At 61.0% G+C, this 56,582-nt stretch carries 53 protein-coding genes and 1 tRNA gene (1 of these 54 running past the window's edge); 31 read left to right on the forward strand and 23 right to left on the reverse strand.

Translation table 11 applies throughout. The features are described from left to right. Positions 1-165 precede the first annotated feature (165 nt). From C5L12_RS08410 to C5L12_RS08430, 5 genes are all read right to left on the reverse strand, one after another. Positions 166-1,191 carry a porin gene (locus C5L12_RS08410; protein ID WP_105371601.1) on the reverse strand — a complete coding sequence of 342 codons (1,026 nt, stop codon included), beginning with the start codon at positions 1,189-1,191 and terminating at the stop codon, positions 166-168. Positions 1,192-1,365: 174 nt separating this feature from the next. Further along, the gene (locus C5L12_RS08415; RefSeq protein ID WP_105371602.1) at positions 1,366-2,436 is read right to left on the reverse strand and encodes a porin; all 1,071 of its coding nucleotides are present in this window, start codon (positions 2,434-2,436) and stop codon (positions 1,366-1,368) included. A gap of 406 nt (positions 2,437-2,842) precedes the next feature. Next, a tRNA-Ser gene (locus C5L12_RS08420) sits at positions 2,843-2,933 on the reverse strand. A 169-nt stretch (positions 2,934-3,102) separates the two neighbouring features. Beyond that, complete coding sequence (locus tag C5L12_RS08425) at positions 3,103-3,903, reverse strand: aldolase/citrate lyase family protein (RefSeq protein ID WP_105371603.1); 801 nt, start codon at positions 3,901-3,903, stop codon at positions 3,103-3,105. 11 nt (positions 3,904-3,914) lie between these two features. Next, entirely contained in the window at positions 3,915-5,132 is a 1,218-nt protein-coding gene (locus C5L12_RS08430) for an NAD(P)/FAD-dependent oxidoreductase (protein WP_105371604.1), read from the reverse strand. A gap of 281 nt (positions 5,133-5,413) precedes the next feature. Here C5L12_RS08430 and C5L12_RS08435 point away from each other — a divergent pair, with 281 nt between their 5' ends. The 3 genes from C5L12_RS08435 to C5L12_RS08445 all read left to right on the forward strand — a co-directional run bounded on the left by C5L12_RS08435 (position 5,414) and on the right by C5L12_RS08445 (position 8,140). Continuing rightward, positions 5,414-5,767 (forward strand): hypothetical protein, encoded by a 354-nt coding sequence (locus C5L12_RS08435; RefSeq protein ID WP_105371839.1) that lies wholly within the window; start codon positions 5,414-5,416, stop codon positions 5,765-5,767. Positions 5,768-6,091: 324 nt separating this feature from the next. Then, positions 6,092-6,952 (forward strand): LysR family transcriptional regulator, encoded by an 861-nt coding sequence (locus tag C5L12_RS08440; RefSeq protein ID WP_105371605.1) that lies wholly within the window; start codon positions 6,092-6,094, stop codon positions 6,950-6,952. Positions 6,953-7,030: 78 nt separating this feature from the next. Then, positions 7,031-8,140 carry a pyridoxal phosphate-dependent aminotransferase gene (locus tag C5L12_RS08445; RefSeq protein ID WP_105371606.1) on the forward strand — a complete coding sequence of 370 codons (1,110 nt, stop codon included), beginning with the start codon at positions 7,031-7,033 and terminating at the stop codon, positions 8,138-8,140. Between the two features lie 216 nt (positions 8,141-8,356). Here C5L12_RS08445 and C5L12_RS08450 read toward each other — a convergent pair whose 3' ends face one another. Next, entirely contained in the window at positions 8,357-8,623 is a 267-nt protein-coding gene (locus C5L12_RS08450) for an SEL1-like repeat protein (protein WP_105371607.1), read from the reverse strand. Positions 8,624-9,115: 492 nt separating this feature from the next. Here C5L12_RS08450 and C5L12_RS08455 point away from each other — a divergent pair, with 492 nt between their 5' ends. The 11 genes from C5L12_RS08455 to vapC all read left to right on the forward strand — a co-directional run bounded on the left by C5L12_RS08455 (position 9,116) and on the right by vapC (position 15,615). Next, positions 9,116-9,457, forward strand: a complete 342-nt coding sequence (locus tag C5L12_RS08455; protein ID WP_105371608.1) for a DUF2147 domain-containing protein — start codon at positions 9,116-9,118, stop codon at positions 9,455-9,457. Between the two features lie 549 nt (positions 9,458-10,006). Next, complete coding sequence (locus C5L12_RS08460) at positions 10,007-10,231, forward strand: hypothetical protein (RefSeq protein ID WP_105371609.1); 225 nt, start codon at positions 10,007-10,009, stop codon at positions 10,229-10,231. Positions 10,232-10,315: 84 nt separating this feature from the next. Then, positions 10,316-10,540 (forward strand): hypothetical protein, encoded by a 225-nt coding sequence (locus tag C5L12_RS08465; RefSeq protein WP_105371610.1) that lies wholly within the window; start codon positions 10,316-10,318, stop codon positions 10,538-10,540. An 81-nt stretch (positions 10,541-10,621) separates the two neighbouring features. Next, positions 10,622-10,861, forward strand: coding sequence for a hypothetical protein (locus C5L12_RS08470; protein WP_105371611.1), 240 nt, complete (start codon positions 10,622-10,624; stop codon positions 10,859-10,861). 83 nt (positions 10,862-10,944) lie between these two features. Beyond that, positions 10,945-11,205, forward strand: a complete 261-nt coding sequence (locus tag C5L12_RS08475; RefSeq protein WP_105371612.1) for a hypothetical protein — start codon at positions 10,945-10,947, stop codon at positions 11,203-11,205. Positions 11,206-11,289: 84 nt separating this feature from the next. Beyond that, positions 11,290-11,556: a DUF680 domain-containing protein gene (locus tag C5L12_RS08480; protein WP_105371613.1), complete on the forward strand. Its 267-nt coding sequence runs from the start codon at positions 11,290-11,292 to the stop codon at positions 11,554-11,556. Positions 11,557-12,643: 1,087 nt separating this feature from the next. Further along, a complete protein-coding gene (locus tag C5L12_RS08490) occupies positions 12,644-12,928 on the forward strand; it encodes a hypothetical protein (RefSeq protein ID WP_105371614.1) in 285 nt (94 codons plus the stop codon). A gap of 263 nt (positions 12,929-13,191) precedes the next feature. Then, on the forward strand, positions 13,192-13,362 hold the full coding sequence (locus C5L12_RS28070; protein ID WP_157949005.1) for a hypothetical protein: 171 nt from the start codon (positions 13,192-13,194) through the stop codon (positions 13,360-13,362). Positions 13,363-13,436: 74 nt separating this feature from the next. Continuing rightward, complete coding sequence (amn, locus tag C5L12_RS08495; RefSeq protein ID WP_105371615.1) at positions 13,437-14,939, forward strand: AMP nucleosidase; 1,503 nt, start codon at positions 13,437-13,439, stop codon at positions 14,937-14,939. A 59-nt stretch (positions 14,940-14,998) separates the two neighbouring features. Further along, positions 14,999-15,229, forward strand: coding sequence for a type II toxin-antitoxin system VapB family antitoxin (locus tag C5L12_RS08500; protein ID WP_105371616.1), 231 nt, complete (start codon positions 14,999-15,001; stop codon positions 15,227-15,229). Next, complete coding sequence (vapC, locus tag C5L12_RS08505) at positions 15,226-15,615, forward strand: type II toxin-antitoxin system VapC family toxin (protein WP_105371617.1); 390 nt, start codon at positions 15,226-15,228, stop codon at positions 15,613-15,615. Before C5L12_RS08500 ends, vapC begins: the two co-directional genes overlap by 4 nt. Here vapC and C5L12_RS08510 read toward each other — a convergent pair whose 3' ends face one another. Further along, complete coding sequence (locus C5L12_RS08510; protein WP_105371618.1) at positions 15,616-16,578, reverse strand: lysylphosphatidylglycerol synthase transmembrane domain-containing protein; 963 nt, start codon at positions 16,576-16,578, stop codon at positions 15,616-15,618. It lies immediately after the preceding gene. Positions 16,579-16,676: 98 nt separating this feature from the next. Here C5L12_RS08510 and C5L12_RS08515 point away from each other — a divergent pair, with 98 nt between their 5' ends. From C5L12_RS08515 to C5L12_RS08525, 3 genes are read left to right on the forward strand one after another with little or no spacing between them, the layout of a single operon-like run. Continuing rightward, positions 16,677-17,696, forward strand: a complete 1,020-nt coding sequence (locus C5L12_RS08515) for a glycosyltransferase family 2 protein (protein WP_105371619.1) — start codon at positions 16,677-16,679, stop codon at positions 17,694-17,696. Next, positions 17,671-19,215 (forward strand): ArnT family glycosyltransferase, encoded by a 1,545-nt coding sequence (locus C5L12_RS08520; protein WP_105371620.1) that lies wholly within the window; start codon positions 17,671-17,673, stop codon positions 19,213-19,215. The genes C5L12_RS08515 and C5L12_RS08520 overlap by 26 nt, the downstream gene beginning before the upstream one ends. Positions 19,216-19,274: 59 nt before the next feature. Further along, positions 19,275-20,804: a glycosyltransferase family 39 protein gene (locus C5L12_RS08525; RefSeq protein ID WP_105371621.1), complete on the forward strand. Its 1,530-nt coding sequence runs from the start codon at positions 19,275-19,277 to the stop codon at positions 20,802-20,804. A gap of 3 nt (positions 20,805-20,807) precedes the next feature. Here the strand turns inward: C5L12_RS08525 and C5L12_RS08530 are convergent, their stop codons facing one another. Further along, on the reverse strand, positions 20,808-22,175 hold the full coding sequence (locus C5L12_RS08530; RefSeq protein WP_105371622.1) for an aspartate aminotransferase family protein: 1,368 nt from the start codon (positions 22,173-22,175) through the stop codon (positions 20,808-20,810). 78 nt (positions 22,176-22,253) lie between these two features. On the opposite strand from C5L12_RS08530, the gene C5L12_RS08535 reads away from it, so the two are divergent. Then, entirely contained in the window at positions 22,254-23,588 is a 1,335-nt protein-coding gene (locus C5L12_RS08535) for a glutamine synthetase family protein (protein ID WP_105371623.1), read from the forward strand. Positions 23,589-23,608: 20 nt separating this feature from the next. Here the strand turns inward: C5L12_RS08535 and C5L12_RS08540 are convergent, their stop codons facing one another. Then, entirely contained in the window at positions 23,609-24,355 is a 747-nt protein-coding gene (locus C5L12_RS08540; protein WP_132410713.1) for a hypothetical protein, read from the reverse strand. Between the two features lie 293 nt (positions 24,356-24,648). On the opposite strand from C5L12_RS08540, the gene C5L12_RS08545 reads away from it, so the two are divergent. Beyond that, positions 24,649-25,392 carry a GGDEF domain-containing protein gene (locus tag C5L12_RS08545; RefSeq protein WP_105371625.1) on the forward strand — a complete coding sequence of 248 codons (744 nt, stop codon included), beginning with the start codon at positions 24,649-24,651 and terminating at the stop codon, positions 25,390-25,392. Between the two features lie 13 nt (positions 25,393-25,405). Here the strand turns inward: C5L12_RS08545 and C5L12_RS08550 are convergent, their stop codons facing one another. After that, on the reverse strand, positions 25,406-26,344 hold the full coding sequence (locus tag C5L12_RS08550) for a diacylglycerol/lipid kinase family protein (RefSeq protein WP_105371626.1): 939 nt from the start codon (positions 26,342-26,344) through the stop codon (positions 25,406-25,408). Positions 26,345-26,618: 274 nt separating this feature from the next. On the opposite strand from C5L12_RS08550, the gene C5L12_RS08555 reads away from it, so the two are divergent. After that, entirely contained in the window at positions 26,619-27,860 is a 1,242-nt protein-coding gene (locus C5L12_RS08555) for an MFS transporter (RefSeq protein ID WP_105371627.1), read from the forward strand. 161 nt (positions 27,861-28,021) lie between these two features. On the opposite strand, the gene C5L12_RS08560 is transcribed toward C5L12_RS08555, so the two are convergent. Then, positions 28,022-28,417 carry a winged helix-turn-helix transcriptional regulator gene (locus C5L12_RS08560; RefSeq protein WP_105371628.1) on the reverse strand — a complete coding sequence of 132 codons (396 nt, stop codon included), beginning with the start codon at positions 28,415-28,417 and terminating at the stop codon, positions 28,022-28,024. A gap of 127 nt (positions 28,418-28,544) precedes the next feature. On the opposite strand from C5L12_RS08560, the gene C5L12_RS08565 reads away from it, so the two are divergent. After that, a complete protein-coding gene (locus tag C5L12_RS08565) occupies positions 28,545-29,561 on the forward strand; it encodes a zinc-binding alcohol dehydrogenase family protein (protein ID WP_105371629.1) in 1,017 nt (338 codons plus the stop codon). A 686-nt stretch (positions 29,562-30,247) separates the two neighbouring features. Here the strand turns inward: C5L12_RS08565 and C5L12_RS08575 are convergent. Both C5L12_RS08575 and C5L12_RS08580 read right to left on the reverse strand, forming a co-directional pair. Further along, positions 30,248-30,859 carry a L,D-transpeptidase gene (locus C5L12_RS08575; RefSeq protein WP_105371630.1) on the reverse strand — a complete coding sequence of 204 codons (612 nt, stop codon included), beginning with the start codon at positions 30,857-30,859 and terminating at the stop codon, positions 30,248-30,250. Positions 30,860-31,038: 179 nt separating this feature from the next. Continuing rightward, positions 31,039-32,700 (reverse strand): electron transfer flavoprotein-ubiquinone oxidoreductase, encoded by a 1,662-nt coding sequence (locus tag C5L12_RS08580; protein ID WP_105371631.1) that lies wholly within the window; start codon positions 32,698-32,700, stop codon positions 31,039-31,041. Between the two features lie 256 nt (positions 32,701-32,956). Here C5L12_RS08580 and C5L12_RS08585 point away from each other — a divergent pair, with 256 nt between their 5' ends. The 3 genes from C5L12_RS08585 to C5L12_RS08595 all read left to right on the forward strand — a co-directional run bounded on the left by C5L12_RS08585 (position 32,957) and on the right by C5L12_RS08595 (position 34,518). Next, entirely contained in the window at positions 32,957-33,745 is a 789-nt protein-coding gene (locus C5L12_RS08585; RefSeq protein ID WP_105371632.1) for an SDR family oxidoreductase, read from the forward strand. Between the two features lie 127 nt (positions 33,746-33,872). Continuing rightward, positions 33,873-34,232 (forward strand): hypothetical protein, encoded by a 360-nt coding sequence (locus C5L12_RS08590; RefSeq protein WP_105371633.1) that lies wholly within the window; start codon positions 33,873-33,875, stop codon positions 34,230-34,232. An 82-nt stretch (positions 34,233-34,314) separates the two neighbouring features. After that, positions 34,315-34,518: a hypothetical protein gene (locus C5L12_RS08595; protein WP_105371634.1), complete on the forward strand. Its 204-nt coding sequence runs from the start codon at positions 34,315-34,317 to the stop codon at positions 34,516-34,518. Between the two features lie 203 nt (positions 34,519-34,721). On the opposite strand, the gene blaOXA is transcribed toward C5L12_RS08595, so the two are convergent. Further along, positions 34,722-35,546 carry a class D beta-lactamase gene (gene blaOXA / locus C5L12_RS08600; RefSeq protein WP_105371635.1) on the reverse strand — a complete coding sequence of 275 codons (825 nt, stop codon included), beginning with the start codon at positions 35,544-35,546 and terminating at the stop codon, positions 34,722-34,724. Positions 35,547-35,650: 104 nt separating this feature from the next. Between blaOXA and C5L12_RS08605 the strand changes: the two genes are divergently transcribed. The 5 genes from C5L12_RS08605 (at position 35,651) to C5L12_RS28075 (ending at position 39,461) form a co-directional block, all read left to right on the forward strand. After that, the gene (locus C5L12_RS08605) at positions 35,651-36,541 is read left to right on the forward strand and encodes a LysR family transcriptional regulator (RefSeq protein ID WP_105371636.1); all 891 of its coding nucleotides are present in this window, start codon (positions 35,651-35,653) and stop codon (positions 36,539-36,541) included. 142 nt (positions 36,542-36,683) lie between these two features. Next, the gene (locus tag C5L12_RS08610; protein ID WP_105371637.1) at positions 36,684-37,976 is read left to right on the forward strand and encodes an Hsp70 family protein; all 1,293 of its coding nucleotides are present in this window, start codon (positions 36,684-36,686) and stop codon (positions 37,974-37,976) included. 37 nt (positions 37,977-38,013) lie between these two features. Further along, complete coding sequence (locus C5L12_RS08615) at positions 38,014-38,916, forward strand: uracil-DNA glycosylase (protein WP_105371638.1); 903 nt, start codon at positions 38,014-38,016, stop codon at positions 38,914-38,916. Positions 38,917-39,091: 175 nt separating this feature from the next. After that, positions 39,092-39,283 (forward strand): hypothetical protein, encoded by a 192-nt coding sequence (locus C5L12_RS08620; protein WP_105371639.1) that lies wholly within the window; start codon positions 39,092-39,094, stop codon positions 39,281-39,283. Positions 39,284-39,305: 22 nt separating this feature from the next. Further along, positions 39,306-39,461 (forward strand): hypothetical protein, encoded by a 156-nt coding sequence (locus C5L12_RS28075; RefSeq protein ID WP_157949006.1) that lies wholly within the window; start codon positions 39,306-39,308, stop codon positions 39,459-39,461. 13 nt (positions 39,462-39,474) lie between these two features. Here C5L12_RS28075 and C5L12_RS08625 read toward each other — a convergent pair whose 3' ends face one another. After that, complete coding sequence (locus C5L12_RS08625) at positions 39,475-40,419, reverse strand: DMT family transporter (RefSeq protein WP_105371640.1); 945 nt, start codon at positions 40,417-40,419, stop codon at positions 39,475-39,477. A 314-nt stretch (positions 40,420-40,733) separates the two neighbouring features. Between C5L12_RS08625 and pepN the strand changes: the two genes are divergently transcribed. Both pepN and C5L12_RS08635 read left to right on the forward strand, forming a co-directional pair. Beyond that, positions 40,734-43,382, forward strand: a complete 2,649-nt coding sequence (gene pepN / locus C5L12_RS08630; RefSeq protein WP_105371641.1) for an aminopeptidase N — start codon at positions 40,734-40,736, stop codon at positions 43,380-43,382. Between the two features lie 206 nt (positions 43,383-43,588). Beyond that, on the forward strand, positions 43,589-45,931 hold the full coding sequence (locus C5L12_RS08635; protein ID WP_105371642.1) for a PAS domain-containing sensor histidine kinase: 2,343 nt from the start codon (positions 43,589-43,591) through the stop codon (positions 45,929-45,931). A gap of 69 nt (positions 45,932-46,000) precedes the next feature. On the opposite strand, the gene C5L12_RS08640 is transcribed toward C5L12_RS08635, so the two are convergent. The 8 genes from C5L12_RS08640 to ccmE all read right to left on the reverse strand — a co-directional run. Continuing rightward, entirely contained in the window at positions 46,001-46,777 is a 777-nt protein-coding gene (locus C5L12_RS08640) for a hypothetical protein (protein ID WP_105371643.1), read from the reverse strand. Between the two features lie 80 nt (positions 46,778-46,857). Beyond that, positions 46,858-49,818 (reverse strand): bifunctional [glutamine synthetase] adenylyltransferase/[glutamine synthetase]-adenylyl-L-tyrosine phosphorylase, encoded by a 2,961-nt coding sequence (locus C5L12_RS08645; RefSeq protein WP_425350766.1) that lies wholly within the window; start codon positions 49,816-49,818, stop codon positions 46,858-46,860. 34 nt (positions 49,819-49,852) lie between these two features. Beyond that, entirely contained in the window at positions 49,853-51,244 is a 1,392-nt protein-coding gene (locus C5L12_RS08650; protein ID WP_170109073.1) for a sensor histidine kinase, read from the reverse strand. A gap of 27 nt (positions 51,245-51,271) precedes the next feature. Further along, positions 51,272-52,030: a response regulator transcription factor gene (locus tag C5L12_RS08655; protein ID WP_105371645.1), complete on the reverse strand. Its 759-nt coding sequence runs from the start codon at positions 52,028-52,030 to the stop codon at positions 51,272-51,274. Positions 52,031-52,102: 72 nt separating this feature from the next. Further along, on the reverse strand, positions 52,103-53,686 hold the full coding sequence (locus C5L12_RS08660; protein WP_105371646.1) for a Do family serine endopeptidase: 1,584 nt from the start codon (positions 53,684-53,686) through the stop codon (positions 52,103-52,105). A 141-nt stretch (positions 53,687-53,827) separates the two neighbouring features. Then, the gene (locus C5L12_RS08665; protein WP_105371647.1) at positions 53,828-54,283 is read right to left on the reverse strand and encodes a cytochrome c-type biogenesis protein; all 456 of its coding nucleotides are present in this window, start codon (positions 54,281-54,283) and stop codon (positions 53,828-53,830) included. Further along, a complete protein-coding gene (locus tag C5L12_RS08670) occupies positions 54,280-56,268 on the reverse strand; it encodes a heme lyase CcmF/NrfE family subunit (protein WP_105371648.1) in 1,989 nt (662 codons plus the stop codon). The genes C5L12_RS08665 and C5L12_RS08670 overlap by 4 nt, the downstream gene beginning before the upstream one ends. Next, positions 56,265-56,582, reverse strand: partial view of a cytochrome c maturation protein CcmE gene (gene ccmE, locus C5L12_RS08675; protein WP_105371649.1) — the 3' portion only. The gene runs 135 nt beyond the window's last position; only the last 318 of its 453 coding nucleotides appear in the window; its start codon lies off the right edge, out of view; the stop codon is at positions 56,265-56,267. Before ccmE ends, C5L12_RS08670 begins: the two co-directional genes overlap by 4 nt.

The raw sequence follows: 56,582 nt of genomic DNA on the forward strand, positions 1-56,582 counted from the left end.
CTCAATCCGAGCTGGCAAAAGCGATGCCTGCTCCCGATCCAAACCGAAAATATATCCCATGAAAATGGCCACCCCGATCCCGAGGTGGCCATCTTAACTGATTTGCCAATCGTTTCCACACAGCCTGCAATGGCCGGGCTTCCGAATGTCATCCGAAAGGTTGGATTAGAAGTCGCGCTGCAGGCGAACGATGCCCTGGACGCTGTCGTCGTCGCCGCGATCCTGGTAGTTCACGGCAACCTTGGCGTTGAAGTTTTCAACGATTTCGTAGTTGACGGTTACACCGGCACCCCAGACGTCGTCGCCAAAGAACTCGCCGTCGGCATCAACTTCCGTGTTCCAGATGTACTGGGCTTCCGGAATGATTTCCAGCTTGTCGGTTGCCTTGAAGGCGTATGCGACAGCGACAGATGCCTCGCCGGCGTCGTTTTCCGAGCCGTAATAGGCATTGTCACCGGTCGAATAGACGCCGGAGAGATAGAAGGTGCCCGGACCGACGGCTACAGAGCCGATTGCGCGGACAGCGCCTTCTTCAGCGCCGAAATCCCAAGAGCCGAGAACTTCAAGCTTAGCCGGGCCGAGAGCGGCCTGAACCACAGCTTCCACGCCGACTTCCTGGCCGGTAACGAGAGACAGTTCGTCAACCTGAACGCCAGCGGTAAAGGTTTCGCCGGTGTAGATGTAAGCGATCGAGTTCAGACGGTTCGAGCCGAGGTTGTCGAGTTCGCCCGGCAGGTCGTTTGCATCCCACCAGTTGAAGTAACGGCCGACCTTGAAGCCACCAAGCTGGATGTAGGCTTCGTTGATGTAGACATCGTTGGCGTTGCTCGTCCAAATCGTGTCATCGCCGTAGTCAAAACGGACAGACGTGACCGAGGTCAGCGTACCAAGCTCGGTATCGCTCTTTGCGGTCAAGTCGAGCTGAGCGCGAGCGTAGGAGTCCCAGTCATCGGTGCCAGCGCCGCCATCGTATGCGTCATCGCCGAAACCAACCTCAAAACGGACGTAACCGCCGACTTTGAGGCAGGTTTCCGTGCCGGGGATGTAGAAATAACCGGTACCGAACGCGTCGCAAACGCGCACATATTCCATGGGTTCTGGTTCTGCTGCAACAATCGCGTCTGCGGCCTGGGCGCCGGATACAGCCGCCAAAGCAGCTGCCGAACCGAGTAGAAGGCTCTTAATGTTCATTCTTTGACCTCCAGTCAAACTTTCAAATATAATCCAGTCTGGCCGCAGGCGACCAAACAACTTAAGGCCGAAAAACGGCCTCTTTCCCCGGCTTAGCTCCCCAGATGGAGGCCTGAAGGCCGCCACTATTATAAAAAAGACTCCCCCGAACGGATCGGGGGAGTCTTCTTGTCATTAGAACGTACGGTCGAGACGGACGAAACCGCGCCAGTATTCGGTGACGGAGTTTTCGTTGTAGTCTACAGAGGTCTTGGCCGAGAAGCCTTCGACGATCTTGTAGTCAACCGTCAGACCAGCGCGCCATGCATCGTCGCCACCCCAGTCGCCATCTGCATCAACTTCGGTGTTCCAAACATAGGTAGCACCGGGAGTCAAAGTCAGCTTGTCGTTGACCTTGAAGGCGTAGGAGGCAGCCAGAGCCCATTCGCCTTCATCGTAGTAGGCGTTGTTGAACTGCGAGCCGAGAGCAAAGTCTTCACCGAGACCGGTGGAGTAGACAACTGCAGCCTGCAGCGTGCCCGGGCCAACGCCAGCAGAAACGAGAGCGCGGATTGCACCTTCTTCAGCACCGAAGTCATACGCGCCGAGGAGGTCGAAGGCTACAGCGCCGAACTTGGCAGAAACGATAGCTTCAACACCGACTTCCTGACCCGTGGAGCGGGACAGTTCGTCAACCTGAACACCAGCAGAGAAGGTGTCGCCGGTGTAGAAGTAACCGATCGAGTTCATGCGGGTGGTGTTGCTGGAAGCGATAGCGTCCTGCTCGCCGTTCAGACCCTTATCCCAAGGGTTGTAGAAACGACCGACCTTGAAGCCGCCGAGCTGGATGTAGGCTTCGTTGATGTAGACGGAGTTCGAGTTGTCCGTCCAGACGCTGTTGTTGCCGTAGTCCCAACGGAGCGAAGCAACAGACGTCAGCGTGCCGAGTTCGGTATCGGACTTTGCAGTCACGTCGAGCTGAGCGCGGCCGGTTGCATCCCAGTAGTCGTCATCGCCAACAACCGGGTAAACGCCGGCGCCGAGCGGGCCGGTCTGGCCGAGCTGCATTTCAAAACGGACGTAACCGCCGATCTTGAGGCAGGTTTCGGTGCCCGGGATGTAGAAGTAGCCGGTGCCGAATGCGTCGCAAACGCGGACGTATTCCATGGGCTCCGGTTCTGCAGCTACGATGGCGTCGGCAGCCTGAGCGCCGGAGACTGCTGCGAGGGCAGCAGCGGAGCCGAGAAGAAGGCTCTTGATGTTCATGTTTGACCTCCAGTCAAAAGTTTCGTGTGGGTCTGGGTTCTTATTGCTGAAGGACAGCGTTCCCTGCCCCATCCCCGTCGATTACCAGAAGAAGGACGATCCACCGCCTCGCTTCCGAATGTGAAAATACAAGAGGAAGATGACCATGCAATCCGGAACTGCTGCCGGACGGGGTTCCGGGACCTGCTTCCGTAAAGTCTGTTGCTGAAAGGACACAAAGCCGCCGCCGGGCTGCCTCAAATTTTACGCTTCGTTAAGAAAGAGCTTATCCGGCAGGCACTTAGCGCACCTCAAAACTTGGGAAACAAGAATCGCGCGCCACACCGCGGACAAGCCTCGATAACGAGTCGCTGCGGTCATCGAATACTGGAAATGGAGGGATGTCTCCGGAGCGCCGGGCCTGGAATGGCGGAGAAGATGGGATTCGAACCCACGATACGCTTTTGACGTATACTCCCTTAGCAGGGGAGCGCCTTCGACCACTCGGCCACCTCTCCGTCGCCGGTCTAACTATGTCGAAGGCCCCGTGAATGCAAGGCTTTTGTGATACTGGGCCAAAGTTTTACATGGAGCAGCTACATTGCCGCTGCGGCGGCGATATCAACGAGCGGGCTGCCTTAAAGGGGATGCCGGGAGAATCGTGCGGTCATCCGCCCCCGGGGCTCCTCAGTAGCCGGAACTCTGTTTTGCCGCGCCGGCACCGCGCCCGTAGCGGCCGGCAAGTGCTCCGAGTGCGGTTGAAAACTCCGTCACATCCGCGCCAACCGCCACGAATGTGGCGCCGAGATCGAGATAGCGGCGATTGAGTGATTCGCTGAAGGTGAGGATGCCGGCTGCCTTGCCGGCCTTCACGATCGCCCGAATCGCGCTCTCGATGACGTCCTGCACCTGCGGCGCCTCCATGCGGCCCAGATATCCCATGTCGGCGGAGAGATCGGCAGGGCCGATGAAAACGCCGTCGACACCGTCAACCGCCAGAATGTCTTCGAGATCGCTGATCGCCGCCATGGTTTCGGCCTGGACGATGAGGCAGATTTCGTCGGCCGCCGTCTCTGCATAGTCGGGAATCGTATTGAACCCGGAGGCGCGGCCCACGGCGGCGCCCACACCGCGAATGCCGTGGGGCGGATATCGAACCGCACGCACCAGCTGCCTCGCCTGCTCCGCCGATTCGACCATCGGAACCAGGAGCGTGCGCGCACCGATGTCCAAGAGCTGCTTGATCATCCAGGTTTCGCCGACCGGCGGACGCACGACCACCTCCGACCGGGACGACGAAAGGGCCTGCAGCTGCGCCATGATGCTGCGCAGGTCGTTCGGCCCATGCTCGCCATCGATCACCAGCCAGTCGAAGCCGGCCTTGCCGGCGATTTCCGCCATCAGCGGCTCGCCGGTATTGAGCCACAACCCGATCTGCTGGCTTCCAGCCTTCAGAGCCGCCTTGAATCGATTCGTCGGAGCGGGCATGGGCAGGTCCTTCAGGCGAGCATCTGCTTGAGATCGGTGGTAGGATCGACCAGAACCGCTTTTGCGGGCTCGATCCCGGCTTCAAGCAGCTTCTTGCCGGTTACATAGGCCTTGGCGTCATTGATCGCGTCGACGGCGATGAAGCGTCCCTCGCGGAAATACCAGACGGAGAGGCTTCCCTCGCGCGAACCCGGCCGCACCAGCGTCTCATCATATCCCATGTTGAAGCCCGCGATCTGCAGCTTCACGTCATACTGGTCGGACCAGAACCATGGCTTTGCATCATAGGGCGTGTTGCCGCCGGCCATGACGGCCGCCGCGGCCTCCGCCTGATCGACCGCGTTCTGTACCGATTCGAGACGGATTCGCCTGCCCTTCCAGGGCAGCATGGCGCAGTCGCCCATCGCAAAGACTGACGGATCGGAGGTGCGGGCGAACTTGTCGACGATAATGCCGTTGCCGACGTCGAGGCCGCAATCCTGCGCCAGCTGGTCGTTCGGCGTGACGCCAATGCCGACGATGACGAAATCCACCTCGATCGTGTTGCCGTCGGAGAGCTCGGCGGCGCGCACCTTGCCGTTCTCGCCGACGAGACGATGGAGCCCGGTATTTTCCCGGATAACGGCCCCGTGAGCCTGATGGATGGCACGCATCACGTCCGCCGTTTCCTTCGCCGCGACGCGCTGGAGAATGCGATCGGCCATTTCGATGAGGGTCACTTCGAGGCCGAGATGGCGGGCGACCGCCGCCGCCTCGAGGCCGATATAACCGCCGCCTATAATAAGGAGCCGGCGACCGGGCCGCATCTCGCCCGCCAGGAGATCGGCATCGCGTTTGTCGCGCACCGTGTAGACCCCGTCGAGATCGCCGCCGACACTTGCGGGCAGCGTGCGCGGCGTCGAGCCGGTCGCAAGGGCGAGCGTATCGTAATCGAGCAACGCGCCGTCCTGCATGCGTATGCGCTTTGCCTTGCGGTCGATCTCCTCGACATAGGTGGACAACAGAAGCTCGACATTGTTTTCCGGATACCAGGTGTGGGGCCGGAAGGTGAGCCTTTCGAAATCCATCTCGCCCAGGAGGTATTTCTTCGAGAGCGGCGGGCGCTGGTAGGGAATCACGTTCTCCAGGCCCACAATCGTGATCGGCCGTTCATCCTTCAAGGCCCGAAGCTTCGCCGCCAGCGCGAAACCCGCCTGCCCTGCGCCGACAATTACCAACCTGCCCGTCACGCTTTGCTCCCCACGCCGCTCATGCTTCGTGCTGCAATAGCAGCATCGATCCGACCGCAAGGGGTATCGCCGCGACACCGAACCGTCAACAACGCGACATCGGCAATTACCCGCTTTCGCTTATCGAGTGCTCACTCCACCGGGAAAAGGCGTCGTCCAGAGGCGTCCGCGTCCGATTCCGGCGCTATTTCAGATGAATCGCTCGAATTTAATCTTTCTGTTTCAGAATGTGTCAGCGAAGGAGGAATATTGTGATGCCAGGAGTGAAGAAGGAGGGTTTCATGCCCTTTGTGATGGACCAGGACAAAAAACTAAAAGGCTCTCGCGAACAGGCTTTCGAAAAGTTCACGATCGACCGGCCCGGCAAGATCATCCTCGTCGGCCGTCACCTGAGCACCAAGAAGAGCATCCGTTGCCTGATCCGCACCATCTCGCTTTACGGAGCCGAGTTGGAAATCAGCCCGCATCTGCAGGTACCGAACAATTTCTTCCTGGAAATCATCGGCATTCACGACGATATCGGCTGCACCGTGATCCGCCGGGAGGAAGAAAAGGTAACCGTCGGCTTCAATATGCTGATCGATGCCGAATTCCTCCACCATGTCGTGCGGCTGAGCTTCGAGATAAGCCACTGACCCTTGCGCCATTGCGGACGCCATCGTCCCGTTTCCGTCCGGCGCCGGACGTCAGCCGCGAAAGAGCGGGTACGGCCCACAGGAAACCCTGCCATTCAGCGCCTTCTAGCGGATCGGCCAGTGAATGCGGCCGGCGCCTGTCATTTTCGTGCTTCACTCTATTCCAAAGCGTTACCCAGTTGAGAAGCATAGGGACATCTCCATCTATAATGTGATGACGCGGAGCTAATGCTTTGCCGTCCCTCGTTGTAGACGCGTCGACGAAAGCCGCCTTTCATCCATGAACGATGGAACGATCGCCGGTGACGCCATAAGGTGCCTTGAATGACGGAAGCGGACTGGGACGATCTGAAGCTCTTTCTCCATGTGGCGAACGAAGGCGGACTCAGCGGTGCCGCGAGCCGAACCGGGATCAGCGCGCCGACGATCGGGCGGCGGATGCTGGCGCTCGAGCGTACCACCGGCCGGACGCTCTTCGTGCGCAGCCAGCAGGGCTACCGGCTGGCGCCGGATGGAGAGACCTTGCTCGAACACGTTCGTACGATGCAAAAAACCGCAGACAGCATCGCGGACTGGAACGGCCAGGCTTTCGCCATGCCGATCGTTTCGATCGGCGCGGATGCCTGGCTTGCCGGCTTTGTGGCGGACCATTCACCGGAGATCAGAACCAGGGAGGATCGTTTCCGGCTCTGCTGCAAGTCGCTCCACAAGGGCATGGACTTCACCTATCGCGAGGCGGATGTGGGAATCGTCGGGTATCGCCCCGAATCCGGCAATATCGCGATCCGCCGCTCCGTCGCCGTCAGCCATGCGGTCTATCGAGCACGCACGCTTGCCGGAGAACCCGACCTTCCTTGGGTATCGCTCGGCACCGAAAGCTCGCATGCGCCGGCCGACAAATGGGTCTTCCAGCATCACGAGGCCGAGATCCGCACCTGGACCAGCTCGCCGGATCTGCTGCTACGCCTCATTGCAAGCGGCAATGGCCAGGGCGTTCTCCCATGCTTCGTCGGCGATTCGGTCCCGACCGTGGTCCGCGAGGGCAGCACCATTCCCGAACTCACCCACACGATATGGATTGTCGCCCATGACGACGACAGGCACCGGCCAGAAGTTCGCCAGGTGATCGAGAGGCTCGGCGCGCTTTTCAAACGGGAGGAGAAAACTTTTGGCGGCGAGAGGTGACAATCAGGTCACAGAAGGCTTGCGCCTAACCGATTCGCTCCTATTGTGTGCCGGCTTTAGAAAACCGGAACTTAGTTCATGCCCGCATTCTCACGTTTCACGCCGCTGATCAGCGCCCTGCCCGCCACCGTTCCCTTCGTCGGGCCGGAAGCCATCGAGCGCAATCGCGGCCTTGTCGTGAAAGCCCGCATCGGCGCCAATGAAAACGGCTTTGGCCCGGCGCCTTCGGTTATCGAGGCGATATGCGCCGCAGCCGGCGAAACATGGAAATACGCGGACCCGGAAAATTTCGCACTGAAACAGGCGCTGGCGGCCCATATCGGCTGCAAGGCGGAAAATCTGGCGATCGGCGAAGGAATAGACAGCCTTCTCGGACTTATCGTCCGCATGGTAATCGAACCCGGCATGCCCGTGGTCACCTCATTCGGGGCCTATCCCACCTTCAACTTCCACGTGGCCGGCCATGGCGGTAGCTTGATGACGGTTCCCTACGTCAACGACCGCGAAAATCTCGACGGGTTGCTGGAGGCGGTCCGCCGCGAAAATGCGCCGCTCGTCTATTTCGCCAATCCCGACAATCCGATGGGGAGCTGGTGGGACGCGGGCAATATCGTGGCGTTTGCAAAGGCGCTGCCTGAAACCTGCCTGATGATTCTCGACGAGGCCTATTGCGAAACCGGGCCGGCCGACGCAATGCCAGCAATCACCGATCTGATCGACCGGCCCAATATCATTCGCACGCGAACCTTCTCGAAAGCCTACGGCATGGCCGGCGCCCGGGTGGGCTACGCGATCTCCACGCCCGGCACCGCGCAGGCTTTCGACAAGATCCGTAACCATTTCGGGATGAACCGCGTCGCCGTCAGCGGCGCGATCGCGGCGCTCAAGGACCAGAATTACCTGCTCGACGTGATCGGCAGGATAAAGGCGTCCCGAGAGCGCATAGCCCGCATCGCCGAGGCGAACGGACTGATGCCCCTGGCTTCCGCGACGAATTTCGTGGCGATCGACTGCGGGCGCGACGGTGCCCATGCGCGCGCTATTGTCGACGGGCTGATGGAACACGGCGTCTTTATTCGCATGCCGGGCGTCGCGCCGCTCAATCGCTGCATCCGCATCAGCACCGGCCCCGAATCTGACATGCTGCTTCTTGAAGAGGCGCTGCCGAAGGTGCTGCAGAACCTCTGAGGCCCTGCCCAACGACGCTCGATACGCGCCTGGAAAAATGGAAAAAGACCGCGCCGGCCTTGTTTCTGCCGATCGCGGTCTCGATTTTCGAGCTTCGGCTCCCCGTCAGGGCCGAATCCCCCATCCCTCATTTTTCTTCCGCCGGCCATCTTGCGTGGCCCCATCCGGTCCTCATTTCATCTTCGTCCGGTCTTCACCCGGCCGGTCAACCGGCGTTCAGTGCATCGTCATCCATTCGCGGGCAGCGCGAAGGGCTTCAGCAAGCTGCATCTTGCTCATCGTCCGAGCAAGATCGGCACGCAGCTCGGCGGCGCGCTCTGACCCCTTGATCGCAGCGATGTTGAGCCATTTATGAGCGGAAACAAGATCGACCTCGCAACCACGGCCAGTCGCATACATGAGGCCCATATCGCAAAAAGTATCGGCGCGGGTATCGCCACCCATGGTGGCCATTCCGGAATTGTGCATTTCAAAGCGTGCCATCGGTTTGAACCCTGTTAAAGCCTGTCATTTTCTTCTGCCCTGTTTCCATCGGGATCACCGTCTTCAAGCGGCTCTTTTCGATCCTTCTGGCCGGCGGTTTGCCCCGCTCGTTTTGTTGGACCCACTATCCCGCAAACCTTCCAAGAGACGCCTAAAAAGCATGCTTAACTTGCGGAAAACAAAGTTCAAATAGTTGGTAAACTTGGCTTTTTGTTAAACATCAGATGCCTTGCATCTTAAGGATTCCGCGAGGATTTTTACGAAATGTTGAGAAATTGATTTAAACCCCGCGCTAACCACGAATGCCATTCACGTGTGGGCCGGCGTCTAAAATTCATGTCGCAAGTCCTCAAAAATGGCCCGCGAATGAAGCTATTTACCTTTACGTGAGCGTAAGCTAGGTTTTTGCAGCTTGCGCAGAGGAGCGCGGCGTCGAGGAGCGTTGCCGCGAGGATCGAGAGAATCCCCAGCGGCCGAGAAGGAGGAGAATTCATGACTTTGGGAAAACTGGTGCTCGCTACCGCGTTTGCACTTGCTGCCACAGCGGCTCTCGCCGCCGAACCGATCGAAGGCAACTGGAAGACGGCAAGCGGCGAGACGGCGGTGATCGGCAAATGCGGAAGCGCCTTCTGTGTAACCTTGAAAACCGGGAAGCACGCCGGCAAGCAAATCGGCCGGCTTGCCGGTCAGGATGGCGAGTACAGCGGTCAGATCACCGACCCTGCCGAAGACAAGACCTATAGCGGCTCCGGATCGGTCTCCGGCAATTCACTCAAGATGAAGGGCTGCGTCCTCAAGATCCTCTGCAAGTCGCAGACCTGGACGCGTCTCTAAAACAAGAGGCGGTGTGGTGTATTTCGAATGGCCGCCGCGACAATCGTGGCGGCCATTCGTTTTAGAGGCCAAGAGTTGGCAATATTTTTTGCTGCGACGCATCATCAAAAGGCAGGGTGATCACGAAAACGGCGTCGCATTTTCGGGCCGGGAGCGGCAAACAAGCCGAGGTCACAGTTTTGTGAAACGCTTAATTAGGCACAAAAAGCGGGATTGAGCCGCTGAAAAAGTCAAAACTGAAAACATTTTACAGCCATGAGATGTAGTTCGTTAAATTTCATTTATGCATCTGATTTTGCTATTTAAAACCATTAACATTCTGTAATTAAAACGATTAATCACCCAAATAAGAGCAAATTCGCTATCGGAATACTCTCTATGCGAGCATTTCGCAGGCGCGAAATTCCATCGTCAACATTTCATTGACAGTAGTATCCCAAATAAGGGTCTTCCGGATCGAACCGATCGGTCCGATATGAACATCGCAAACAGAAATTCGCTCGGTTCCAACCCAAGGCCGGACCGAGAATAGATCTAAAGGACAAGACAATGAAGACCATCACTTCCGCTTTCGCCGCAGCCCTCATCGCTTCGGCTTCCTTCGCAAGCGCCGCTCTCGCTGAGGGCGATTATTATGAAGGCGCAACCAAAGCCGCTTCCGTCGATCATATCCAGACCGGCAGCGTTGCCCGGGACGGCCAGCAGACCGGCAAGGAAATTCAGCCTGCCTTCGAAGCCGGCGATTACTACGACGGCGCAAACCGCCCTAACTAAACGCAGCTCATTCAAGATACCGAAATCAAGCCCGCGGCCAGGTCGCAAACTTTCGCCAAGGGCAACTCTGAAGGGACCACCACAATGACCAAGATCACTTCCGCTTTCGCCGCAGCCCTCATCGCTTCGGCTTCCTTCGCAAGCGCCGCTCTCGCTGAAGGCGATTACTACGAAGGCGCAACCAAGGCCGCTTCCGTCGATCATATCCAGACCGGCAGCGTTGCCCGGGACGGCCAGCAGACCGGCAAGGAAATTCAGCCTGCCTTCGAAGCCGGCGATTACTACGACGGCGCGAACCGCCCGAACTAAACAACTATTCAAGATACCGAAACCAAGCCCGCGGCCAGGTCGCAAACTTTACGTCACGGGCACTCTGAAAGGACCAATACAATGACCAAGATCACTTCCGCTCTCGCCGCAGCCCTTATCGCTTCGGCTTCCTTCGCAAGCGTCGCTCTCGCTGAAGGCGATTATTACGAAGGCGTCCAGAAGCCCGCAGCCGTCCAGCACAGCCAGTCCGGCAGCTACGGCTACACCGGCTCGATCTCCCGCGCCCAGGGCGCCCAGGCCGACGCCGCACAGGTCGTCGACAGCGGCGACTACTACGCCGGCGCGAACCGCCCGAACTAAATCAACTCATTCAAGATACCGAAACCAAACCCGCGGCCGGGTCGCAAACTTTTCGCCACGGGTACTCTGAAAGGACCAATACAATGACCAGGATCACTTCCGCTTTCGCCGCAGCCCTCATCGCTTCGGCTTCTTTTGCAAGCGCCGCTCTCGCTGAGGGCAATTATTATGAAGGCGTCTTGCCGCCGTCCGCCGGCGAACAGCATCCGGCCGCTCACGGCGCGCAGAATTCCGCCCACTACGGCTATACCGGCTCGATCTCCCGCGCCCAGAGCGCCCAGACCGACGCCGCGCAGGCCATCGACAGCGGCGACTACTACACGGGCGCAAACCGCCCGAACTAACCGCAACGCATTCAAGATACCGAAACCACGCCCGCGGCCTGGTCGCAAACTCTACGTCACGGGCACTCTGAAAGGACCAATACAATGACCAAGATCACTTCCGCTCTCGCCGCAGCCCTCGTCGCTTCGATTTCCTTCGCAGGTGCGGCTCTTGCCGACGGCGATTACTACCAGGGCACGCAGAAGAACGTTCCGGCTGCTTCGGCTTCGGTCGACGCCACCCGGACCGGCAGCATCCGGGCCAACCGCAATGAAGGCCAGCTGCTGTTCAGCAACGGCGGCAGCCGCGACAATCGCGCCAGCGATCTCGACAGCGGTGACTACTACGACGGCGTGAACCGCCCGAACTGAGCTTTGGATGCAAGCCAAGAACGATCGCCGCACAGACTACGGGCCCAAGATCACAGGGCGTGCGGGATCAAAAAAGAATGGCATGAAATCGGGATAGGGGGGAGCCTATTGGCTCCGCCCCTCCCACACCACCCGGCATGCGGGTCCGCACCGGGCGGTTGGAGCAGTTGAGGTCGTCAGGCCCGTAGTTCTCCCGGCCTGGCGCCTGGGTTTGCTTATTCTGGTTCGGCGGATTTGATTTCTCGCTGCCGTGGCCCTTCGGGCTTCACCCTATCTTCCAGATCGGCGAGCTTCGCTGACGCGACCATCTGAGACCATTCAAATCCGATAACCAGCGGCTCTCCCTTCCGCTCCTTCGGCCCTTCGTTCGCGCAAGGCGCTCCCTACTACGGCCTCTGCTGACTTCTCGCTCCGGCTCGACACCGTCGCCCTTTCAGGCACAAGGCGAGATCTCCCCAGGTAAGAACGCATTCCTTCGCTGCACGACCGCCGGATTTACGCCACCGCCCCTTGGTCACAAGAGCTTCGCGGAATGTTGCCCGCTCGCCCTGGTCGGCACCGCCTCATATCCGGTTCTTGTCCATCGGCCCGCAGGTTCGATCCACGCTTCCTCCCCACGGTCGGTCGCCCTTCCGCAGTTGCGCTTCACTTCGCTCGCCATGACCAGCTTACGGTGGGACTTCCACCCACAAGAGTGCGCCCATGCTGGGCGCACAACCGAAATACCAGCCGCCTCGGCGGCTGGTATTCGCAGTTCATTCAAGACACCGAATGGAAAGACGGGTCGCAATCGTCGTTCCGGGTGTAGAGACGGCCAGACTCTGAAACCGGCCATCCTGTTCAAGATTAAGTGAAGATTTCCCACGAATCAATCACGCGGATACTCTTGGCCGTGGGTTTTTTGCGCCTCCTCCCATCGCAGAGGCGCAGATGCGTTTCACTTACTCGTTCTGGGCGCAACCCAGAGGTCGTTTTATAAACTTCTCACGCATTTTGGTTGGAACGTTCCGCCTTTGAAGGGATTTGTACCTTCGACGACGCGATCATTCGCATCGCTTCGTTATTTCGAAAGAGGAAAGGACAGGAAATGAAGACCTATCTTACTTCCAGTATTGCCGCTCTCGTCATTTCGGCTGGATTTGCAGGCGCCGCGGGCGCCCAGGACATGTACTCCAATCCTGAAGGCATCCCGCAGTCCCCGCCGACCATCCAGCAGTCCCGCGGCCAGGATGTTGACACCATGTCGACCGGCAGCATCGTCCGTTATGGCACCACCCCCTCCTGGAATAGCAGCACAGGCGGTAAGGCCGATCTCGACGGCGGCCAGGATGAAGGCGACTACTACGACGGCACCATGCGTCCGCATAATTAAGCACTTGCTTCAAGGCACCGCATCCCGCGCTGGTCGCAAGCAATGTGCGAGGACGCCAACCGATAGAAGAAAGCCGGCTTTCCAGGCCGGCTTTCTTCATGTTGGGGCTGTGTTGCGTTTCGATAGGGCGGCGATCCTCCGGCGGCCCTCGATCGACCCCTCGTCTTCGCCGTCAATCATTCTGAACCGGAGATGAATCTGCCCCTCAGCCCGTGTTCAGTGCGCCGCCTTCATTCTGCCGCCATTGGGACCGGGAGAAGACCATGGCCATTCTTGCACGCCGCCTGACCATCATCACGCTGATCATGACAGTCTTCGCGCTCGCTTTCGTTGCACTGGTGGAGCAGCCGGGACGGCGGGAGCTGCGGGTGCATCTGGGAACCAATGCGCCCTGCTATCACCCCGCGACGCCGGGTTGCGTCGCGTCACTTTAGCGGGTCCGGCAGGAGATCGGCGCGAAACAGGGGAGCGTCGTTTGATTGTCAGAAAGTTCCCACTATAATAGCGCATGAACACACGAATCTTTTCACTCTCCCCTCTCCCCTTCATCAGCCCCAGCGCCCTGGAACCCCAAGTATTCGACAATCCGGCCGAAGCTGTGGATGCGCTGACCGCGCTTTACGAACGCAACACGCAATTCCTGATCGATGCGTTCGGCAGCCTCGCCAAGGGCGCGGCCGTTACCGGCCGCTACCGCGCATGCTATCCGCAGGTCAGCATCGAAACGACCTCGTTCGGGCATGCCGATTCCCGCCTTTCATACGGGCATGTCGCAGCGCCCGGCATCTACACGACGACGATCACCCGACCGAAACTCTTCCGCCATTATCTGAAGGAACAGCTCGGCCTGCTTATGCGCAACCACAGCGTTCCGGTGACCGTGTCTGAATCTGCGACGCCTATCCCACTGCATTTCGCCTTCGGCGAGGGCGCCCATGTGGAAGCGTCAGCGACAAGCTCGCTTGCGGATCTCTCCCTGCGCGACCTGTTCGACACGCCCGACCTCAACAACACCGACGACCTGATTGCCAACGGGGAATACGAGGCCTTGCCGGGCGAACCCGCCCCGCTTGCACCATTCACGGCACAGCGCATCGACTATTCTCTGGCCCGCCTCAGCCACTATACGGCCACCAATGCAGACCATTTCCAGAATTTCGTGCTCTTCACGAACTATCAGTTCTACATCGACGAATTTGCCGCCTGGGCGCGCGAGCTGATGGCCAAGGGTGGCGAGGGATATACCGCCTTCGTTGAACCGGGCAACATCATCACCCCAGCAGGCAGCGACAAGCCCGACACACCCGGTACGGTCCGCATGCCGCAGATGCCTGCCTATCACCTGAAGAAGAAGGGCCATGCCGGGATTACGCTGGTCAATATCGGCGTCGGCCCCTCGAATGCCAAGACGATCACAGACCATATCGCCGTGCTCCGCCCGCATGCCTGGCTCATGGTCGGCCATTGCGCAGGACTGCGGAACAGCCAACGGCTCGGCGATTACGTGCTTGCCCATGCCTATGTGCGCGAAGACCACGTACTCGACGACGACCTGCCGGTCTGGGTGCCGATCCCGGCGCTTGCCGAGGTGCAGCAGGCGCTGGAAAGCGCGGTCGAGGAAGTTACCGGCTACCAGGGCTTCGAACTGAAACGCATCATGCGTACCGGCACCGTCGCGACGATCGACAACCGGAACTGGGAATTGCGCGACCAGCGCGGACCGGTCAAGCGGCTGTCGCAATCACGCGCGATCGCGCTGGACATGGAATCGGCAACGATCGCTGCAAACGGCTTCCGCTTCCGGGTGCCTTACGGGACGCTGCTCTGCGTTTCCGACCGGCCGCTGCATGGCGAACTGAAGCTGCCGGGAATGGCGACGGCATTCTACCGCACCCAAGTCAGCCAGCATCTGCAGATCGGCATCCGCGCCGTGCAGAAGCTCGCCGCCATGCCGATCGAAACGCTGCACTCACGCAAGCTCCGGAGCTTCTACGAGACCGCGTTCCAGTGATGTTGTGACTGTGGCCCTACTGGTGTATAATTTTCGACGTTCATACACACGAGGCTGCCATGCGCACCAATATCGAACTCGATGACGAACTGATCACGGAAGCAATGGAGCTGACCGGCCTGCCGACAAAAAAGGCGACGGTGGAGCAGGCATTGAGGGATTTGGTCCGCATTCGTAGGCAGATGCGCGCAGTCGACAATCTTGAAGGCATCGGCTGGGATAGCGATCTTGATGAAATGCGAAAAGACTCGAGGAGATTTGCCGATTGGGGCTTGAAAGGCGGCGAATGATTGTCGCTGACAGCTCCGTCTGGATTTCGCTATTTCGGAAAGACGATGCCGAGGTCGCGGAAAGATTGCGCTTTTTCATAGCCCAAGGCGTTGTTCTTGTCGGCGATATCATCATGCTCGAAGTGCTCCAAGGCGCTCGCGATTACCATCAAGCCAGCTGGATCGAACAGAACTTCCGCGACTTTCCCGCCGCACAGATGCTGTCTCCCTCACTCGCAATAAAGGCGGCAGCCAATTACCGTACTCTTCGGAATCGAGGCGTTACGGTTCGGAAGACGATAGACATGATCATCGGCACCTATTGCATCGAACACCGACACAGCCTGTTGCATAAGGACAAGGATTACCTGCCGATGGTCGAATATCTCGGCCTTCGGACCGCCTGATTATTCGGCTTTCGTGGGCCTTGCCACCAGCAATGACAGCGCCGTACCCACCAGCGAGGAAACGATCACCAGCAAATGGGTGTTGATTGCGGCCTGGCCGAGCTCTTTCAAGGGCACCCCGGCCGTGTCCGCGCCGAAGGCGATGGCGCCGGCGGTGATGCCGGCGGGATAAGTACCGACGCCTGCCGGGGCATGCACGGGAAGCACCGAGGAAAGCTCGCCGCCCAGAGCGCCGCCGAAACCGGCCGCGACCGTCAGGCCGCCGAGAAGGCTCAGCACCCAGGCAAGCACGGCAATCTTGGTGAACCAGTTGAGGAGCGTGGCACCCCAGGCGCGGGCAAAGGCGCCGCTATCGGACGGCAGTCCGGCCTCCACCTCGCCCAGCAGGCTCCTTGCCTTGTTCGGCACAACTTTGGCCGTCAGTCGGAAGGCGGCCCTGCGGAGCGCGAAGGCGATTGCCGGCAGGATCAGGAAGGCAAGCCAGAGAGCCCAGGCCCAGACAGCACCAAGCTCCAGTGCGAGCCCGGTACCGGCCGCGGCCAGCAGTGCATGGAGATCAAAAAGCCGCATGACGAGCAAGGCGGACGTGCCCCGCGCCAGGCCCAGGCCGAATTCCCGCTTCATCAACAGCGGAAAGCTCGCCTCACCCGTGCGGAACGGCAGAATGACGTTCAGGAGATTGTGGACCTGCACCAGCCGCAGAAGCGTGCCGAAATGACCGCCGGTTTCTTTGGGAAAGTAATCGTAGATGCGCCAGGTGCGCAGGACATAGGTCCCGAGGAGAGCCGCCAGAGCGACAAGCGCGGTACTCCAGCCGGCGCCGCTCCACAGCGACACGATGCTCTGCCAGCCCCAGACCCACTGGATGAAAGCGGCATAAAGGAGAATGATCGCGATCGTTGCGAGCGTCATGGTGTTACGAATTATCCATGCGCGGCGGCTGGCAACGGAATAATTCTTCATATAGTAGGATGCCCCATGTGACGGTTTCGGGTGAAGTTTCAGGTTAGGGTCGCCATGACGGCGCGCGCTTCCGGCCCGAGGTTTAGGAGAAAGACAAGGTGCGTACAACAGCAGAGTCGGTCACCAGCCGTATCCAGACGGCCGAACCGATCGAACTGTCCCTCGTCGTGCCTCTCTTCAACGAAGAGGAAAGCGTCGGACCGCTGATCGAGCGGATCACGACGGCAATGGCGAACTATCCCGGGACATGGGAACTCATTCTCGTCGACGACGGGAGCACCGATGCCACGATCGCCAATGCCCGAACTGCGCTCAGCCGTCCTGGCCTCGACCTCAAGATCGTGGCTTTGCAACGCAACTTCGGCCAGACGGCAGCCATGCAGGCTGGCATCAACCAGGCCGAAGGCCGGCTGATCGCCACGCTCGACGGCGACCTGCAGAACGACCCGAAGGACATCCCCGCCATGGTGGCGGAGCTGGAGCGGCGCGAACTGGACCTCCTCGTCGGCTGGCGCAAGAACCGTCAGGACGGATTGCTGCTTCGCAAGGTGCCATCCTGGATCGCCAACCGGCTCATCGGCCGCATTACCGGCGTACGCCTGCACGACTACGGCTGTTCGCTCAAGATCTATCGCGGCTCGGTCATCAAGCAGGTGAAGCTGATGGGCGAAATGCACCGCTTCATCCCGGCTTGGGTGGCGGGCGTCGTGCCGAGCTCACGGATCGGCGAAATGCCGGTGACGCATCACGCGCGCCAGCACGGCGTTTCGAAATACGGCATTTCCCGCACTTTCAGGGTGATCCTCGATCTGCTCTCGGTGATGTTCTTCATGCGCTTCAAGGCGCGGCCGGGGCATTTCTTCGGCTCCCTCGGGCTTGGCCTCGGCGCACTGTCGGCGATCATCCTCACCTACCTGTTCATCGACAAGTTCATCATGGGTAACGACATCGGCACCCGGCCGCTCTTCCTGATCGGCGTCATGCTGTTCCTGTCGGCCGTGCAGATGATCACCACCGGCATCATCGCCGAGATGATCGCCCGCACCTATTATCGCGAAGATACGGCGCTCAGCTACATCGTCAGGGAAGTCTATGAGGGCGATCAGGCGCATCAGTGACGCGCTTGCCCGCCGTCCGGAAATCGTTCTTTGGCTGATCGCCGCCTACTACGTGCTGGCGGTCGCCTTGCGGATGCTGCGCTCGGAGGCGCTTAATAGCGATGAGGCCGAACAACTCGTACAGTCGCAGTTCTTCCTGATGGGTTACGGGCGGCAGCCGCCTTTCTACAACTGGCTGCAATACGGCATCATCCAGCTGACCGGTCCGTCGATCTTCGCCCTGTCGCTCGTCAAAAACCTGCTGCTCTTCCTTTGCTGCGCTGTCTATGGGCTGGCGGCGCGGCTTGTGCTCAAGGACAGGCGCCTGGTCGCAGTCGCCATACTTGGCGTGATCGCCATGCCGGCCGTCAGCGTCATGGCGCAACGCGACCTGACGCACGCGATCGCCACGCTGTTTGCCGTCGCATTTTTCCTCTATGCCTTCCTGCAGACGCTGATCCGCCCGAGCCTCGGCTTCTATCTGTTAACCGGCTTCGCTGTCGGCATAGGGCTGATCGCCAAATACAACTTCGTCATCGTGCCGGTGGCGGCGATACTTGCCATCCTGCCGGAGCCGGAGCTTCGCAAGCGTATCTTCGACTGGCGGATCATTCCGGCGCTTGCCGTCACTGCCGCCCTGTGCCTGCCGCACGGGCTCTGGCTGCTCGGCAACCTGACCGAGGCGACGGACGGGACGATCAAGGCGATGCGGGAGGATGCCTCCGGCAATCCCATCCTCGATCGGTTGTCCGGCCTCGGCACGCTGGCTGTGGCGATACTTTCTGGCACGCTGCCGGTCCTTGCCTTCTTCCTGATCGCATTCCGCAGATCCCTCGTCGAGGCACGGACGGCAGCCAGCGAATGGACACGCGTGATCGGACGCATGCTGCTCCTGTGCCTTGTCGCCGTCGGACTGATCGGCCTCGGCTTCGGCGCAACGACCATCAGCGAGAAATGGCTGTCTCCCTTCCTTATCCTGCTGCCGCTCTATCTCTGCCTGAAGCTCGGTTCAGCCGGAGCAGACAGCAGCCGCAGCGTCGCGCGGATGCTTTTTCCCGTTGCTGCGCTCGCCCTCGGCTTCATTGCCTATATGGCGCTCGGCAATGTTATCGGACCACGCCTCGGCCAGTACAACAAGGAGAACCTTCCCTCCGGCCCCTTCCTGCGCGAGGTGCTGGCTGAACGGGCCGATACAAATCCTGCCTATGTCATCGCCGCCGATCCGTTTCTCGGCGGAAGCGCCCGGATCGAATTGCCAAGCGCGCGCATATTGTGGCCTCGCTTCGGCCAGACGCCGCTCCTCGACACGATGGAGAGGGGGCAGGTCGGGCTGATTGTCTGGCGGGAGAACGGCAATGGCATGCCGGATGGTTTGAGCGCCTATTTGCAAGAAAACGGCATAGACGCCGAGCGCCTGGCGACAGCCACCAAGGCCGTACCTTATCTCTTTTCCGGCGGGCGAGACACCGTCACCTTCGGTTTCGCATGGACAGTCGGCGACGCAGGGACGCCCAGAACAGGTAATCGGCCTCGAAGCTGAAAAATTAGGGTTGCAATTCCCCGCTAGGCTGCGGCTCTCGGTCAGCGCCGGAGGGGATATTGCTGCAACAAAATCGATCGGCCGCCTATGGCATCCGGCTTTCGTCCGAACGCCATGTCATCCTGCTCGCAGCAATCGCCATCTATTTCATCACCAATTTCCTGGTGCGAATGGCACTGCCGGTGAACCTGGAACTGGACGAGGCCGAACAGTCCTATTTTTCCCAGTGGCTTATGGCGGGCTATAGCTCGCAGCCGCCGCTCTACAATTGGCTTCAATATGCCACCGTGCAGCTTTTCGGCCTGTCGCTTGCGTCGCTCTCGGCCTTGAAGAACCTCATCCTGTTCAGCGCCTACCTCTTCTACTTTCTGGCTGCTCGGGAAGTGATGCGCGACCGACAGATTGCCGTGGTCGCAGTGCTAGGGCTGCTGACCATTCCGCAAGTGGCCTTCGAAGCCCAACGGGACCTCAGCCACACCGTCGCGACGATCTTTACCGCCTCCCTGTTTCTCTACACCTTCCTGCGCACAGTCCGACGCCCCTCGATTTCGTCTTTCCTGCTGCTCGGGCTGGCGACCGGGCTTGGCGTTATTGCGAAGTATAATTTCGTGCTGCTTCCAGCCGCCGCCTTCCTGGCGATCCTGAGCGACGCCAGATGGCGGCCGCGCCTGTTCGACTGGAGGCTGTTGCTCGCCGGCGCCATCGCGATCGTGATCGTCGCGCCCCACGCGCTTTGGCTCGTCGATCACATCAGTGCCGCCAGCGCCCATACCATGCGCAAGCTCACCGGCTCCGGCGGCGCGCCTGCGCTCACCCTGCTGAACGGCCTTGGGTCGCTCGCGCTCGCCTCGCTCGGCTTCGGCGGTCTGACGCTTGCTGTTTTCTCCCTTGCCTACCGGGAAAGGCTGCCGGCGATCATCCGCGCCCGCAGCGACTGGACGCGCCTTTCCGGGCGGATCCTGATCTTCGCACTCGGCCTGATCGTGTTGATGATCCTGTTCGGCGGGGTCGAAAAGGTTCGCGACCGATGGCTTACGCCGATCCTCATCCTGCTGCCCATCTATTTCGCGCTCAAGATCGACGCCGCGGCCACGAACCTGCATCCGGGGATGAGGAGGATCTGGGGTGTCGCGTTCACGCTGATGGCCCTCATCCCGACCCTGCTTCTCGGCCGGGTCGCCACCGCATCGCTGACGGGGCTCTACCAATACCCGAATTACCCATTCATCTCGATGGCCGAGGAGGTGCGCCCGCAGGTGACGTCGGCGCCGACGCTTGTCATCACCTTGGACACCCATATGGCGGGGAACCTGCGTCTTCATCTGCAGCCGGTTCCCGTCCTCGCGCTTTCGACACCCGCAGGCCTTAAACCTCCGCCGACGCCTGAGCATCAGCGCATTCTCTTCGCCTGGCGAAGCGCCGCCGATGGCACCTCCGCCGGCCTACCGCAAAAGTTCGAACAATACCTGCAGGAGCGCGGAATCACCCCCGATGCATCGCAGATCCGTGCCGTCACGCTTCCCTATACCTACGGAAGGGCTGGTGACCAATACCACTTCGCCTATGCCGTTTTCGACATCGGCCGTTGACAGCTATTCCTTCACCGTGTCCCGCAGGTGGTCGAGAGCCCGGCGCAGCTTGTCGATCACCTCGTCCACCTCGGAGCGGCTGATCGTAAGCGCCGGCGAGGCCAGCATGCGGTCCCCCGTCGCGCGCATGATCAGACCGTTTTCGACGCAGTGATTGCGCACCAGTGTGCCGATGTCGTCAGGCTTGGCATAACGGCGGCGGACGGATTTGTCTGCTGCAAGCTGCAGACCGCCCATCAGCCCGACGCTCTCCGCCTGCCCCACCACCTCGTGATCCTCCAGGCTCTTCCAGGCGGAGGCGAAATAGGGACCGATATCCTCGCGGACGTGTTCGACCAGCCCCTCCTCCTCGATGATCCGGATGTTCTCCAATGCGGCGGCGGCACAGACCGGGTGACCGGAATAGGTAAAGCCGTGGTAGAAATCGCCGAGCTCATCGACCATCACATCGGCCACCCGATCGCTTACCAGCACGCCGCCGATCGGCAGGTAACCGGAGGACAGCCCCTTTGCGATCGGCGCCAGATCCGGCTCGACGCCGTAATACTGATGGCCGAACCACTCTCCCAGCCGGCCGAAACCGCAGATCACCTCGTCAGCGACCAGAAGAATGTTGCGCGCTCTGCAGATGCGGGCGATTTCCGGCCAGTAGGTTTCCGGCGGAATGATCACGCCCCCCGCCCCCTGGATGGGTTCGGCGACGAAAGCGGCGACGCGATCCTCGCCAAGTTCATCGATCTTCGCCTCCAGCTCGCGGGCAAGCTTGAGGCCGAATTCGGCGGGCGAGAGATCGCCACCTTCCGCATACCAATAAGGCTGGCCGATATGGTGGATGCCCTCGATCGGCAGGTTGCCCTGCTCGTGCATCAGCTTCATGCCGCCAAGCGAGGCGCCGGCGACCGTCGAGCCGTGATAACCATTCTTTCGGGCGACTACTTGCGTCTTTTCCAGTTTGCCGAGCGCCTTCCAATAGACGCGCGCCATTCGGAACCAGGTGTCGGTCGCCTCCGAGCCGGAATTGGTGAAGAAGATACGTTTCAGCCTGTCGCCTGTATGCGAGGCGATCTTCTGGGCAAGCAGGGTGGCCGGAGGGGTCGTGGTGCCGAAAAAGCTGTTGTAGTAAGGCAGTTCCTGCATCTGCTTGTAGGCGGCATCGGCGATCGACTTGCGACCGTAACCGACATTGACGCACCAGAGGCCGGCAAAGGCATCGAGATATTTCTTCCCCGTCGAATCGTAGATGTAGACGCCCTCGGCCCGTTCGATGATGCGCGTGCCCTTGGCGTTGAGCTGCTTCATGTCGGAGAACGGATGGAGGTGATGGGCGGCGTCGATCGCGGCGAGATTGGAAAGGGCGCTGATATCGGTCATGGAGTTGGCCTCTGATTGTGCGGCCAATTCTTATCGGCTACGAACTCTCTTCCGCAACACCCTTTCAAAGACCTGCCGATGTCCTTTCAATCCGTCCCGCCTCATATCGAAATCCTGCTCGTCGGCATGAATGGCGACCTGCGCGGCAAGCGCATTCCGCTGGACAAGGAAAACAAGGTCTGGGAGGGCGCAGTGAGGCTGCCGACGTCCACGCAGTCGTTGGACATATGGGGCGACGACAATGACGATATCACCGGACTGTCGCTGACGATTGGAGATCCGGATGGCGTCTGCATTCCTGATCAGCGCAGCCTCGCGCCGATGCCCTGGGCGCCGGAAGGATCCAGGCAGGTGCTTTCCACCATGCATGAGCTCTCCGGGGAACCGAGCTTCATGGACCCTCGCGGCATTCTCGCCGCGCTCTTGAAACGCTTCGAAGAGCGCGGGCTGACACCGGTCGTCGCGACGGAACTCGAATTCTACGTGGTGCAGGACGACTGGCGCGAGACCGGCAGGCCCCGGCCACCGGAAAAGCTGATGTATCGCGGCAAGCCGAACGGTTTTCAGCTCTACGACATGGGCGCCGTCGATGCGCTCGACGATTACCTGCAGACAGTCAGGACCTGGGCGAAGCTCCAGGACCTGCCGGCCGATGCGACGACGGCCGAGTTCGGTCCCGGGCAGTTCGAGATCAACCTGCTTCATCGCGCCGACGCGCTGGCAGCCGCCGACGACTGCATCTATCTGAAGCGCATCGCCGAACAGGCCGCGAGGAGACACGGGCTGAAATCCACCTGTATGGCCAAGCCCTACGCGAACCAGGCGGGCTCCGGCCTGCACGTGCATGCCAGCATCATCGACCGGGACGGAAACAATGTGCTGGACGCCAAGGGCGGCGATCCGGTACGGCTCAAAACCGTCTGCGCGGGAATGCTGAAGACCATGCGCGACGCGCAGCTCGTCTTCGCGCCGTTTGCCAATTCGTATCGCCGGTTCCAGCCCGGATCCTTTGCGCCGGTGGATATCGACTGGGGCTTTGGCCATCGGGGAACGGCGGTGCGTATTCCCGACAAGGACGGCGCGGCCGCCCGGATCGAGCATAGGGTCGCCGGCGCCGACGCCAATCCCTATCTGCTGCTGACGGCTATTCTCGGCGGCATGCTTCTGGGGCTGGACGAGATGCTCGATCCGGGTCCTGCGACCGAACCGGGCAAGGAGCCGCCGGCGGGAGCCAAACGCCTGACGCACGACTTCCTGACGGCGGTCGAGGAATTCTCCGCCTCGCCCTTCATCAAAGACGTGTTCGGCGCGCGCTACCAGAAGCTCTATGGCGATACGAAGCGCAAGGAAGCGATCACCTATCTGCGCACCGTCAGCGATTTCGACTACCAGACCTATCTGCCCCGGGTTTAGAAAAGCCGACGGTCGGGAGGCTATTTGCCGCCAGACTGTGTCGATGGCAAAGACGGTTTCGAGATCCAGGGCGCGTATGGCAGATCGTCGATGTCTAGCAACATCGGCGGCCCCTTCTCATAATCGAAAGCCAGGTTAATCGAGGCGACGAACTTGCCGTATTCCTCCTGGAGCTGCTGGAGCGCTTCGCGATTGCCGGTCTGCGCCGCAACCACCTCCTCCTCCTTCAGAGCCCTGGTCAGGTCGCGATAGGTACTGTTGCCATCCTTATCAGGGATAAGGACCACAACCCCGCCCTTTTCCTTGAACTTGATGCCCACGTAGAGCTCATCGTCGGTGAAGAGATCGCGATTCTTGTTGATCATCTGCGGGAGGGCGAGCGCAAACAGGCTTTCCCGGCTAAGGCCGCCATGCGCTTCGTATTGCTGGTTCACCAGCTGCGCAAACTGCCAGCCTTTCTCGGCAAGCAGCCCTTTCAGCATGTTCTTGGCGATGGGATCGCTTATTTTGAACTGATCGGAATTGATGAAGTCGATAGCATCGGAGACGAGTTGGCTCTTCTCGTCCATTTCGACAAATGCGGCGTTGATCGCGAAAGCGGCTCTTATCGTTTCCTTGGCGGGTTCGCCGGAGATTCCGTTCGCCACCTGGACGAGATCGGTTCTCTTCGCGTCGGTTTCCTTGCTTTCTTCGGCAGGGGCGGCCGAAAGAGCCGACTGCTGGAGGATCAGCAAGGCTGCAGGTTCAAGCCCGGAGATGGAAGTCATGCCGTTCCTCGCGCGTGCCTTTCGCCTGTCATAGGCCGAGGCAACGTCTGCCGGAACCATCATGGCCCGAAACAAGCAATCTGCTCTATCGGAGGTTGAAGTTAGGAGTCAGGGGATAACAAGATATGAACGCCTCATCGCGAGATATTGCCATCACCGCGGCAGCTCCGCGACAAGCAAGAGCCGGCGATTGTTTTGGGCGAATGACGGCGAGGTCGAAGTTGTTCTTCAGCCTATCTTAAATCCCTCGGGTCTAAGGAAGCGGTATATTTAATACAATTGCGGCTCCGTGGATGCGTCTCGTTCTCGCCAAGTCACTGCTGACCGGTCTGTTGTCACTGCTCGCTTCGCTTGCGCTGTCGTTCGCCTTCGTCCCCATGATGGGGGGAGAGGTGGCCGGTGCAGGCCTGGTGATGACGATCGTCTGCCCGCTGGCGATTTCGATTCCCGCCTCGGCTATGATGTTCTGGCAGTCGGAAAGGGTTCGACGGGCCGAAAAAACCGCTTCCGATGCCCTGGAAAAACTTGCCCTTGCCTATGAAGAACTTCGACTGCAATCCCGGCGCGACAGCCTGACCGGACTGCTCAATCGCGGCGCATTCCTGGAAGAGCTCGAGGCGTTCAGCCGCAACGGCATGACCGGTGCTCTGATTTTCCTCGATCTCGACCATTTCAAATCGATCAATGATCGCCATGGCCATGCGGCCGGAGACGAGGTGCTTCGCGGTACAGGCCGGATACTCTCGACCTATCGGGGGCAATTCGACATCGCCGGCCGTCTCGGAGGCGAAGAGTTCGCCCTTTTTCGAGGCGGGATCGCAATAAAGGACATGCCGAGGCGATGCGAGGATGTTCGCGAGGCCGTCGGCGGCCTTGATATCCGCTCCTCCTCCGGGGCGAAGATCGGAGTTTCGACGAGCATCGGAGCCTTGTATTGCGGCGCGGGTTTCGATCCCCATGCCTGCCTCAAGGCAGCGGACGTCAATCTGTACGAGGCAAAGTCCCGCGGCCGGAACCAGGTCGTCTCGTCGGCTTAGCGCGCGGAAGCGCTCAGATTCCGCTGCCGTCCCGCTCGGCCAGTTCGCGAGGTTGCGGCTCGTTGACCAGTACCCTCAGTTCGCCGGCATGGATCTTCAAATGCACATCGCGCTTCATCGGCAGGAGTTCGCCGTCGATGACGCAGCGAATGTCGTGCCGCTCGCGCGGGAAATGCAGTTCGACCTCCGTAGCGGTCATGGCCGTTACCGCCGGGTTCTCTTTCAACCGCCCTCGCAGGATGTCGACGGCGAGTTTCGCGACGCCTGGAGGTGTCAGGGGATCGGCGAAATAAAGGCCCAGATGCCCGCGCGTCAGTCGATCCGCATACATCAAGGGATCGGGACCGAATTCATTGTTGGAGACGGAGATAGCGGAAACCTCACGGGAAACAGTCGTGCCGCCGACATTGAACTCGACCTCGAATTCGGGCGGATTGAACATCACCCCGATCGCGGCGCGGGTGCTGGCCCGGATTTTCCCAAGCCGGGACGCATAGGTCATGGAATTGCGGTAGCGCACCATGCGAGCGTGCAGGCCGGCCGAGAACTGATGGACAAAGCTCTTGCCGTTGGCGCTGGCGATGTCGATGCTCTCCGGAGTGCCTGCAGCCAGCGTGTCCAACACCTGCCATATATCGAGCGGCAGCTTCAGGGAGCGGGCAAAGAGGTTCATGGTGCCGGCCGGGACGACGCCGAGGACGAGGCCGCTCTTCCAGGCAATGCCGGCCGCAGCCGAAATCGTGCCGTCGCCGCCGCCTGCGATGAGGCCCTCGATGCCGGGAGTGGCGGCCGCCCTTTCCATGGTCGCCACCACCTCATTGCCGGAGACCACATGGCATTCGATCTGATGGCCGGCGGATTTGAAAGCCTGAACGGCCTGGGCGCAATAGGCGTCCATGTCGGTGGTTCTGAAGGTACCGCCATCGCGGTTGAAGACGGCAAAAAGGTTCATCGCATCAAAGCTCTGGGCGGGCGGTTTCGGCCGCGAGACAACGGGACACCGGAGAAATGGTTGCGATGACGTGCTTTATCAACACGGCGCCATTGAGGCCGGCACCTGGCACACAATGCCGTGAGCACCGAGAGAATACTCCGGAGGCTCTACCGCAACGCACAATCCCGTGTTACTTTTGACCTGTGTCATTTTTTCAATGACCGCTCACCTCCAGAGCGGGTGGACGTCTCCCACGTCTCACCCGCATCTTTTTTCAAGCAGATTCAATTTTATGACCGATTCCGCCGTCTCTTTCGATTCCGCTCGCGATCGTTCAGTCTCTCCCGTCGCCGACGCCACTTCCAGCCTCTCGCCGCTCGCAATCCTCCTGATCGAGATTGCGCTTGCCGTCGGTGGATTTGGCATCGGCACCGGCGAGTTCGTCATCATGGGGCTTCTGCCCGACGTGGCGTCGACGTTCGAAGTCAGCATCCCCACCGCAGGCTACGTCATCAGCGCCTATGCACTGGGCGTCGTCATCGGCGCGCCGGTTATCGCAATCCTTTCCGCCCGCCTGCCGCGCCGGACGCTGCTTCTCTGCCTGATGGGTCTGTTTGCAGTGGGCAATACCCTCAGTGCGCTGGCGCCGACCTTCTGGAGCTTTACCGCCCTGCGCTTCATCACCGGCCTGCCGCATGGCGCCTATTTCGGCGTCGCCTCGCTGGTTGCCGCATCCATGGTGCCGCCCAACAAACGCGCCCGCGCCGTCGGCCGCGTCATGCTCGGGCTGACCATCGCGACGCTTGCCGGCACGCCGCTTGCCACCTTCATGGGGCAGATGCTCAGCTGGCGTGCCGCCTTCTTCCTCGTCGGCGGCATCGGCGCGCTGACCGTTGCATTGCTCTGGTATTTCCAACCCCGCGACAAAGTGCAGGAAGGGGCGAGCATCCGGCGAGAGCTCAGCGCTTTCGGCCGCAGCCAGGTGTGGCTGACGCTCGGCATCGCCGCGATCGGCTTCGGCGGCATGTTCTCCGTCTTCAGCTACATCGCCTCGACGACGACACAAACCGCCCAGTTGCCGGTCGGCATGGTCTCGATCGTGCTTGCGCTCTTCGGCATCGGCATGAATGTCGGCAATATCGTCGGCTCCAGGCTGGCCGACATATCGCTGAAGGGCACGATCGGCGGCTCGATGGTCTTCTATATCGTGGTGATGCTCGCCTTCGCGCTCTTTGCTCACCATCCGATCGCGCTCTATATCACCGTCTTCCTGGTCGGCTGCGGTTTTGCCCCGGGTCCGGCACTGCAGACGCGGCTGATGGATGTGGCGGCCGACGCGCAGACGCTTGCTGCCGCATCCAATCACTCCGCCTTCAACGTCGCCAATGCGCTCGGCGCCTGGCTCGGCGGGCTGGTCATATCCTGGGGCTGGGGTTTTGCCGCAACGGGTTATGTCGGCGCATTCCTGTCGCTGCTCGGGCTCGGCATTTTTGCCGTCTCGGTAGTGCTCGAAAAGAAGAACGCCCAAGCCTGACCGAATTGCTGGGCGTCCCCCCTCACCCCGCCTCCGCTGCGCTCCGCGGACTTCTCCCCAAAAGGGGGAGAGGGATTAACGAAACGACGCAGCCGCTCTCCCTTCGCCCCTCGGGGAGAAGGTGGCCCGAAGGGCCGGATGAGAGGGCGGCCTCTCAGGACTCAAGCCGCCTCTAAGGCGACCTGTTCCTCCGGCGCAACCACGAACTTCTTTCCGTCACGGCAAATAACGTGTTCCTTGCCCCAGACGCGCAGTGCCGTAATCACCGGCTCCAGGCTGAGGCCCAGCGGCGTCAGCGTGTAATCGACACGCGGCGGCACGACCGCAAACACCGTCCGCTCCAGCAGCCCCGCCTCTTCGAGCTCCCTCAGCTGTTTGGTCAGCATGCGCTGCGTCACCGACGGGATGCGGCGGCGAAGCTCGTTGAAGCGCAGCGTCCCGTTTTCGAGCAGATGATAAAGGATCACGCCCTTCCATTTGCCGTCGAGAAAACCCAGCGTCGATTCGACGGGGCAGCCGGGGAAATTGTCGGTGAGCTTGGCACGCGGCTTCGACATCCGGATATCCTTTCACGGTATACTTTTGGGTACTATACACCAAAAATGTGCATTCTTGCGCCGGCAAACCATACGGGCCATCTAGTCTCCAGGCAACAAATGCCATTCACGAACGAAGGAGATTTTCATGCGCGCCGTCGGCTTCAACGCACCGCAGCCCATTACCGCCGAAACTTCGCTGATCGACATCGATCTGCCGATGCCGGAAGCGGCCGGCCGCGACCTGCTGGTCGAAATCAAGTCGGTGTCCGTCAACCCGGTCGACACGAAGGTCCGCGCTTCAGCGCCTGTCGAACCTGGCCAGCACCGGGTCCTGGGCTATGACGCAGCGGGTGTCGTCAAGGCAGTCGGATCGGACGTGAAGCTCTTCAAGCCGGGCGACGAGGTCTATTACGCCGGCGCGATCAACCGGCCCGGCACCAATGCCGAGTTCCATCTGGTCGACGAGCGGATTGTCGGCTTCAAGCCGAAGACGTTGAGCTTTGAGGAAGCCGCCGCGCTGCCACTCACCGCGATCACCGCTTACGAGACCCTCTTCCATCGCATGAAGGTGCAGGACAAGGTGCCGGGCGCCTGGAACGCGGTGCTCGTCATCGGCGGCGCCGGCGGCGTCGGTTCGATCGCCATTCAGCTCCTGCGAGAGCTTTCCGACGTCACCGTGATCGGCACCGGCTCCCGACCGGAAACGCAGGCCTGGATCAAGGACCTCGGCGCCCATCACGTGCTCGATCATTCGAAGCCGCTTGCCAAGCAGCTGGCGGAACTGGCAATCGGCGCGCCGGGTTTCGTCTTTTCGACCACCCATACCGACCAGCATGTCAAAGACGTACTCGAACTGATTGCCCCGCAGGGCCGGTTCGCGCTGATCGACGATCCGAAGGAGGCGATGGACATCCGTCCGTTCAAGAGCAAGTCGCTTTCGATCCATTGGGAAATGATGTTCGCCCGGCCAGTATGGCAGACGGCCGACATGATCGAGCAACACAAGCTTCTCAACCACGTGGCCGAATTGGTGGACGCAGGAAAGATCCGCACCACCCTTTCCGAGACGCTCGGCCCGATCAATTCTTCAAACCTGAAGAAGGCGCATGCGATGATCGAGAGCAACCGCACCAAGGGCAAGCTGGTGCTGTCAGGCTTCTAATCGGGATAGGGGGGAGCCTATTGGCTCCGCCCCTCCCACACCACCCGGCATGCGGGTCCGCACCGGGCGGTTGGAGCAGTTGAGGTCGTCAGGCCCGTAGTTCTCCCGGCCTGGCGCCTGGGTTTGCTTATTCTGGTTCGGCGGATTTGATTTCTCGCTGCCGTGGCCCTTCGGGCTTCACCCTATCTTCCAGGTCGGCGAGCTTCGCTGACGCGACCATCTGAGACCATTCAAATCCGATAACCAACGGCTCTCCCTTCCGCTCCTTCGGCCCTTCGTTCGCGCAAGGCGCTCCCTACTACGGCCTCTGCTGACTTCTCGCTCCGGCTCGACACCGTCGCCCTTTCAGGCACAAGGCGAGATCTCCCCAGGTAAGAACGCATTCCTTCGCTGCACGACCGCCGGATTTACGCCACCGCCCCTTGGTCACAAGAGCTTCGCGGAATGTTGCCCGCTCGCCCTGGTCGGCACCGCCTCATATCCGGTTCTTGTCCATCGGCCCGCAGGTTCGATCCACGCTTCCTCCCCACGGTCGGTCGCCCTTCCGCAGTTGCGCTTCACTTCGCTCGCCATGACCAGCTTACGGTGGGACTTCCACCCACAAGAATGCGCCCATGCTGGGCGCACAACGCGAAAGGCCGCCGTGGCTGAAACGGCGGGCTTTCTTTGTCAGGCCTTAGAACGTCTCAGGCCTGGATGACGACGACCCTTGCGCCGACCTTGACGCGTTCATAGAGGTCGATGACGTCGTGATTCATCATGCGGATGCAACCGCTCGACATGGCGTGGCCGATCGATTCTGGCTGATTGGTGCCGTGGATGCGGAAGTGGGTGTCGTTGCCGCCGCGGTAGAGATACATGGCACGGGCACCCAGCGGATTGTTCGGGCCGCCCGGCATGCCGCCTGCGAGCTTCCGGTAGCGCGCCTCCCGGCGCTGCATGTTGGCCGTCGGCGTCCAGGTCGGCCATTCCGCCTTGCGCCCGACATAGGCATTGCCGGCAAGCGCAAGGCCCGCCCGGCCGACGCCGACGCCGTAACGGATCGCCCGGCCGTTACCGAGAACATAGTAAGCGCGGCGAGCGGGCGTATCGACAACCACCGTGCCGGCCGGATGCGTCGTTTCATAGGCGACTTCCTGACGGCGCAGTTCGGGCTTGATCTTCTCGGCCGGTACCGCCTTCAGCGGAAACTGCTCGTTCGGCAGGGCTGCGTAGTTCGTATACTGCGGAACGGTGGAGGCGCAGCCCGCCAGCATCAGCGGCAGACCGACCAGGAAACCGCGACGGGAGATCGACATGAATGTGTCCTTGGTGCGTCAAGATGGTGACGCAACTTAAGGAGATTATGGTTAATGAAGTGATAAGGCGGATCGCTGCGAACACGTAACTGACGCAAAACGTAAAGCTACCGGTACCCCGGAGAGCTTGTCGCGGCATCAAGGGAACAGCGGTCGAGAATCAGTCTCCACCGCCTTGCTCACATATTCGGATAAACCGGCCCTTCGCCGCCCTGGGGCGGGACCCAGTTGATGTTCTGGTTGGGGTCCTTGATGTCGCAGGTCTTGCAGTGGACGCAGTTCTGCGCGTTGATGACGTAGACCTGCTCGCCGTCCTTCTCCACCCATTCGTAAACGCCGGCCGGACAGTAACGCGTCGAAGGGCCCGCGAAAACCTCGAGTTCAGAACGCTTCTGCAGGTCCATGTCCTTGACCTGCAGATGCACCGGCTGGTCTTCCTCGTGGTTGGTATTCGAGAGAAAGACCGAGGAAAGCCGGTCGAAGGTCAGCACGCCATCGGGCTTCGGATAATCGATCCTGCTGTGCTTTGCCGCCGGCTCCAGGCTCTCGGCATCGGTCTTGCCGTGCTTCATGGTGCCGAAGAGGGACAGGCCGAAAAGCTGGTTGGTCCACATGTCGAGGCCGCCAAGCGCGATACCAAGCCCCGTTCCGAGCTTCGACCAGAGCGGCTTGACGTTTCTGACCCGCTTCAGATCCGTGCCGATCGCGGTCTGGCGCCATTCGGTCTCGATCTCGATCGGCTCGTCGTTTGCCCGGCCGGCGGCAATCGCCGCGGCAATCTTGTCGGCAGCGAGCATGCCCGACAGAACCGCATTGTGGCTGCCCTTGATGCGGGGAACGTTGACGAGACCGGCCGAACAGCCGATCAGGGCGCCGCCTGGGAAGGATAGTTTCGGCACCGACTGGTAACCGCCCTCGGTGATGGCGCGGGCGCCGTAGGAGAGACGCTTGCCGCCTTCGAAGGTGGCGCGTATCGCCGGATGCGTCTTGAAGCGCTGGAACTCCTCGAACGGATAAAGATAGGGGTTCTTGTAGTTCAAATGCACCACGAACCCGACGGCGACGAGGTTGTCTTCCAGGTGGTAGAGGAAGGAACCGCCGCCCGTCTTCATGCCGAGCGGCCAGCCGAACGAATGCTGCACCAGGCCTGGCTTGTGGTTCTCCGGCTTCACCTGCCAGAGCTCCTTCAGCCCGATCCCGTATTTCTGCGGCTCCCGGTCGTCCTGCAGACCGAAGCGCAGGATCAGTTGCTTGGCGAGCGAACCGCGCACACCTTCGCCGATCAGCACATATTTGCCGTGAAGCTCCATGCCGCGGGTGAAGTTCGGACCCGGCTCGCCATTCTTCTCGATACCCATGTCGCCGGTGGCGACGCCGATCACGGCACCCTGGTCATTGTAGAGCACTTCTGTCGCGGCAAAACCCGGATAGATTTCGACGCCCAGCGCCTCCGCCTTTTCGGCGAGCCAGCGACAGACGTTTCCGAGCGAGACGATGTAGTTGCCATGGTTGTTCATCAAAGGCGGCATGGCGAAGTTCGGCAGGCGGACGGAACCGGCCGGCCCTAAGAACAGGAACTGGTCGTCGGTGACCGGCGTCTTGAAAGGATGCCCCTCATCCTGCCGCCAGTCCGGCAAAAGCTTGTCGATGCCGACAGGATCCACCACCGCGCCGGAGAGAATATGCGCGCCGACTTCCGAGCCTTTTTCCAAGACAACGACGGTCAGTTCCGGATTGATCTGCTTCAGGCGGATCGCCGCCGAAAGACCCGCCGGCCCGGCGCCGACGATCACCACGTCGAATTCCATCGATTCGCGTTCGGGAAGTTCCTGCTCGCTCATTTCCAACTCCGCTCGCCGGCCCCTCCCGGCTCATATTCAGGCACCTGTCTTGACAAAAGCGACCCGGTTTGTCGAGGCGGGAAAGCGTCTTCACCCTTGCCATTCGCGCAAACTGCGTTTCGCTTTTCTCATATTACTTTTACGTGCACGTCAATTATAGCAATGAGACCCACGAAAGCAAGATCGGCCTTTCCCGACTCCGCGGCGCTGTTATAAAGGCCGATATCGATGACAGAATTGGCGAAGGAACCACATCATGGATCTCGGAATTTCGGGCAAACGCGCCCTTGTGCTTGCCTCGTCACGCGGGCTCGGCCTCGGCATCGCCAGGGCGCTTGCCGCCGAAGGTGCGAATGTGCTGCTGGTCGGCCGTTCCGGAGACAGGCTTGCTGAAAACTGCAAGGTGATCAATGCCGAGGGCAAGGGAAAGGCCGACTGGGTCTGGGGCGACCTTTCCGAACTGAATTTCGTCGAGACGATGACCACGGCTGTGAAGGAAAAACTCGGTGGCATCGACATCCTCGTCAACAATACCGGCGGCCCGACGCCCGGCACCTCGGAGGAAATGACGGCGGACAAGCTCGACACTTTCTTCCAGTCCATGGTGCTGCGCGTCATCACGCTGACCAATGCCCTCCTGCCGCAGATGAAGGAACAAGGATGGGGGCGTATCCTGACGGTCGCCTCCTCCGGCGTTTTTGAACCCATCCCCAATCTGGCACTATCCAATACGCTGCGGTCGGCCCTGGTCGGCTGGAACAAGACGCTCGCGGTGGAAGTAGCGGGCCACGGGATCACCGCCAATATGCTGCTTCCCGGCCGCATCCACACCGACCGCATCGACGAACTGGACGGGGCGAATGCCAAGCGTACCGGAAAGTCGCTGGAGGAAATCCGCGCGGCATCGGTCAAATCGATCCCCGCCGGTCGTCTCGGCAAGGTGGAGGAATTTGCGGCAGCCGGCGCCTTCCTGTGCTCGGTACCGGCAAGCTATGTCACGGGTACGATGCTTCGTGTCGACGGCGGCGCTTCCCGCTCGATCTGACTGGCTGCGGCGAGCCGCGCCAAACCCAAAAGCTAAACATTGAATCGAATTGCGGTCCCGGCATTTCCGGGATCGCAATAGGACGGCGATAGGAATTGGGCAGGCCCCAACTCACAGGATCGCCGGCATGATCGAAAGCATTTCCGGGGCCGCCGAAGCTCCCTCCCCGAGTAGTCCCGCAACGGCCGCGCGGACGCCGACCTCCACGGCTGCGGCAATCGCCCAGACGCTTGCGGTTGAGCAAGTGGAGACAGCATTTCTCGGAACCCGGCAAGCGGCCACGCGGTACGCGTCCGAGACCGCGGCGCTTGCGAACAAGTCCACCATGCTTCATGCGCGCAGCCTGGAAGCGGTGGACGATGTGGTTGTCCGTAATCTCCTGGACAGCCTCTCGCCGGCGAGCCGCATCATTGGTAGCTTCTTCCTGACCGATGGCGAAGACCCAGCGCCGAAATCCTTGATTGCCACCTATTACGAAGACGTCTGACATCGACCCACCGCGCAATCACATTTGCCGGCGCCGATACGAAAGCCTATGATCCCCAAAATCCCCGGCTCGGAGGTCTCACATGAAATTCGCCAGACCGGCACTCGTCATCCTAGGCATTCTCCTGACCCTCATTGGCATCCTGTGGATCAGCCAGGGCAGCGGGATATTTCCCTATCCGGCGGCAAGTTTCATGATCAACCAGACGCCCTGGATCGCCAATGGCGCGATTGCGGTGATCGTCGGGCTCGGGATCATCTGGCTTGCGCGGCGTGTTCTCCGCTAACGGTGCGGCAGGTAACCTTAACGAATAACCAGAACACCAGACTCCGTTTGCCTTAGCCCCCTCCAATGTCGTTTATAGAAGGCGCAATGCATTGCCAAAGTCGGCGCTCAGCGCTGCGGGCGGCCGGGTCAGGGGGTGACCCGGCCGCTTTCGATATCAGGGGTACGCGGCCTAGGGAAAGCGAGGAGCGTTTTGCCCGGAGTTCAGAACTTTTCCGCCAGTTTCGGAAAGTCCTGAATCAGCGAATCCCGCACAACAAAGCTGATCGGCTTGTCACTATGCCGTTTTGTATCGACCAGCAGCCTTGCGAAGATGACGCGGCGCTCATCCTTCATCGCCCAGCCAACGAACCAGCCGAGCGGGCGCGCATAATCCGCCTTGCCGGCCTTGTCGCGCAGCCAGCCTGATCCGGTCTTACCCTGGATATCCCAGCCTTCGCCTGCTTCGAAATGCGGGACGATGGCGAGCGTCATGTCGACGGCATGCTCGGAGATCGGCAGGCCTCCGTTGAGGAAGCGGCGCAGGAATTGCACCTGCTCGTCCGGCGAGATCTTCAAGGACGACATCAGCCAGGATTCGGTCAGGCCGTCGGTCTTGCCGGGGCCGCCGGAGACATCGCGATTGCCGTAGCCGAAACGCTGGATGTAATCTGCAAACGTCCCTTTTCCGAGCTTGCGGGCGATCTCCTGCGAATACCAGACGACCGATTCCTTTTCCCAGATCAGCGGATCGACATCCTTCTTGACCCGCTCCGGTCCGCCGAACTTCGCCTGGTATTTCCAGCGGGGGTTCTGGGGGTCGGTCAGGATGCCGGCGTCATAGCCCATCATGGCCAAAGGCAGTTTGAAGGTCGATTGCGGATAAAAACCCTGGTCGCAGGTGCCCTGGCGGTAGAGAGCATCGCCGCTCTCCTGGTCGATGATTACGGTGCAGCGGATCGGCTCCGCCGCCCGGATCGTAGTGCAATCCAGCAAAGCAACGGTAATTCCGAGCGAAAATGCAAGAAGAAAGGAATTTCTGAAAGCCATCGAGATGCTCCAAGTGTGGTGACCGGGCCTTTTTAGGCCGGCTTGCGAGCCCCGATCAAACGATGATATCTGCGGGCAGACATGAATCAAACTAGGGCATTGCCATGGTCCGGCCGTATTTGCCGCTGAACGCGCTGCGCGCCTTCGAGGCGGGTGCGCGTCACCTCTCCTTCACCCGGGCGGCGATCGAGCTGAACGTCACGCAGGCGGCCGTCAGCCATCAGGTGAAGCTTCTGGAGCAGCGGCTCGGCGTGACGCTGTTCCGCCGCCTGCCGCGCGGGCTGATGATCACTGAGGAAGGGCTCGCGCTCCTGCCGGCACTGCAGGATTCGTTCGACCGAATGGCGGCAATGCTGGAGCGCTTTGAAGACGGGCATGTGCGCGAGGTGCTGAAGCTTGGCGCAGTCGGTACGCTCGCGGTCGGCTGGTTGCTGCCCCGGCTTGCCGATTTCCGGGAGAAGTATCCGTTCATCGACTTGAGGCTCTCCACCAACAACAACCGCGTCGACATCGCCGCGGAAGGGCTCGACTACACCATCAAGTTCGGCAACGGTGCCTGGCACGATATCGAGGCGGAAGCGCTCTTCGAAGCACCCCTTTCGGTGCTCTCCATTCCGTCGATCGCAAGGCAGCTGAAAGCTCCGGAGGACGTGGCGCACCAGACGCTGCTGCGCTCTTACCGCGCCGACGAATGGCCGAGCTGGTTCGAGGAGGCAGGCGTCTCCCCGCCGCCGATCCGCGGCATGGTGTTCGACAGCTCGGTGCTGATGGTCGAGGCGGCCTTGCAGGGCGCCGGCGTGGCGCTCGCCCCACCGCTGATGTTTTCCCGACAGCTCGCCGCCGGCATCATCGAACAACCCTTCGATATCTACATATCCAAGGGCAGCTACTGGCTGACGCGGCTCAAATCCCGGTCGGTCACGCCGGCCATGGAAATGTTCCGCAACTGGCTTGCCGGAATGGCTGCGGAGACGCGAGGTCAGTTGAAAATCTAGGGCCGCCAGGGTTGCCATCCGCCTTCCCTTGTGCGATCACGCGCCCTCTCAAAATTTCCTGGGCGCGAGCAGCGCCCTTTTTGCGTTCGGAACCTTGTGGGTTTCGGTTCAACGATCTTCGATGGATAAAAGGAGCACGGCCATGGCACGGGCGCTCGGGCTTGATTTCGGCACGACCAATACGGTTCTGGCGCTTGCCGACGGCGGCAGCGCCACGCATTCCATGCACTTTACCAGCAGCGCGGGCGAGAGCGATATGATGCGCACCGCGCTTTCCTTCATGAAGGACCCGGTGATGGGGGCGCAGGCGCTGAAGGTCGAGGCCGGACAGGCGGCGATCCGCCAGTTCATCGACAATCCCGGCGACTGCCGTTTCCTGCAGTCGATCAAGACCTTTGCGGCAAGTGCGCTCTTCCAGGGCACTCTGATCTTCGCGCGCCGGCATGTCTTCGAAGACCTGATGGAGATCTTCCTCAAGCGTCTCAAGACCTATGCAGACGACAATTGGCCCTCGGAGATTTCCCGCGTCATCGCCGGCCGGCCGGTGCATTTTGCCGGAGCCAACCCGGACCCGAAGCTCGCCACCGAACGCTACAACGAGGCTTTGACGCGGCTCGGCTTTCCGGAAATCCACTATGTCTACGAGCCCGTGGCGGCGGCCTATTATTTCGCCCAGACGCTGAAAAGCGATGCCAACGTGCTGGTTGCCGATTTCGGCGGCGGCACAACCGACTATTCGCTGATCCGTTTCGAGCGCAAGGCAGGCAAGCTGACGGCGACGCCCATCGGTCATTCCGGCGTCGGCATTGCCGGCGATCATTTCGACTACCGGATGATCGACAATCTGGTGGCGCCCGAAATCGGCAAGGGCAGCAAGTTCAAGAGTTTCGACAAGGTACTGGACGTGCCGGCCGGCTACTACGCCAATTTCGGCCGCTGGAACCAGCTGTCGATCTTCAAGACCACACGCGAATTCACCGATTTGAAATCGCTGGTGCGTTCTGCGCTCGACCCGGACAAACTGGAACTCTTCATCGATCTCGTCGAACATGACGAGGGCTACCCGCTCTATCAGGCGATCTCTGCGACCAAGATGGCGCTGTCCGGCGCTGAAGAAGCCGAATTCAACTTCGCGCCGCTCGGCAAAGCCGGCCGCAAGCTGGTGACACGGGCCGATTTCGAGACGTGGATCGCCGACGATCTTGCCCGCATCGAGGGCGCGCTTGACGAGGTGCTGGAAAAGACGAATACGCGGCCTGCAGAAATCGACAAGGTGTTCCTGACCGGCGGCACGTCCTTCGTGCCGGCCGTGCGCGGCATCTTCACTCGGCGCTTCGAGGCTTCGAGGATCGAAAGCGGCGGCGAACTGCTATCGATTGCGCATGGCTTGGCCTTGATCGGAGAGAGCGACAACGTCCAGCAATGGGCGGCGTGACTTCCCTCGGAGCCTGCGGTTCGCTAGGGTGAGATCGATGAACGCCGCCAAGGATCTCGATACGCCGGAGCTTCGTGCCCTTCTGCATTTCTATGCGGATTCGGGGGTAGAATGGCTTGTCGAGGACGAACCGGTCGACCGGTTTGCGCAATTCGCTGCGCAGAAGGCGGCGCAGGCCGAGGCAAAAATGCCGGCGACGGCGCGCCAGCAGCCGGTGCAGGGTGAAACCGCTCCCTTGTCCCGAGCCGCGAGCGCTCCTGCACCCGCACAGGGTCGCACCGCTCCGACCCCCCGGCCCGCCACCGGATCGGCGCCGCCCTCGGTCGCCGTTCCGGACGGCGAGGCCGTTGCCTCGGCCCGCTTTGCGGCGGAAAGCGCCCGGTCGCTGCCGGAACTCAAGACGGCGCTCGAAGCCTTCAACGGCTGCAACCTCAAGAACGGCGCCCGCTCCACCGTTTTTGCGAGCGGCGATCCCGGCTCGGGCATCATGGTGATCGGCCCGATGCCGAATGCCGACGACGACCGTGACGGCATTCCCTTTTCAGGGCGGCAGGGCCAGCTCCTGGATAGAATGCTCGGCGCAATCGGTCTTTCGCGCCAGGCGGTCATGCTCAGCAATGTAATTCCCTGGCGGCCACCCGGCAGCCGCATGCCCTCAGACGCCGAACTCGAGATATGCCGGCCCTTCCTCGAGCGACAGGTGGCGCTTTCGGAACCTAAACTGCTCCTGCTGCTCGGCAATTTTCCCGCCCGCTTTTTCTTCGGCGGCAATGGGACGATCCACTCGCTGCGTGGAGAATGGCGCGATATTTCGTTCGGCGGCATTAGTCTTCCGGCGATCGCAACCCTGCATCCGCAGGAGCTTCTGGCTGCCCCCGCCAACAAGGCGCTCGCCTGGCAGGATCTGCTGACGTTCAAAATGCGGCTTTCCGCCTCTTAACCGCCCGCTTTTCAGGCAAGTCCGACCTGAAGGGGCACAAGGTTACCAAATTATGAAAAGCGTCATGCATTTAGCGCATGGCAGCGCAGCGTTTTGTTGCATTGCAGAATCAATGTTGCATTGCAATATATGGATTGTGTCTTGGGAGGAATTCTAGGTTTAAGGAACCAAGGCCATGACTACCCGCTTCCGTCCGATCCATTCGGGCTTCGAAACCCTTCGCATCGCCGGCATGCCGCCGCGCTCGACGCAGGGTTATCATCATTTCGGTTCAGCCACCAACGAGCAGATGACATCGCGCGCCATGGCGCGTCCGATGGGCGTTGCCCGTCCCGCTGCCGTCTTCGCGGATTTCCGCGAGCGCTGATCAAACCGACAAGGAAGCCATCATGACAACTGCCCTCCTCCATCCGATCCGGACGCTGCGCGAAAACCTGTCTCAGATCGGCGCTGCCGTAAATGCCTCGCGCGAATATAGCCGCGCCGGCGCCATACGTGCCAGCGCCGAGAAGGTCAATCCCCTCACGGCGGCAATCCCGCTCTGATCTGAACGGTTCTTCAGGTCCCGGCACCCGGCGGCGATGCCTTGCGCGCCGCCTTTCGCTCGAGCCCGAGCTGGTGCTCTCGGTAAATGATGAATATCCCCGCCGAGACCGTGATTGCCGTTCCGACGAGCATGCTGACGGTCGGCACATCTCCGAACAGAACATAGGCGATGCCGATCCCCAGCAGGATCGACGTATATTCGAAGGGCGCGACGGTCGAAACGTCGGCGTTGCGATAGCTTTCGGTCAAAAGCAGCTGTCCGATGCCGCCGCAGAATCCGGCTCCAACGAGAAAGAGCTTTTGCTCCACCGTCAGGGGAGCCCAGCCGAACGGCAGGCTGACCAGGGAGAAGACCGCCGCCGTCAGCGAGAAATAGAGAACGATGGTCGAGGTCTTCTCGGTGCGGACGAGCTGGCGTGTCTGGACCAGCGCAAAACCTGCCAGGACTGCCGACAAAATCACCGCGGCGGCTCCGACCGCCTGCTCCGATCCCATGCCGCCCTCATTGAACATGGTCAGTTTCGGCCACGAAATGATCACCACTCCGACCATGCCGATCGCCACCGCGGTCCATCGATAGATGCGCACCGTTTCCTTCAGGACGATGGCCGCAAAGACCACCGCCAGCAGCGGCGTCGAATAACCGAGCGCAATGGCATCCGGCATCGGAAGGTGCACCAGGCCGTAAAACCCGCATGCCATGGAGAGGATGCCGAAGAAACCGCGCTTGAGGTGGCCCGGAAGACTTTCGGTGTGGAAACCGCGCTGGAGTTCACGCTGAGCGGCGAGATAAACCAGGATCGGCACGAGCGCGAAGGCAGACCGGTAGAATGTGATCTGGCCGGCAGGAACACCTGCGCCCGCCGACTTGATGCAGGTTTGCATCATCACGAAAACGACGACGGAGGAAACTTTGAACATGATTCCCCGAAGGGGATTCAGGGCGTCGGCAGCCATAAACAGAACTCTTGGAAGATTTTTGGCCGCGTCAATACGGAGCCTGGCAGGAGGTTCGGAGGGTCACTTTGCCGTCAAAGTAACTCAAAAGTGCGGCGCACGCGATCAAAACCGGTGATAGGTCTATGAATATCCGTGACCGGATAAATACGTGCGGGAATATACGGAGCCGTATGAGTTTATAATTTAGCGAAAATTTCAACAATCGTTTAGCATTGCGTGCAACTATGCCCGCGGCAATGGGACGCCGATCAATTCAAGGGATTACCGAAAGGCTCCCGACGCCACATTGAAGAGCCGGTTCAGGAAGAAACATGCGAACAGATACGGGCCAGATCGTTCATCTGGCAGATTACCGCCCCACCGATTTCATCCTGGAACGCGTCGATCTGACGTTCGAGCTCGATCCGACCAATACCAAGGTCGAGGCCAGGCTGATCTTCCACCGCCGCGAGGGTGTCGATCCGTCCGTCCCTCTGGCGCTCGATGGCGACGAGCTGTCGCTTTCCGGCCTCCTGCTCGACCAAAACGAAGTACCGGCCGGCCAGTACGACGTGACGCCGGAAAGCCTGACAATCCGCGATCTGCCCGCGGAGGCTCCCTTCGAGATCACCGTTACGACGTTCATCAATCCCGAAGCCAACACGCAGCTGATGGGCCTCTACCGCACCAACGGCATCTATTGCACCCAGTGCGAGGCGGAAGGTTTCCGGCGCATCACCTATTTCCCCGACCGGCCGGATGTGCTGGCGCCCTATACGATCACCATCATCGGCGACAAGGCCGCCAACCCGGTCATGCTGTCGAACGGTAATTTCCTCGGCGGCGCGGGTTACGACGAGGGCCGCGCGTTTGCCGCGTGGTTCGACCCGCATCCGAAACCAAGCTACCTCTTCGCACTGGTCGCCGGCGATCTCGGCGTCGTTGAAGACACGTTCGTCACCATGTCCGAACGTGAAGTGGCGCTGAAGATCTATGTTGAGCACGGCAAGGAAGCTCGCGCGGCCTACGCCATGGACGCGCTGAAGCGCTCGATGAAATGGGACGAGGAGCGGTTCGGCCGCGAATACGATCTTGACATCTTCATGATCGTCGCCGTCTCGGACTTCAACATGGGGGCCATGGAAAACAAGGGCCTCAACGTCTTTAACGACAAATATGTGCTGGCCGACCCTGAAACGGCGACTGACCAGGATTATGCCAATATCGAGGCGATCATCGCGCACGAATATTTCCACAACTGGACCGGCAACCGCATCACCTGCCGCGACTGGTTCCAACTCTGCCTCAAGGAAGGCCTGACGGTCTATCGCGACCACGAGTTTTCAGCGGACCAGCGTTCGCGCCCGGTGAAGCGCATTGCCGAAGTGCGGCACCTGAAGTCGGAGCAGTTTCCGGAGGATGCCGGGCCGCTGGCCCATCCCGTCCGCCCGACCAAATATCGCGAGATCAACAATTTCTACACGACGACCGTCTACGAAAAAGGTTCGGAAGTCACCCGGATGATCGCCACGCTTCTCGGCCGCGACGATTTCAAGGCCGGCATGGACCTTTATTTCGAGCGCCATGACGGGCAGGCCGCAACGGTCGAGGATTTCGTCAAATGCTTCGAGGATGCCAGCGGCCGCGACCTGACGCAGTTCTCGCTCTGGTACCATCAGGCAGGCACCCCGCTCGTGACGGCTTCCGGCGGTTACGACCAGTCGAACGGCACCTTCACGCTGTCTCTGGAGCAGATGATCCCTGCGACGCCCGGCCAGGCGGCCAAGGAGCCGATGCATATCCCGCTGTCTTTCGCGCTGATCCTCGACAACGGCTCTCTCGCAACGCCCACCGCCGTCAAGGGCGGTGAGGTCACCGGCGACGTGCTGCACCTGACGGACCGCAAGCAGACTTTCACCTTCTCGGGAATCTCCTCACGTCCCGTCCTTTCGCTCAACCGGTCCTTCTCGGCGCCGATCAACCTGCATTTCGATCAGGCACCGGCCGATCTCGCCCATATTGCCCGCCATGACACCGACCTCTTCGCCCGTTGGCAGGCACTCACCGATCTTGCCATGCCGAACCTGATGAAGGCGGCACGCGACGCCTGCGACGGCAAGGAGATCACCTGTGATCAGGCCCTGATCTCGGCCCTTCTCGAGGCCGCGGCAGACGACAAGCTCGAGCCGGCCTTCCGTGCCCAGGCGCTGACGCTTCCAAGCGAGTCCGACATCGCTCGCGAACTGGGCAGCAACAACGATCCCGATGCGATCCATCGCGGACGCCACGCCGTGCTTGATGCGATAGCGAAGGCTGGAGAAAAGATCTTTCTGCGGCTTTTCGAAGAGATGGCGATTCCCGGCCCCTATAGGCCGGATGCGGCGAGCGCCGGCAAGCGTTCGCTCAGGAACAGCGCGCTTTCCTATCTCACCTATGCGGAGGGAACGCCTGCCCGCGCGGCGGAGGCTTTCGGTTCGGCCGACAACATGACCGACCTGGCGCAGGCGCTCACGCTGCTTGCCAACCGCTTCCCCGATTCGTCCGAGACGACGGCGGCGCTTGCGAGCTTCCTGACCCGCTTCGACGGCAACCCTCTGGTCATCGACAAGTGGTTCTCGATCCAGGCGACCATTCCCGGCGCCGGAGCCTTGACCCGCGTAAAGGGACTGATGGAGAACCCCCGTTTCGTCGCCACCAATCCGAACCGCGTCCGCGCCCTGATCGGCACCTTCGCTTTCTCCAACCCGACGGGCTTCAACCGCGCCGACGGAGAAGCCTACCGGTTCCTCGCCGAGCAGATCCTGGCAATCGACCCGAAGAACCCGCAACTCGCCGCCCGCATCCTCACATCGATGCGCTCCTGGCGTTCGCTGGAGCCCGTTCGTGCCGATCACGCGCGTTTGGCACTCGGGGCGATCGAACGCGCCTCGGCGCTGTCGACGGATGTCCGGGATATCGTCGAGCGCATGCTCAAGGGCTGACGAAAAATGCCGCCACGGGCACTCCCGCGGTGGCGCTTCTCCTCACGCCGCTAATGCGCTGCCCGCAGACTCGGGCGAATCGCATTGAAATCAAAGTGTTAAAAAAATCTTATCAACCCTCTGGACACGAAGAATCACTAATGATTCATTAAGTCAGATTCGGGCGAGCGGCGCGTCGAATCACCACGAGGGACTACATGAGAACGATGGCGGACGTGCAGCGGGCAACCGCGGCCGAGGGGCGGCTGCGTTTCAAATTTCCGAGCTTTTCGAGTTTGAAGCACGTCATCCCAGACGAGGCTCGGCTTTCGGTTCAGCCCATATCGCGGCAGATGCCGCGGGTGGAGCTAGTTCTGAAGCGGTCGATCCCTCTCCTCATTATCGCCTTCCTCTCCGTTGTCGCGGCGTCTCGCATTCTCGGTATCATAGCCGAGCATGGACGAATGGAAGATGGCGCGCAGCAATCGACCGCGCTCATGGCTATGGCGGCGAAGGCGGCCTTGTCGTCCGAGCCCTTCGACTTTTCCGTCAACAACCGTACGATGGCGGAAACGCGCGTTGGCGCCGTTCTGCCGTCGCCTCAGCTTCGGGCCGATGCCTTCATTCTGCTCGTCGATGATGCCGGGTACATCTTCGGCGGGTCCGGACAGGTGGCCGCCTATGTCGGGCGGCGTCTCACATCCGTCCTGCCGGAAACCGCAGCTCTGCGCCGGCTTGGCGAAGACAATAGCGTCATCGAGACCTATTTCGGCGCTGTCCCGCACTATGCTGCGATCCAGCCTATCGGCAGCGAAGGCGCGCTGATCGTCGCGGCCCATTCGCTTGAAAGCATCAACCGCTTCTGGCGGCACGAAGTCTCGCTCAACGTGACGCTTTTCACCGGCATTTCCGCAATTCTGCTCATTATCCTCTACGCCTACTACATGCAGGTGAGACGGGCGCGCGAGGCGGACGACGTCTTCGTGGAATCGAACCTGCGTATCGAGACCGCATTGTCGCGCGGACGCTGCGGCCTGTGGGATTTCGACGTCACCAACCGGCGCCTGTTCTGGTCGGGCTCCATGTACGAGATGCTCGGCCTGCCGCCCGCCGGCAACGTCATTTCCTTCGCCGACGCAGCACGGATGATGCATCCGAGCGACGGCAATATCTACGCGCTTGCCCGGGCGATCAGCCGCAGCAACGCCAAACAGGTCGATCAGGTCTTCCGCATGCGCCATGCCGCCGGCCACTATGTCTGGATGCGAGCGCGTGCCCAGGTGGTGAAGACCTCCGCCGGTCGCACCCATGTCATCGGCATCGCAATGGACGTCACCGAGCAGCACCGCCTCGCCCAGCGTTATGCGGAAGCGGATCAGCGCCTGGCCGACGCGATCGAATGCACCTCGGAAGCCTTCGTGCTGTGGGACAAGAACGACCGGCTGGTCATGTGCAATACCCATTTCCAGCAGGCTTACGGATTGCCGGACAGCGTGCTGGTGCCCGGCACCGAACGTACCGCCGTCAACGCTGCGGCAGCGCGTCCTGTCATCGAACGCCGTGTCGCCGATCCGGACGGGAGCGGCATGTCCCGCACCACCGAAGTGCAGCTTGCCGACGAGCGCTGGCTGCAGATCAACGAGCGGCGCACCCGCGACGGCGGGCTTGTCTCCGTCGGCACCGACATCACGCTGCTGAAACGCCACCAGGAGCGGCTGCGCGACAGCGAGCGCCGGCTGATGGCAACGATCGGCGATCTTTCCTCGTCGCAGAAGAAACTGGAGCGACAGAAGGCCGAGCTTTCCACCGCCAATGCCAATTATCAGGCGGAAAAGGAGCGCGCCGAAGCCGCGAACAAGGCGAAATCCGAGTTCCTCGCCAATATGTCGCACGAGCTGCGGACGCCGTTGAACGCCATCCTGGGCTTCTCGGAAATCCTGATGAACGGCATGTTCGGCCCGCTCGGTTCGCCAAAATACATGGAATATTCCAAGGACATTCACGACAGCGGCAAACACCTCCTGAACGTCATCAGCGACATTCTCGACATGTCGAAGATCGAGGCCGGCCACATGCGCATCCAGTGCGAAGCCGTGGACCTGAAGCCGCTCATCGAGGAAAGCCTGCGCCTGACATCGGTCGCGGCCCAGGATAAGGCGATCACCATTCAGCGGCGCCTGTGCGACGATCTCAACATGGGCGGCGACCGCCGCGCGCTGAAACAGGTGATGCTGAACCTCCTGTCCAATGCCGTGAAATTCACCAATGAGGGCGGCAAGATCGAATTGCGGGCGCGCCGGCTGGAGAAGGGCGTGCTGCTCACCATCGCCGACACCGGCATCGGCATACCGAAGGAATCGCTTAACAAGATCGGTCAGCCGTTCGAGCAGGTGCAGAGCCAATATGCAAAGAGCAAAGGCGGTTCCGGCCTTGGCCTCGCCATCTCCCGCTCGCTGATCACGCTGCACGGCGGCACCATGCGGATCCGGTCCAAGGTCGGTGAAGGCACCGTCGTTTCGCTGCACATTCCAGACCTGCCGTTTCCGGTCGCCATGAGACGGTCTGCCTGAAACCGACCCACTGGCTGAGGCGCGGGAGCGGCAGGGGCGATCCCGCCGCATCCGCACCGTAGCAAGTGGTCAGAGATCGCGGGTGATATCGGGGTTTGTCAGCCAGCCCAAAACCGGTTCGTCGGATTTGCCATTCTTGGTCACAAAAACATCTTCGCATCCCTTCACCGCCAGCATCGCCGCACGCGCATCGGCAAGCGTGGCGTCTTCCTTGACGAAAACGAAGCGCTTGGCAATCTCGCAGATGGTCTGGTCACCCGCCTGATGGCTGAGCAACTCGGTAAGGCTTGCTGCGGACGGGCTGTCTGCAGGTGCCTGCCCCGCTTCCGCGAGTCTGGACTGGTCGGCGATGAACCGATTGAGCGTGCTTTCATGGATCACGTATTTGATCGTACCGCGCGGCGTGAAGATCAGGACGCGCGAATAACCTTCACCGACAAGCGCTGTTAGATCACCGACCAGAATCGCCTTTTCGTCCTCTCCCTCCTTGAGCTGAAGGGCCTTGATCGAGCCTCGAGGTTTCATCGCCTGTCGGACTGGCGTTTGAGCCAGGCGCTGCTCCGGCGTCAATCTGTCGACAATCCGATTGACCGCCTCATTGGCCTCCTTGAAATTCTCCCGGGTAAAATAGAATGTCAGGATAGTTCCCACCCAGGTGCCGAAAAGCGGCGCAAGCACATTGAAGACCTCTCGTCCGGGACCAGTCACCTGGGCAAGCGACCAAAAGGCGGTCAGCAACAAACCGAAAAAGGACGATATAAAGACCAGCGCCGCGAGGTGGTTCTTGAAGTTCCTTTCCCACCATCCTTCGGCGACTGCAATTCCGCCCTCACCTGCATTCCCCATTGATCCCTCCATAAAACAACCATCGAGGGAATTATGCACCTTTTAATCAAACTTAAAAGGTGTAACAATTTATAAGGGAATTATCCTTTCGATACCACAACCTTCTGAAATATTGTGCGCACAGCAGTGGACAGACGCTTGACCTCGCCCTCAAGCGTTCCGATGTCCGGGCAGTCGCCGGCGCGGCAGATGCGCTCCACAAGGCCGGTCGGAGCATCGCCCGGATCGAAAGGCCCGTCGACGCAAAGCCGGATGATCTGGGACAGTTCCGTGAAGAGCCCGAGGGCCTCCAGGCAGGCTTCAAGGTCGCCGGGTTTCATCAACGTCTCGCCCACCGCCTTCAAGGTCTCTCCGGTGCTGAGCCCATAGGTATCAGCCGTGAGGCCCTTTGCCGGCGCGATCAGCCTGAGATATTGCGCAATGAATTCGATATCGATCAGTCCGCCGGGGATGAGCTTGAAATCCCAGATGTCGCGCGGCGGCTTTTCCTTTTCGATCAGTTCGCGCATTTCGGCCACGTCCGCGGCCACCTTTCCGACCTCCCTTTCCGCCGCCAGCACCTCCCGGATAACATCCCTCGCCTCGTCGACGAGACTGGCCTCGCCACAGATGAGCCGCGCCCGCGTCAGGGCCATATGCTCCCAGGTCCAGGCCTCCTCGCGTTGATATTTGCCAAAGGCGTTGATGCGGGTGGCGACCGGCCCCTTGTTGCCGGAAGGCCGCAGCCTAAGGTCAACTTCGAATATCACCCCTTCGGCCATGGGCGCAGAGAGAGCCGCGATCAGGCGCTGGGTCAGGCGCGTGAAATAGCGAGTGGAATCGAGCGGCTTCGCGCCTTCGCTTTCCATCGCTTCGCTGTCGTAGTCGTAGAGCAGAATGAGGTCGACGTCTGATCCGGCCGTCAGTTCGAAGCTGCCGAGCTTGCCCATGCCCATGACGGCCACCCTGCCGCCCGGATAGGTCCCATGCGCAGCTTCGATCTCCCGCACCACTGCGTTCAGAGCCGCTTCGATCAGGAGATCGGCGAGATGGGTAAAGCCGCGTGCAGCCTGCACGCCGGAAATTGCACCGGTCAGGAGCCGGATGCCGATGAGAAAACGCTGTTCGGCAGCAAAGATGCGCAGACGGTCGAGCTGCTCCTCGTAGTGTCTGGCTCCGCTGATAAAAGTCGTCAATCGCTGGGAAAGATAGTCCCGCGTCGGCAGTTCCGTCATCATGCCGGGATCCAACATGCCGTCGAAGACATGCGGCTTGGAGGCGATAATGTCGGCAAGCCGCGGCGCCGACGACATGATCGTGACGATAAGCGCAAGTAGCGGCGGATTGTTGCCGATCAGCGAGAAAAGCTGGATGCCGGCCGGCAGCCCCTTCAGGAAATGGTCGAAACGCAGAAGGGCTTCGTCTGCCCGCTGGCTTTCCCCGAAGGCTTTCAGGAGAGCCGGCATCAACTCGGTCAGCCGTTCGCGCGATTCGACGGATTGGGTTGCCCGGTAACGGCCATAGTGCCAGGTGCGAATGACGCGCGATATGTCGGCTGGCCGCTCGAAGCCGAGGGCCGCGAGCGTCTTCAGCGTTCCCGGATCGTCCTGCTGGCCGGTGAAGACGAGGTTGCCGTCGCCGCCGGAAAGCTTCGCCTCCTGTTCGAAAAGCCGCGCATAACGCTTCTCCACAGCCCGCAGCACCTCTTCCAGCCGGGCCGAAAAACTCGCGGCATCGGGAAAGCCCAGCATGAAGGCGATGCGTTTTAGCTCCGCATCCGTGCCGGGAAGGTCATGGGTCTGCTCGTCGTGCACCATCTGGATGCGGTGCTCGACATCCCGCAGGAACCAATAGCAGTCCGTCAATTCTGCCGCGATTTCGGGCGTGATCCACCTGGCATCCGCCAGCGCCTTGAGCGCCGCTTCGGTTTCGCGGGCGCGAAGCGGTGGCATCCGCCCGCCGGCGATCAGCTGCTGGGTCTGGGCAAAGAATTCGATCTCGCGGATACCGCCCCGGCCGAGCTTCACGTCGTGACCCTTCACGGTGATCGCGCCGTGTCCCTTGTGCACGTGGATCTGCCGCTTGATCGAATGGATATCGGCAATTGCCGCATAGTCCAGATATTTGCGGAAGACGAAAGGCGTCAGCAGCCGCATGAAGTTTTCGCCTGCAGCGATGTCGCCGGCAATCGGCCGGGCCTTGATGAAGGCGGCCCGCTCCCAGTTCTGCCCCCTGCCTTCGTAGTAGATCAGCGCCGCGTCGAGCGAGACGGCAAGCGGCGTCGAACCGGGATCGGGACGCAGGCGCAGGTCGGTGCGGAAAACATAACCGTCAGCCGTTCTCTCCTGCAGGATGCGGATCAGACGCCGCATCATCCGGCCGTAGGTTTCGGAAGCGTCGAGAGGGTCGGTAAGGATGCCGGCCTCCGGATCGAAAAAAACGACGATGTCGATATCGGAGGAATAATTGAGTTCGCGGCCGCCAAGCTTGCCCATACCGAGCACGATCAGACCGGAATCCTTGCTTGGATTATCCGGGTCAGGAATTTTGAGCTTGCCGCTCTCCTGACCGGCGAGCAAAAGGTGGTCGATTGCGGCGGCCACGCAGGCGTCGGCCATCGCACTCAACCATCGGGTTGTGTCGCTTGCGGAAAAGACGCGCGCGAGATCGGCAAGGGCGACCAGAAAGCTCAGGCCTCGCTTCGCGGTTCGCAGCGCGGTCATCACCTCGTTTTCGGAAGGCGTCTTGCCGTCTCTGGGCCGCCAGGCATTCCGCGCTGAATCGACCAGCCGGTCCAATGCCGGCTCCAGCGGCTCGGTGACCGCGGTGACAAGAAGCGCTGGGGAAACGGCCGCTGTATCGCGCAGATAGGGCGACAGCGTGAAAGCCGCGATGATGAATTCCTTGAGCGCGCTATCCGCCTTCAGCAATTCCGCAAGGAGCGGCTCGGTCTTGGCGATATCCCTCAGCCCGGCGGCGACCGATTTTGCTTCCGCCTGGTTCAGCGGCCGAATGATCTCCGCCTTGACCCAATCCAGCCGGCTCTGCTTTTCCGCCACGATATCCCTCCTCGAATCTCGCCTTGCCCTCTCCCAATTAGGGCTTCGGCGCGGGAAAGACCATGGTCGCGGTAAGGCCGGGCGCTTCCTTGTCGCTCTCGTCGGTGGCGGAAAGCTCGAGCGAGCCGCCATGTAACTCCATCACCGCCTCGACCAGCGACAGGCCAAGACCGGTGCCCGGTTTCGAACGGCTTTCGTCGAGGCGCACGAAGCGTTTCGTCACCTCCTGGCGCTTGTCGCGGGGAATACCCGGTCCGTGGTCGCATACGGAGAGGCGGAACGATCCGTTCTGTCCCGAAAGCCTTACGCAGATTTTCTTTTCGCCCTTGCCTTCGGCGGCATATTTGACCGCATTGTCGAGCAGGTTAAAGATCGCCTGCCCGATCAGTTCGCGATTGCCCTGAACCACCAGACCCGGCTGCAGTTCGGTCGTCAGAGAAAGGCCCGCTTCCTCCGCCACGGGCTCATAGAGCTCGGCGCTATCGCCGGAAATCGCCGAAAGATCGACCTCCGACATCTCCGCCGCGATGGAACCGGCTTCAACTCTCGAAATCATCAGCAGAGCGTTGAACGTCCGGATGAGCTGATCGGATTCGCCGATGATGCCCTCGAGAGCGGTCCGCCGTACATCGTCGCGTCCTTCTGCCAGCGCATCGGCGGCCTTGTTGCGCAATCTGGTCAGCGGCGTCTTCAGGTCGTGGGCGATGTTGTCCGAAACCTGGCGCAGTCCCTCGTTCAGCTTCTCGATACGCCCGAGCATGGCGTTCAGTGAATCCGACAGACGGTCGAATTCGTCGCCGGACTTGCCGATGGGCAGGCGCTGGGAGAGGTCGCCGGCCATGATCTTCTGGCTTGCCGCCGACATCCGGTCGATACGTTTCAGCGCGTTGCGGCCGATGCCGAACCAGATCACCAGCGCGCCTATTCCCATGATGGTCAGAGCCACCATCAGGGCCCGCCGCACGATGCCTCGGAAGCGCCCGGGATCGCCGAGGTCACGTCCAATCATCACCCTCAGGCCGTTATCCAGACGCAAGACATTGGCAACCGCCATGTGACGGCCGGGGCGGCTGACTTCCGCATAGGGCTCGTAGCTGAAAGGAAATCCCGTCCAGCCCTGCTCGTCGAGGACACCCGGCTGCACCGAAGCGACATTGCCGGCGAGCATCTCGCCATTCGGGCCGGCGATCACGTAAAGATTGGCGCCGGGCTGGCGGGCGCGACGCTCGATCATGCGCAAAAGAAGATTGATCCCTCCGCGTTCATAGGCGCGCTGAACATCTTGCACTTCTTCCTGCAGCGTCTGGCGCGTCTGCTGGGCGAGCAGGCGCTCGGACATGGCCGTCACGTAGACGACCAGAAAAGCGGCACACAGTGCAAAGAGCAGGATATAGAGCGCCGACAGCCGCACGGCCGTCGAGCGGAACATCAGACGGGCACGTGCCAGCAATGAAGCCTACCCCTCATCCTTGATCATATAGCCCGCACCGCGGATGGTCTTCAGAAGCGGTTTGTCAAAGTCCTTCTCGATCTTCGAGCGCAGCCGCGAGACATGCACGTCGATGACATTCGTCTGAGGATCGAAGTGGTAATCCCAGACGTGTTCGAGCAGCATGGTCCGCGTCACCACCTGTCCGGCATTCTTCATCAGGTATTCGAGAAGCCGGAATTCGCGCGGCTGCAGCAGGATTTCCTTGCCGGCGCGCCTTACTTCGTGGGACAGCCGGTCGAGTTCCAGATCGCCGACGCGGTAGACCATGTCCTGTTCCGGCGTCCCCTTGCGGCGGCCGAGCACCTCGACCCGGGCGAGCAGTTCGGAAAAGGCATAGGGCTTCGGCAGGTAATCGTCGCCGCCGGCGCGAAGGCCGGTCACGCGATCGTCCACTTGGCCCAGCGCGGAAAGGATCAGCACCGGCGTATTGACGCCGCGCTTGCGCAGTTCGCTGATGACCGACAGCCCATCCCGGCGTGGCAACATCCGGTCGATCACCATCACGTCGTAGGAATTTTCGGTACCCATGAAGAGGCCGCTTTCGCCATCGCTGGCGTGATCGACCACGATCCCGGCTTCGCGAAAAGCCTTGGTCATGTATGCGGCGGCCTCAAGATCGTCTTCGATCACCAGAATCTTCATGTGCGGCACAATAGCGTCCGCGTCCGTTTTTGCACCATGGGATTCGGCGCCCTGGCGGGAATAACGAATACTCGTTTCCATCTTTGATCCCTTTCAACGGAAGGGGCGCCGGCCGTTGCCGGCGGCGCCCCTTGCTTGGGTCTGGCGAATTGATCAGCCCTCGTTGATCGGCAGGGCGACGAAGCGGCTGTTGCCGCCGGATTCCACCTGGAACAGCGCACGGGTGCGGCCGTCCTTGCGGGCCTGTTCGATCACCTTGCCGATATCGGCTGCGTTTTCGACCTTGCGGTTGTTGACCGACACGATCTTTTCACCGGCCTTGAGGCCGCGGGCTGCAGCTTCCGAGTCCGGATCGACATCGGTCACCGAAAGGCCGGAGCCGTCTTCGGCGGGAGCGACGGTAATGCCGAGATCGGCCAGCGCCTTCTCACTGGACGGAGCCGGGGCGTCCGGCTGCTTCGGTTCCGCGGCGGCAGCTTCGTCGCTCTGGAGGTTGCCGAGCGTGACCGGGATGGTCTCCTTCTTGCCGTCACGCCACAGGTCGACATCGACCTTGGCATTCGGGCCGAAAGCGGCGACGCGCTTGGCGAGATCTCGGGCGTCCTTGATCGGCTGGCCGTTGACGGCGGTGATCACGTCGCCTTCCTTGATACCGGCCTTCTGGCCCGGCGAGCCTTCCTGCGGAGCAACGACGAGCGCACCCGAAGCCTCCTTGAGGCCGAGGGAATCGGCAATATCCTGATTGACCGGCTGGATCTGCACGCCGAGCCAGCCGCGCTCGACCTTGCCATCCTTGATGAGATCGTTGACGACATCCTTGGCGACCGAGGCCGGAATGGCGAAGGCGATGCCGACATTGCCACCAGACGGCGAAAAGATCGCGGTATTGATGCCGACGACTTCGCCGGAGAGGTTGAAGGTCGGGCCGCCCGAATTGCCGCGGTTCACCGCCGCGTCGACCTGGATATAGTCGTCATAGGGACCGGAGCCGATATCGCGGCCACGGGCCGAAACGATACCGGCGGTCACGGTGCCGCCAAGCCCGAACGGATTGCCGACAGCCACAACCCAGTCGCCGACACGGACCTTCGTATCATCGGCAAAGGTGACATAGGTGAATTTGCGGCTTGAGGCGTCGACCTTCAGCACGGCGAGATCGGTGCGGCTGTCCTTGCCGACAAGCTTGGCTTCCAGCTCGGTACCGTCGTTCATCACGACGGTGTAGGCCGAGCCGTCCGAAACGACGTGGTTGTTGGTCACCAGATATCCGTCTTCGGAAATGAAGAACCCGGATCCCTGTGCTGTCGGGCGAAGAGGATGCGGGCGGTTGTCATGACGATCGCGATCACGCGGACCGCCGCGCTCGGCGCGGTCCTGGTTGCGGTCGCCCGGGCCGCCAGGCATCTGGCCGCCGAACTCGCGGAAGAACCGCTTCAGGGGGTGATCGTCGGGAAGCTGGTCGAAGCCGCGGCCGCCGAAATTGAAGGTGAAGTTGCTGTCGTCGTCATCCGAGGCGACTTGAGTGTTGGATTGAACACGAACGGAAACGACGGCGGGAGAAACGGCCGAAACGACATCGGCAAAGCTTGGGGCCTGCGGTGCGGTAACGGTCACCGGAGCAGCATAGGATTGGACGATCTGCGCCGGGATGCCGCTCGCAAGCATGACCGCTGCAAGACCTGCAACCGTCGTGGTCTGCAGGACGGTCTTCAAAGAGGGACGTTCAATATTGCGCATCTGTTGCTACCTTCTTCTCGTCAGTCATGTTGTTGGCCGGAGGTCCGGCGTGCGGTGGATGACGAGAGATATAGGCGCCTGGAAGTTAACTGCAGATGGCGACCGGATGAAATATTGGTAATGTTCGGCTGACGCGCCGCCCTATTTCTTAAGAAGCTCTTCTATCCGAGCTTGTTCTTCCGGCGTCAGGGCCGGGACCGTTCGCTGGCTCGGGCGCGTGCGCACGAATACGATAATCGCAATGGCGCCGATAACGAGCAGCAGGATGGGTGCGGCCCAGAGGATCATCGTCTTGGCACTGAACCGCGGCTTCAGGAGCACGAATTCGCCATACCGGGAAACCACATAGTCGATCACCTGTCTGTCGCTGTCGCCATTCACCAGCCGCTCGCGCACCAGCACGCGCAGGTCGCGCGCCAGTTCCGCACTGGAATCGTCGATCGACTGGTTCTGGCAGACCATGCAGCGCAACTGTGCCGAAAGATTTCGGGCGCGCTGTTCGAGGGCCGGATCGGAAAGCACTTCATCAGGGTTGACCGCAAGAGCGGGCAACGCGCTGAAAACCAGAAAAATCGCGATCAGCAGCCGGCGCATCATTCCGCCGCCTCCAGCGTCGCTTTCACCGTTTTCGCCTTGCGGCTCGGCGCTCCGACCCGCAGGCGCCGGTCCGAAAGGGACACGAACCCACCCGCCATCATGATCAGCGCGCCGCCCCAGATGCAGAGGATGAACGGTTTCCACCAGATGCGCACGACGATGCCGCCGCCCTCCATCGGATCGCCGAGCGACACGTAAAGCTGGCTCAGTCCAAAGGTTTGGATGCCCGCTTCCGTCGTCGGCATCCGCCTCGCGGTATAAAGCCGCTTCGACGACCAGACGTCGGCGATCGCCACGCCGCCGCGGCTCACCGTGAAGTGACCGCGTTCTTCGGTAAAGTTCGGCCCCACCGCCTCGCGCATGCCGTCGAACGTCAGCGAATAGCCGCCGGCATCGACCGTGGCGCGCGGCTTCATCTCGACCACCGTCTCGGTTCCGAACAGGGTGGCGGAGAATATGCCCAGCACCGTCACGCCAAGGCCGAAATGGGCGATTGCCGTCCCGAATACCGATCGCGGCAACCCGGCCAACCTGCGAAATCCGACGACAAGACCGACTTTGGAAAAATTGCCGCGGTACCAGAGGTCGGCGACGGCGCCGAACATGCCCCAGAATCCGAGCGCAAGGCCGAAGATCGCCATCACCGGTCCACCGTTCTGGACATAGTAGAAGACGAGGCCTGCCACCAGCGCGAGCGCCGCAAAGAGATAGAGGCGCTGCAGGGCGCCGAGCAGATCGCCGCGTTTCCAGGCAAGCAACGGGCCGAAGGGGACCGCGACCAGAAGCGGCAGCATCAGCAGACCGAAGGTCATGTTGAAGAACGGCGCGCCGACGGAAATCTTTTCGCCGGTCAGGGTTTCGAGGATGAGCGGATAGAGCGTCCCGATCAGGACCGTCGCGGTCGCGACCGTCAGGATCAGGTTGTTCAGCACCAGCGCGCCCTCGCGCGAGATCGGCGCGAACAATCCGCCCGCCTTCAGCATCGGCGCCCGCCAGGCAAACAGGATGAACGCGCCGCCGATAAAGATCGCGAGGATGCAGAGAATGAAGATGCCGCGGGTCGGATCCGTCGCGAATGCGTGCACCGAGGTCAATACGCCGGAGCGCACCAGGAAGGTGCCGAGCAGCGACAGCGAGAACGTCATGATCGCAAGCAGCACGGTCCAGATCTTCAGGGCTTCGCGCTTTTCCATTACCAGGGCCGAATGGAGAAGTGCGGTGCCGGCAAGCCAGGGCATGAAGGAAGCGTTCTCGACCGGATCCCAGAACCACCAGCCGCCCCAGCCGAGTTCGTAATAGGCCCAATAGGAGCCCATGGCGATACCGGCGGTGAGGAAGGTCCAGGCGCCGAGCGTCCAGGGCCGCACCCAGCGGGCCCAAGCGGCGTCGATCCGGCCCTCGATCAGAGCGGCGACCGCAAAGGAGAAGCAGACGGAGAACCCGACATAACCGAGATAAAGCAGCGGCGGATGAACCGCGAGCCCGAAATCCTGCAGCACCGGGTTGAGGTCCTGCCCCTCCGCCGGAGCCGGATCGAGCCGGAGGAAGGGGTTGGAGGTGAGCAGGATGAAGAGCAGGAAGGCTGCGGTGATCCAGGCCTGCACGGCCAGCACGTTCGCCTTGAGGCTATCGGGGAGGTTTCTGCCGAAGACCGCAACCAGAGCGCTGAAGAAGACCAGGATCAGCAGCCACAGCATCATGGAGCCTTCGTGATTGCCCCAGACACCGGAATATTTGTAGATCAGCGGCATCAGCGAATGGGAGTTCTCCCAGACGTTTCTGACGGAAAAGTCGGAAACCACATAGGCCCAGGTCAGCGCAGCAAACGAAAGTGCAACCAGCCAGAATGTCGCCAGCGTGCCGGTTGTCGCGAGCGCCATCATCGCCGCGTCGCCGCGCCGGGCGCCGATCACCGGCAGGATCGCGAGGATCAGCGCGGCGGCGAGCGCCAGAACGAGTGCGTAGTGACCGATTTCGACGATCATTGGCTCGCAGCCCCCTTGCCCTCGTTCCATACGCCGTCGGCCTTCAGCCGATCGGCGACTTCCTTCGGCATATAGTTTTCATCGTGCTTGGCCAGCACGCTGTCGGCGACGAAATTATGGGCGGCATCGAACGTGCCTTCCGTCACCACGCCCTGGCCCTCACGAAAGAGGTCAGGCAGAATTCCGGTATAGCTGACCGGCACGTTGCCGGTGCCGTCGGTGACGGTGAAGCTTACCGTCGAGCCCTGGCCGCGCTTTACGGAACCTTCCGCCACCAGACCGCCCAAGCGAATCCGGGTGCCCGGCTTGACGTC

The sequence above is a fragment of the Neorhizobium huautlense genome (genome assembly GCF_002968575.1).
Lineage (GTDB): Bacteria > Pseudomonadota > Alphaproteobacteria > Rhizobiales > Rhizobiaceae > Neorhizobium > Neorhizobium huautlense.

Bases quoted from the DNA above. Each gene is read 5' to 3' on its own strand.
- C5L12_RS08410 (WP_105371601.1), bottom strand. From the start codon at position 1,191: ATGAACATTAAGAGCCTTCTACTCGGTTCGGCAGCTGCTTTGGCGGCT.
- C5L12_RS08415 (WP_105371602.1), bottom strand. From the start codon at position 2,436: ATGAACATCAAGAGCCTTCTTCTCGGCTCCGCTGCTGCCCTCGCAGCA.
- C5L12_RS08425 (WP_105371603.1), bottom strand. From the start codon at position 3,903: ATGCCCGCTCCGACGAATCGATTCAAGGCGGCTCTGAAGGCTGGAAGC.
- C5L12_RS08435 (WP_105371839.1), top strand. From the start codon at position 5,414: ATGCCCTTTGTGATGGACCAGGACAAAAAACTAAAAGGCTCTCGCGAA.
- C5L12_RS08440 (WP_105371605.1), top strand. From the start codon at position 6,092: ATGACGGAAGCGGACTGGGACGATCTGAAGCTCTTTCTCCATGTGGCG.
- C5L12_RS08445 (WP_105371606.1), top strand. From the start codon at position 7,031: ATGCCCGCATTCTCACGTTTCACGCCGCTGATCAGCGCCCTGCCCGCC.
- C5L12_RS08450 (WP_105371607.1), bottom strand. From the start codon at position 8,623: ATGGCACGCTTTGAAATGCACAATTCCGGAATGGCCACCATGGGTGGC.
- C5L12_RS08455 (WP_105371608.1), top strand. From the start codon at position 9,116: ATGACTTTGGGAAAACTGGTGCTCGCTACCGCGTTTGCACTTGCTGCC.
- C5L12_RS08460 (WP_105371609.1), top strand. From the start codon at position 10,007: ATGAAGACCATCACTTCCGCTTTCGCCGCAGCCCTCATCGCTTCGGCT.
- C5L12_RS08465 (WP_105371610.1), top strand. From the start codon at position 10,316: ATGACCAAGATCACTTCCGCTTTCGCCGCAGCCCTCATCGCTTCGGCT.
- C5L12_RS08470 (WP_105371611.1), top strand. From the start codon at position 10,622: ATGACCAAGATCACTTCCGCTCTCGCCGCAGCCCTTATCGCTTCGGCT.
- C5L12_RS08475 (WP_105371612.1), top strand. From the start codon at position 10,945: ATGACCAGGATCACTTCCGCTTTCGCCGCAGCCCTCATCGCTTCGGCT.
- C5L12_RS08480 (WP_105371613.1), top strand. From the start codon at position 11,290: ATGACCAAGATCACTTCCGCTCTCGCCGCAGCCCTCGTCGCTTCGATT.
- C5L12_RS08490 (WP_105371614.1), top strand. From the start codon at position 12,644: ATGAAGACCTATCTTACTTCCAGTATTGCCGCTCTCGTCATTTCGGCT.
- C5L12_RS28070 (WP_157949005.1), top strand. From the start codon at position 13,192: ATGGCCATTCTTGCACGCCGCCTGACCATCATCACGCTGATCATGACA.
- amn (WP_105371615.1), top strand. From the start codon at position 13,437: ATGAACACACGAATCTTTTCACTCTCCCCTCTCCCCTTCATCAGCCCC.
- C5L12_RS08500 (WP_105371616.1), top strand. From the start codon at position 14,999: ATGCGCACCAATATCGAACTCGATGACGAACTGATCACGGAAGCAATG.
- vapC (WP_105371617.1), top strand. From the start codon at position 15,226: ATGATTGTCGCTGACAGCTCCGTCTGGATTTCGCTATTTCGGAAAGAC.
- C5L12_RS08510 (WP_105371618.1), bottom strand. From the start codon at position 16,578: ATGAAGAATTATTCCGTTGCCAGCCGCCGCGCATGGATAATTCGTAAC.
- C5L12_RS08520 (WP_105371620.1), top strand. From the start codon at position 17,671: ATGAGGGCGATCAGGCGCATCAGTGACGCGCTTGCCCGCCGTCCGGAA.
- C5L12_RS08530 (WP_105371622.1), bottom strand. From the start codon at position 22,175: ATGACCGATATCAGCGCCCTTTCCAATCTCGCCGCGATCGACGCCGCC.
- C5L12_RS08535 (WP_105371623.1), top strand. From the start codon at position 22,254: ATGTCCTTTCAATCCGTCCCGCCTCATATCGAAATCCTGCTCGTCGGC.
- C5L12_RS08540 (WP_132410713.1), bottom strand. From the start codon at position 24,355: ATGACTTCCATCTCCGGGCTTGAACCTGCAGCCTTGCTGATCCTCCAG.
- C5L12_RS08545 (WP_105371625.1), top strand. From the start codon at position 24,649: ATGCGTCTCGTTCTCGCCAAGTCACTGCTGACCGGTCTGTTGTCACTG.
- C5L12_RS08550 (WP_105371626.1), bottom strand. From the start codon at position 26,344: ATGAACCTTTTTGCCGTCTTCAACCGCGATGGCGGTACCTTCAGAACC.
- C5L12_RS08555 (WP_105371627.1), top strand. From the start codon at position 26,619: ATGACCGATTCCGCCGTCTCTTTCGATTCCGCTCGCGATCGTTCAGTC.
- C5L12_RS08560 (WP_105371628.1), bottom strand. From the start codon at position 28,417: ATGTCGAAGCCGCGTGCCAAGCTCACCGACAATTTCCCCGGCTGCCCC.
- C5L12_RS08565 (WP_105371629.1), top strand. From the start codon at position 28,545: ATGCGCGCCGTCGGCTTCAACGCACCGCAGCCCATTACCGCCGAAACT.
- C5L12_RS08575 (WP_105371630.1), bottom strand. From the start codon at position 30,859: ATGTCGATCTCCCGTCGCGGTTTCCTGGTCGGTCTGCCGCTGATGCTG.
- C5L12_RS08580 (WP_105371631.1), bottom strand. From the start codon at position 32,700: ATGAGCGAGCAGGAACTTCCCGAACGCGAATCGATGGAATTCGACGTG.
- C5L12_RS08585 (WP_105371632.1), top strand. From the start codon at position 32,957: ATGGATCTCGGAATTTCGGGCAAACGCGCCCTTGTGCTTGCCTCGTCA.
- C5L12_RS08590 (WP_105371633.1), top strand. From the start codon at position 33,873: ATGATCGAAAGCATTTCCGGGGCCGCCGAAGCTCCCTCCCCGAGTAGT.
- C5L12_RS08595 (WP_105371634.1), top strand. From the start codon at position 34,315: ATGAAATTCGCCAGACCGGCACTCGTCATCCTAGGCATTCTCCTGACC.
- blaOXA (WP_105371635.1), bottom strand. From the start codon at position 35,546: ATGGCTTTCAGAAATTCCTTTCTTCTTGCATTTTCGCTCGGAATTACC.
- C5L12_RS08605 (WP_105371636.1), top strand. From the start codon at position 35,651: ATGGTCCGGCCGTATTTGCCGCTGAACGCGCTGCGCGCCTTCGAGGCG.
- C5L12_RS08610 (WP_105371637.1), top strand. From the start codon at position 36,684: ATGGCACGGGCGCTCGGGCTTGATTTCGGCACGACCAATACGGTTCTG.
- C5L12_RS08615 (WP_105371638.1), top strand. From the start codon at position 38,014: ATGAACGCCGCCAAGGATCTCGATACGCCGGAGCTTCGTGCCCTTCTG.
- C5L12_RS08620 (WP_105371639.1), top strand. From the start codon at position 39,092: ATGACTACCCGCTTCCGTCCGATCCATTCGGGCTTCGAAACCCTTCGC.
- C5L12_RS28075 (WP_157949006.1), top strand. From the start codon at position 39,306: ATGACAACTGCCCTCCTCCATCCGATCCGGACGCTGCGCGAAAACCTG.
- C5L12_RS08625 (WP_105371640.1), bottom strand. From the start codon at position 40,419: ATGGCTGCCGACGCCCTGAATCCCCTTCGGGGAATCATGTTCAAAGTT.
- pepN (WP_105371641.1), top strand. From the start codon at position 40,734: ATGCGAACAGATACGGGCCAGATCGTTCATCTGGCAGATTACCGCCCC.
- C5L12_RS08635 (WP_105371642.1), top strand. From the start codon at position 43,589: ATGGCGGACGTGCAGCGGGCAACCGCGGCCGAGGGGCGGCTGCGTTTC.
- C5L12_RS08640 (WP_105371643.1), bottom strand. From the start codon at position 46,777: ATGGGGAATGCAGGTGAGGGCGGAATTGCAGTCGCCGAAGGATGGTGG.
- C5L12_RS08650 (WP_170109073.1), bottom strand. From the start codon at position 51,244: ATGTTCCGCTCGACGGCCGTGCGGCTGTCGGCGCTCTATATCCTGCTC.
- C5L12_RS08655 (WP_105371645.1), bottom strand. From the start codon at position 52,030: ATGGAAACGAGTATTCGTTATTCCCGCCAGGGCGCCGAATCCCATGGT.
- C5L12_RS08660 (WP_105371646.1), bottom strand. From the start codon at position 53,686: ATGCGCAATATTGAACGTCCCTCTTTGAAGACCGTCCTGCAGACCACG.
- C5L12_RS08665 (WP_105371647.1), bottom strand. From the start codon at position 54,283: ATGATGCGCCGGCTGCTGATCGCGATTTTTCTGGTTTTCAGCGCGTTG.
- C5L12_RS08670 (WP_105371648.1), bottom strand. From the start codon at position 56,268: ATGATCGTCGAAATCGGTCACTACGCACTCGTTCTGGCGCTCGCCGCC.